At 43.9% G+C, this 57,671-nt stretch carries 43 protein-coding genes (1 of these 43 running past the window's edge); 18 read left to right on the forward strand and 25 right to left on the reverse strand.

The genetic code is table 11. The features are described 5' to 3' along the window. Positions 1-1,428 carry a chromosomal replication initiator protein DnaA gene (dnaA, locus tag INP83_RS00005; protein ID WP_146272513.1) on the forward strand — a complete coding sequence of 476 codons (1,428 nt, stop codon included), beginning with the start codon at positions 1-3 and terminating at the stop codon, positions 1,426-1,428. 142 nt (positions 1,429-1,570) lie between these two features. Here dnaA and ettA read toward each other — a convergent pair whose 3' ends face one another. Further along, positions 1,571-3,253 (reverse strand): energy-dependent translational throttle protein EttA, encoded by a 1,683-nt coding sequence (gene ettA / locus INP83_RS00010; protein WP_146272511.1) that lies wholly within the window; start codon positions 3,251-3,253, stop codon positions 1,571-1,573. A 134-nt stretch (positions 3,254-3,387) separates the two neighbouring features. On the opposite strand from ettA, the gene INP83_RS00015 reads away from it, so the two are divergent. Both INP83_RS00015 and INP83_RS00020 read left to right on the forward strand, forming a co-directional pair. Next, entirely contained in the window at positions 3,388-4,260 is an 873-nt protein-coding gene (locus INP83_RS00015) for an FkbM family methyltransferase (RefSeq protein WP_219125808.1), read from the forward strand. A 448-nt stretch (positions 4,261-4,708) separates the two neighbouring features. Beyond that, positions 4,709-7,243, forward strand: coding sequence for an ATP-dependent Clp protease ATP-binding subunit (locus INP83_RS00020; RefSeq protein WP_146272507.1), 2,535 nt, complete (start codon positions 4,709-4,711; stop codon positions 7,241-7,243). Positions 7,244-7,328: 85 nt separating this feature from the next. Here the strand turns inward: INP83_RS00020 and INP83_RS00025 are convergent, their stop codons facing one another. Together INP83_RS00025 and INP83_RS00030 are read right to left on the reverse strand one after the other, a co-directional pair. Beyond that, on the reverse strand, positions 7,329-8,501 hold the full coding sequence (locus tag INP83_RS00025; protein WP_219125809.1) for a carboxypeptidase-like regulatory domain-containing protein: 1,173 nt from the start codon (positions 8,499-8,501) through the stop codon (positions 7,329-7,331). A 4-nt stretch (positions 8,502-8,505) separates the two neighbouring features. Beyond that, the gene (locus tag INP83_RS00030) at positions 8,506-9,600 is read right to left on the reverse strand and encodes a carboxypeptidase-like regulatory domain-containing protein (RefSeq protein WP_219125810.1); all 1,095 of its coding nucleotides are present in this window, start codon (positions 9,598-9,600) and stop codon (positions 8,506-8,508) included. A gap of 168 nt (positions 9,601-9,768) precedes the next feature. Between INP83_RS00030 and INP83_RS00035 the strand changes: the two genes are divergently transcribed. Then, positions 9,769-10,173 carry a hypothetical protein gene (locus INP83_RS00035; RefSeq protein WP_219125811.1) on the forward strand — a complete coding sequence of 135 codons (405 nt, stop codon included), beginning with the start codon at positions 9,769-9,771 and terminating at the stop codon, positions 10,171-10,173. A 66-nt stretch (positions 10,174-10,239) separates the two neighbouring features. On the opposite strand, the gene INP83_RS00040 is transcribed toward INP83_RS00035, so the two are convergent. From INP83_RS00040 to INP83_RS00055, 4 genes are all read right to left on the reverse strand, one after another. Continuing rightward, positions 10,240-11,052 carry an enoyl-ACP reductase gene (locus INP83_RS00040; RefSeq protein WP_146272500.1) on the reverse strand — a complete coding sequence of 271 codons (813 nt, stop codon included), beginning with the start codon at positions 11,050-11,052 and terminating at the stop codon, positions 10,240-10,242. Between the two features lie 146 nt (positions 11,053-11,198). Continuing rightward, on the reverse strand, positions 11,199-12,851 hold the full coding sequence (gene recN, locus INP83_RS00045; RefSeq protein ID WP_219125812.1) for a DNA repair protein RecN: 1,653 nt from the start codon (positions 12,849-12,851) through the stop codon (positions 11,199-11,201). A 143-nt stretch (positions 12,852-12,994) separates the two neighbouring features. After that, complete coding sequence (locus tag INP83_RS00050) at positions 12,995-15,025, reverse strand: M56 family metallopeptidase (RefSeq protein WP_219125813.1); 2,031 nt, start codon at positions 15,023-15,025, stop codon at positions 12,995-12,997. A gap of 71 nt (positions 15,026-15,096) precedes the next feature. Then, complete coding sequence (locus tag INP83_RS00055; protein ID WP_219125814.1) at positions 15,097-15,471, reverse strand: BlaI/MecI/CopY family transcriptional regulator; 375 nt, start codon at positions 15,469-15,471, stop codon at positions 15,097-15,099. Positions 15,472-15,700: 229 nt separating this feature from the next. Between INP83_RS00055 and INP83_RS00060 the strand changes: the two genes are divergently transcribed. Continuing rightward, a complete protein-coding gene (locus INP83_RS00060; protein WP_219125815.1) occupies positions 15,701-16,471 on the forward strand; it encodes an MBL fold metallo-hydrolase in 771 nt (256 codons plus the stop codon). Here the strand turns inward: INP83_RS00060 and INP83_RS00065 are convergent. Beyond that, positions 16,465-16,884, reverse strand: coding sequence for a response regulator (locus tag INP83_RS00065; protein ID WP_146272490.1), 420 nt, complete (start codon positions 16,882-16,884; stop codon positions 16,465-16,467). The genes INP83_RS00060 and INP83_RS00065 overlap by 7 nt on opposite strands. A gap of 243 nt (positions 16,885-17,127) precedes the next feature. Beyond that, positions 17,128-20,037, reverse strand: a complete 2,910-nt coding sequence (gene gcvP / locus INP83_RS00070; protein ID WP_219125816.1) for an aminomethyl-transferring glycine dehydrogenase — start codon at positions 20,035-20,037, stop codon at positions 17,128-17,130. A gap of 110 nt (positions 20,038-20,147) precedes the next feature. Here gcvP and INP83_RS00075 point away from each other — a divergent pair, with 110 nt between their 5' ends. Then, the gene (locus INP83_RS00075) at positions 20,148-23,612 is read left to right on the forward strand and encodes a gliding motility-associated C-terminal domain-containing protein (protein WP_219125817.1); all 3,465 of its coding nucleotides are present in this window, start codon (positions 20,148-20,150) and stop codon (positions 23,610-23,612) included. On the opposite strand, the gene INP83_RS00080 is transcribed toward INP83_RS00075, so the two are convergent. After that, the gene (locus tag INP83_RS00080) at positions 23,609-24,325 is read right to left on the reverse strand and encodes a pyridoxine 5'-phosphate synthase (RefSeq protein ID WP_146272484.1); all 717 of its coding nucleotides are present in this window, start codon (positions 24,323-24,325) and stop codon (positions 23,609-23,611) included. The two genes, INP83_RS00075 and INP83_RS00080, sit on opposite strands and share 4 nt — an antisense overlap. A 195-nt stretch (positions 24,326-24,520) precedes the next feature. Between INP83_RS00080 and INP83_RS00085 the strand changes: the two genes are divergently transcribed. Beyond that, positions 24,521-25,504, forward strand: coding sequence for a polysaccharide deacetylase (locus INP83_RS00085; protein WP_146272482.1), 984 nt, complete (start codon positions 24,521-24,523; stop codon positions 25,502-25,504). 120 nt (positions 25,505-25,624) lie between these two features. Here the strand turns inward: INP83_RS00085 and INP83_RS00090 are convergent, their stop codons facing one another. Both INP83_RS00090 and INP83_RS00095 read right to left on the reverse strand, forming a co-directional pair. Further along, positions 25,625-26,920 (reverse strand): alpha-L-fucosidase, encoded by a 1,296-nt coding sequence (locus INP83_RS00090; protein ID WP_219125818.1) that lies wholly within the window; start codon positions 26,918-26,920, stop codon positions 25,625-25,627. A 3-nt stretch (positions 26,921-26,923) separates the two neighbouring features. After that, positions 26,924-27,253, reverse strand: a complete 330-nt coding sequence (locus tag INP83_RS00095) for an L-rhamnose mutarotase (RefSeq protein WP_219125819.1) — start codon at positions 27,251-27,253, stop codon at positions 26,924-26,926. A gap of 70 nt (positions 27,254-27,323) precedes the next feature. Here INP83_RS00095 and INP83_RS00100 point away from each other — a divergent pair, with 70 nt between their 5' ends. After that, positions 27,324-27,860, forward strand: a complete 537-nt coding sequence (locus INP83_RS00100; protein ID WP_219125820.1) for a GNAT family N-acetyltransferase — start codon at positions 27,324-27,326, stop codon at positions 27,858-27,860. Between the two features lie 60 nt (positions 27,861-27,920). Continuing rightward, positions 27,921-30,464, forward strand: a complete 2,544-nt coding sequence (locus INP83_RS00105) for a phosphocholine-specific phospholipase C (protein ID WP_219125821.1) — start codon at positions 27,921-27,923, stop codon at positions 30,462-30,464. 1 nt (position 30,465) lies between these two features. Here the strand turns inward: INP83_RS00105 and INP83_RS00110 are convergent, their stop codons facing one another. Next, the gene (locus INP83_RS00110) at positions 30,466-32,133 is read right to left on the reverse strand and encodes a glycosyltransferase family 39 protein (protein ID WP_219125822.1); all 1,668 of its coding nucleotides are present in this window, start codon (positions 32,131-32,133) and stop codon (positions 30,466-30,468) included. A gap of 299 nt (positions 32,134-32,432) precedes the next feature. Between INP83_RS00110 and INP83_RS00115 the strand changes: the two genes are divergently transcribed. Together INP83_RS00115 and INP83_RS00120 are read left to right on the forward strand one after the other, a co-directional pair. Then, the gene (locus INP83_RS00115) at positions 32,433-33,329 is read left to right on the forward strand and encodes an MBL fold metallo-hydrolase (protein WP_219125823.1); all 897 of its coding nucleotides are present in this window, start codon (positions 32,433-32,435) and stop codon (positions 33,327-33,329) included. A gap of 29 nt (positions 33,330-33,358) precedes the next feature. Next, positions 33,359-34,093, forward strand: coding sequence for an outer membrane lipoprotein-sorting protein (locus tag INP83_RS00120; RefSeq protein ID WP_219125824.1), 735 nt, complete (start codon positions 33,359-33,361; stop codon positions 34,091-34,093). A gap of 48 nt (positions 34,094-34,141) precedes the next feature. Here INP83_RS00120 and INP83_RS00125 read toward each other — a convergent pair whose 3' ends face one another. The 4 genes from INP83_RS00125 to serS all read right to left on the reverse strand — a co-directional run bounded on the left by INP83_RS00125 (position 34,142) and on the right by serS (position 39,534). Next, complete coding sequence (locus INP83_RS00125; protein WP_219125825.1) at positions 34,142-34,627, reverse strand: hypothetical protein; 486 nt, start codon at positions 34,625-34,627, stop codon at positions 34,142-34,144. A 24-nt stretch (positions 34,628-34,651) separates the two neighbouring features. Then, complete coding sequence (locus INP83_RS00130) at positions 34,652-36,547, reverse strand: DUF3857 domain-containing protein (protein WP_219125826.1); 1,896 nt, start codon at positions 36,545-36,547, stop codon at positions 34,652-34,654. A gap of 542 nt (positions 36,548-37,089) precedes the next feature. Beyond that, the gene (locus tag INP83_RS00135) at positions 37,090-38,172 is read right to left on the reverse strand and encodes a DUF3810 domain-containing protein (RefSeq protein ID WP_219125827.1); all 1,083 of its coding nucleotides are present in this window, start codon (positions 38,170-38,172) and stop codon (positions 37,090-37,092) included. 90 nt (positions 38,173-38,262) lie between these two features. Beyond that, on the reverse strand, positions 38,263-39,534 hold the full coding sequence (gene serS / locus INP83_RS00140; RefSeq protein WP_219125828.1) for a serine--tRNA ligase: 1,272 nt from the start codon (positions 39,532-39,534) through the stop codon (positions 38,263-38,265). Between the two features lie 112 nt (positions 39,535-39,646). Here serS and rsmI point away from each other — a divergent pair, with 112 nt between their 5' ends. Then, positions 39,647-40,378 (forward strand): 16S rRNA (cytidine(1402)-2'-O)-methyltransferase, encoded by a 732-nt coding sequence (gene rsmI / locus INP83_RS00145; protein ID WP_219125829.1) that lies wholly within the window; start codon positions 39,647-39,649, stop codon positions 40,376-40,378. A 100-nt stretch (positions 40,379-40,478) separates the two neighbouring features. Then, the gene (lnt, locus tag INP83_RS00150; RefSeq protein ID WP_219125830.1) at positions 40,479-42,107 is read left to right on the forward strand and encodes an apolipoprotein N-acyltransferase; all 1,629 of its coding nucleotides are present in this window, start codon (positions 40,479-40,481) and stop codon (positions 42,105-42,107) included. Positions 42,108-42,235: 128 nt separating this feature from the next. Here the strand turns inward: lnt and INP83_RS00155 are convergent, their stop codons facing one another. The 5 genes from INP83_RS00155 to INP83_RS00175 are packed head-to-tail and all read right to left on the reverse strand — an operon-like array spanning position 42,236 to position 49,045. Continuing rightward, the gene (locus INP83_RS00155) at positions 42,236-43,102 is read right to left on the reverse strand and encodes an N-acetylglucosamine kinase (RefSeq protein ID WP_219125831.1); all 867 of its coding nucleotides are present in this window, start codon (positions 43,100-43,102) and stop codon (positions 42,236-42,238) included. After that, positions 43,099-43,479, reverse strand: coding sequence for a response regulator (locus tag INP83_RS00160; protein WP_219125832.1), 381 nt, complete (start codon positions 43,477-43,479; stop codon positions 43,099-43,101). The genes INP83_RS00155 and INP83_RS00160 overlap by 4 nt, the downstream gene beginning before the upstream one ends. A 27-nt stretch (positions 43,480-43,506) precedes the next feature. Beyond that, positions 43,507-44,838, reverse strand: a complete 1,332-nt coding sequence (locus INP83_RS00165; RefSeq protein ID WP_255563209.1) for a TolC family protein — start codon at positions 44,836-44,838, stop codon at positions 43,507-43,509. Positions 44,839-44,843: 5 nt separating this feature from the next. Next, entirely contained in the window at positions 44,844-47,963 is a 3,120-nt protein-coding gene (locus INP83_RS00170; RefSeq protein WP_219125833.1) for an efflux RND transporter permease subunit, read from the reverse strand. Between the two features lie 8 nt (positions 47,964-47,971). Beyond that, positions 47,972-49,045: an efflux RND transporter periplasmic adaptor subunit gene (locus tag INP83_RS00175; protein WP_146272451.1), complete on the reverse strand. Its 1,074-nt coding sequence runs from the start codon at positions 49,043-49,045 to the stop codon at positions 47,972-47,974. 238 nt (positions 49,046-49,283) lie between these two features. On the opposite strand from INP83_RS00175, the gene INP83_RS00180 reads away from it, so the two are divergent. The 3 genes from INP83_RS00180 to INP83_RS00190 all read left to right on the forward strand — a co-directional run bounded on the left by INP83_RS00180 (position 49,284) and on the right by INP83_RS00190 (position 52,035). Further along, positions 49,284-51,026, forward strand: a complete 1,743-nt coding sequence (locus tag INP83_RS00180; protein ID WP_255563210.1) for a M61 family metallopeptidase — start codon at positions 49,284-49,286, stop codon at positions 51,024-51,026. A 133-nt stretch (positions 51,027-51,159) separates the two neighbouring features. Next, a complete protein-coding gene (locus INP83_RS00185; protein WP_146272447.1) occupies positions 51,160-51,315 on the forward strand; it encodes a lmo0937 family membrane protein in 156 nt (51 codons plus the stop codon). Between the two features lie 27 nt (positions 51,316-51,342). Beyond that, complete coding sequence (locus INP83_RS00190) at positions 51,343-52,035, forward strand: PAS domain S-box protein (RefSeq protein ID WP_146272446.1); 693 nt, start codon at positions 51,343-51,345, stop codon at positions 52,033-52,035. A gap of 55 nt (positions 52,036-52,090) precedes the next feature. Here the strand turns inward: INP83_RS00190 and INP83_RS00195 are convergent, their stop codons facing one another. Further along, a complete protein-coding gene (locus tag INP83_RS00195; protein WP_219125835.1) occupies positions 52,091-54,031 on the reverse strand; it encodes a M56 family metallopeptidase in 1,941 nt (646 codons plus the stop codon). 2 nt (positions 54,032-54,033) lie between these two features. Continuing rightward, complete coding sequence (locus INP83_RS00200) at positions 54,034-54,405, reverse strand: BlaI/MecI/CopY family transcriptional regulator (RefSeq protein ID WP_146272442.1); 372 nt, start codon at positions 54,403-54,405, stop codon at positions 54,034-54,036. Positions 54,406-54,535: 130 nt separating this feature from the next. On the opposite strand from INP83_RS00200, the gene INP83_RS00205 reads away from it, so the two are divergent. Further along, a complete protein-coding gene (locus INP83_RS00205) occupies positions 54,536-55,939 on the forward strand; it encodes an MBL fold metallo-hydrolase RNA specificity domain-containing protein (RefSeq protein ID WP_219125836.1) in 1,404 nt (467 codons plus the stop codon). A 209-nt stretch (positions 55,940-56,148) separates the two neighbouring features. Here the strand turns inward: INP83_RS00205 and INP83_RS00210 are convergent, their stop codons facing one another. Beyond that, the gene (locus tag INP83_RS00210; protein WP_219125837.1) at positions 56,149-57,111 is read right to left on the reverse strand and encodes an isopenicillin N synthase family oxygenase; all 963 of its coding nucleotides are present in this window, start codon (positions 57,109-57,111) and stop codon (positions 56,149-56,151) included. A gap of 178 nt (positions 57,112-57,289) precedes the next feature. Here INP83_RS00210 and INP83_RS00215 point away from each other — a divergent pair, with 178 nt between their 5' ends. After that, positions 57,290-57,671: the beginning of a DUF6600 domain-containing protein gene (locus tag INP83_RS00215; protein ID WP_219125838.1), read on the forward strand. Its footprint extends 1,403 nt past the window's final position; the window shows 382 of its 1,785 coding nt (coding positions 1-382); it begins with the start codon at positions 57,290-57,292; its stop codon lies off the right edge, out of view.

Below are 57,671 nucleotides of genomic sequence, written 5' to 3' on the forward strand. Positions count from 1 at the left end.
ATGGAAAAAACTTGTACTAACGTTTGGAATAGTTGCCTTCAGATCATAAAAGATAACATACCGGCACAAAGCTTTAAAACCTGGTTTGAGCCAATCAAAGCTTTAAGGATGGAAGGAAGCGTTCTAACTATACAGGTACCAAGTTTATTCTTTTATGAATGGCTTGAGGAGCACTATGTAGGCTTGTTGCGCAAAACCATTAAAAAGCAACTGGGCGATGAAGGAAGATTAGAATACAACATTGTTGTAGAGCAGTCTTCATCTCCAAAGCCGTACACTACTAACATGCCCTCAAATGGAAATGGTGCCGAAGCTAAGAATCAGTCTATGCCGATACCTATTTCGATAAATAAAGATATTAAGAACCCGTTTGTAATACCGGGCCTTAAAAAACTTAATGTTGATCCGCAGCTTAACCGCAATTACACCTTCGAAAGCTTTGTAGAAGGCGATTGTAATCGTTTGGCGCGTTCGGCAGGTTATGCCGTAGCAGCAAAACCAGGCGGTACATCATTTAACCCGCTAATGATCTATGGCGGTGTTGGTTTGGGTAAAACCCACTTAGCGCAAGCTATTGGTAACGAAATTAAACGCACCCTGCCGGATAAATTGGTACTGTACGTAAGCTGTGAGAAATTTACCCAGCAGTTTGTTGATGCCCTTAAACATAACAACATCAACGATTTTGTGAATTTTTACCAGGCAATTGATGTGTTGATCATGGATGACGTACACAATTTTGCAGGTAAAGAGAAAACGCAGGATTTCTTCTTCCATATCTTTAACCACCTGCACCAAAGCGGCAAACAACTGATCATTACTTCAGACAAAGCCCCTAAAGACCTTGCTGGTTTAGAGGAGCGTTTGTTATCACGTTTCAAATGGGGCCTATCTGCCGATCTGCAGGTTCCTGACCTGGAAACCCGCATGGCTATCCTTAAGAATAAGATCTACCAGGATGGCATAGAGCTTTCTAACGAGGTGGTTGAATACGTTGCACATAACATTGATAATAACGTGCGCGAACTGGAGGGAGCAATGGTATCACTACTGGCGCAATCAACACTTAACCGCAAAGAGATAGACTTAAACCTGGCTAAGCAAATGCTTAAGAATTTTGTAAAAAATTCTGCCAAGGAAATTTCAATGGAATATATCCAGAGCCTGGTTTGCGAATACTTTGAAGTGCCTATTGAGATGGTTAAGTCACAAACCCGTAAACGCGAGATCGTACAGGCACGTCAGATATCGATGTACCTGGCTAAAGCACATACCAAAAGCTCATTAAAGTCTATCGGCCATTTCTTCGGCGGTCGTGACCACTCTACCGTGATTTATGCCTGCCAAACAGTTGAAGATTTGATTGATACTGATAAAAAATTCAAAGGCTACGTGGCCGATATCCAAAAGAAACTAAAAATGTCCTAACCGACTATAAACCAAACAAAGCCTCGCAATCGCGGGGCTTTGTTGTTAATAAGCTACTAAAGAAAGAAGCCCGTCTGCTTTCTCAGCAACCAGGCTTATCTTTTGTCTTGATTCTTGGCTCTTGATTCTTGAATCTCAATAACTAAGCTGTCAACTTTTTATACTTTATTCTTTTAGGGGTTACGTCACCAACGCGTTTACGGTGGTTTTCTTCGTAGTCGCTGTAGTTACCTTCAAAAAAGTAAACCTGTGAGTTACCTTCAAAGGCAAGTATGTGTGTACACACGCGGTCAAGGAACCAGCGGTCGTGGCTAATGATTACGGCGCAACCGCCAAAGTTTTCAAGTGCTTCTTCTAACGAGCGCAAAGTATTTACGTCAATATCGTTTGTAGGCTCATCCAGCAGCAACACGTTTGATCCCTTGGTTAATGTAATTGCCAGGTGAACGCGGTTACGCTCACCACCCGATAATACGCCAACTTTTTTTTGTTGATCGGCCCCGTTAAAATTAAATTTCGATACATAAGCACGAGAATTCAGCGGACGGTTACCCACCATGATATTATCGGTGCCGCCGGTAACGTTCTCCCAAACAGATTTATTAGGGTCAAGGTCATCGTGCATCTGGTCAACATAACCTAACGCAACGGTATCCCCAACACGGAAAGTACCGGCGTCCGGCTGGTCTTGCCCAGTTATCAGGCGGAACAAAGTAGTTTTACCGGCACCGTTAGGGCCAATGATGCCTACTATACCCGCAGGTGGTAGCGAGAAGCTCAGGTTCTCAAACAATACTTTATCACCGTAGGCTTTAGTAACGTTGTTTGCCTCTATCACAATGTTACCTAAACGCGGGCCTGGAGGGATGAACAACTCCAGTTTTTCTTCGCGTTCTTTAGTTTCTTCGGATGCCAACTTTTCATAATTTGATAAACGTGCCTTTGATTTTGCATGGCGGCCTTTAGCACCCATGCGCACCCATTCCAGCTCACGTTCCAAAGTTTTTTGGCGCTTGCTTTCGCTCTTCTCTTCAGCGGCAAGGCGTTTAGCTTTTTGGTCTAACCATGAGGAATAGTTTCCTTTCCATGGGATACCCTCGCCACGATCGAGTTCAAGGATCCAGCCGGCAACGTTATCAAGAAAATAACGGTCGTGCGTTACGGCTATAACAGTGCCTTTATATTGCTGCAGGTGTTGCTCCAACCAATCTATTGATTCGGCATCTAAGTGGTTGGTAGGCTCATCTAACAATAAAACATCCGGCTCTTGCAGCAACAAACGGCATAAAGCTACGCGGCGGCGCTCACCACCGGATAGTACCGAGATCTTTGTATCAGGCTCAGGGCAGCGTAACGCATCCATTGCACGCTCAAGCTTGGTATCTAATTCCCAGGCATTGGTGGCATCAATTTTATCCTGCAGTTCGCCCTGGCGGTTCATCAGCTTATCCATTTTGTCGGCATCACTGTAATACTCTTCCAGGCCAAATTTTTCGTTTATTTCCTCGTACTCTTTCAGTAAAGCAGTTGTTTCTGCAACGCCCTCTTCAACAATTTCACGTACAGTTTTCTCAGGATCAAGCTCGGGCTCCTGACTTAGGTAACCTACGCTGTAGCCTGGCGAGAATACTACTTCGCCTATGTTAGTTTTATCAATACCGGCGATGATCTTTAACAACGACGATTTACCAGAGCCGTTTAAACCGATAACACCAATTTTGGCGCCGTAAAAAAACGACAGATATATATTTTTAAGAACTGTTTTTTGCGGCGGGTAAACCTTACTCACGCCTGCCATTGAAAAAATTATTTTTTCGTCAGCCATAAAATTTTAGATTTCTACTTAGGGAGAGCAAATATATGATTTGAAATGTGGAATGGTGGAGAAATTCATTTTAACATTATGGTTATTTGTATCTTTCAGCACAAAAAGCAAAGGCGTGTTTAGCCGATATTATAATGCTGCGCACCATCAAATTCATACTAAACCATCCATTTGCAAAAAACCACAGGTTTAAAGCATTTGCCGGCTTTATAAAGTGGCAGCTATCATCAAGAATATCCAGTAAACCTGTTGTTTACAAATTCACAAAAAACAGCAAGTTATGGGTTTGGAAAGGCCTAACAGGGGCTACGGGGAATATTTACTGCGGGCTTCATGAATTTGAAGATATGGCCTTCCTCCTTCATATGCTTAGGCCCCATGACATGTTTATGGATGTGGGTGCCAATATCGGCAGTTATACGATATTGGCTTCTGCCGAAATAGGCGCAAAATCCATAGCGGTAGAACCCGTACCGCAAACTTTTCACCATCTAAAAGAAAACATCCAGCTAAACCAAATCAGTAAACTGGTAACAGCTTTAAATATCGGGCTTGGCAGCAAAAAGGACATCTTAAAATTTACGCGGAGCTACGATACAGGCAATCATGTAGCCACTGATAATGATACTGATGTAATTGATGTAAATGTTGAAACACTTGATGGAGTTTTAACTTCCATTGTTCCCCTATTAATAAAAATCGACGTTGAGGGCTTTGAGACCGAAGTTTTAAAGGGTGGAATGAATACGCTAAGTTCCCCTGGCTTAAAAGCAATCATTATAGAGCTTAATGGTGCCGGTGTAAGTTATGGTTTTAACGATGACAATATACATGATCAATTGATCGCGTTGGGCTTTAAGGTAATGGATTACGACCCGCTCACACGAGTACTGAAATCAAGCGAGCGAAAAAAGGAACATAACACTTTATACATAAGGGATGTTGAGTTTCTAAAAGAAAGGCTAAAGAGTGCTAACCCGGTCTACGTTAAAGGCAGGCCGCTTTAAAAAAGTACTTTATTAACACCGTGTTTACATTTTTCACCCCAAATTCATCTTATAATTTGTATCTTTCAATGTAAATCGTTTGGTTTGCTAATAAGGCATAGCTGTAAGCAAATTTGATACTATGCCGTATTGTCATATGGTGATATGACTAATTGCCCGCTCAGATGCAATTCAGATAAATTTGGTATTTATCTTAAACCATTCAAGCGATGCAACATCAAATAGTAAGTAGTTCATTCGTTTGTTACTAAGGTTTAACCGGTTTTTTGCGGTTTTGCAAAACAATAAGGCATATAATCAAGTCTTCTTTTAAAGGTATTTATCATTCAATTGTCTGTTTGAATGCCATATCAAAAGTTGGCAATATTGTTGATGAGACTTAACAAAATCGGCTTATCTGAATAACAATCAATTTGGATAAAAGACGATCATAATCAGAAAGGTATATATGGAAGCTAAATTTTCGCCACGGGTTAAAGATGTGATACAATACAGCCGCGAGGAGGCTCTACGCCTTGGGCACGATTATATTGGAACAGAACATCTTTTGCTTGGCCTTATCCGTGATGGAGACGGTGTGGCTATTAAACTATTGAAAGGGCTAACCGTTGATACCGCTAAACTACGCCGTGCTGTTGAGGATGCTGTAAAAGGAACAATTGGCACAAATGTACATATAGGCAGTATCCCGTTAACCAAACAGGCAGAAAAGGTTTTAAAGATAACTTACCTTGAAGCTAAAATATTTAAAAGTGATGTGATAGGTACGGAGCACTTGCTGCTATCTATCCTTCGCGACGAAGACAACATCGCCTCTCAGATATTAATGCAGTTTAACGTAAACTACGAAGTGTTTAAGAGCGAAGTAGAATCGAGCAAAAACGATATAACTGACGAGATGCCGGGATCATCAACCGGTGGTGACGACGACTTTAAAGAAGACGACTCATTCACTCAACCTAAAAAGGTATCAGATATCAAATCAAAAACACCTGTATTGGACAACTTTGGCCGCGACCTGACCAAGGCTGCCGAAGAAGGCCGTTTGGATCCTATTGTCGGTCGTGAGAAAGAGATAGAGCGTGTGTCGCAGATCTTATCGCGCCGTAAAAAGAACAATCCTATTTTGATAGGTGAACCGGGTGTTGGTAAATCTGCCATTGCAGAAGGTTTGGCACTCCGTATTGTGCAACGTAAGGTATCACGTGTATTGTTTAACAAACGCGTAGTTACGCTTGACCTTGCATCCCTGGTTGCCGGCACTAAATATCGCGGGCAATTTGAGGAGCGCATGAAAGCGGTGATGAATGAATTAGAAAAATCTCCGGATGTTATTCTGTTCATTGATGAGATCCATACCATTGTTGGTGCTGGTGGAGCTTCGGGCTCGTTAGATGCATCTAACATGTTTAAACCTGCTTTGGCGCGTGGCGAAATACAATGCATTGGTGCAACTACCTTAGACGAGTATCGCCAGTACATTGAGAAAGATGGTGCATTAGACCGCCGTTTCCAAAAGGTGATGGTAGAACCTGCTACACCGGATGAAACTGTTGAGATACTTAACCGCATCAAAGAAAAATACGAAGAGCACCATGGTGTAACATATACTGACGAAGCTATAAACGCTTGTGTTAGCTTAACTACACGCTATATCACCGACCGCTTTTTACCGGACAAAGCTATTGATGCTTTAGACGAGGCAGGATCACGCGTTCACTTAACTAACATCCATGTTCCACAGAACATTTTGGATATTGAAGCCAAGATAGAGCAGATCAAGATTGAGAAGAACAAAGTGGTACGCAGCCAGAAATACGAAGAAGCTGCGAAACTTCGCGATACTGAAAAACATTTGCTTGAAGAGCTTGACCAGGCAAAAGCTGCATGGGAAGCTGAGACCAAAGCTAAACGTTACACTGTAACCGAAGATAATGTTGCCGAAGTCGTAAGCATGATGACAGGTATACCTGTACAACGTGTTGGCCAGGCTGATAGCGCTAAGCTGCTTGCCATGAACACTACTATTAGCGGTAAGATCATTGGTCAGGATGATGCTATTAAAAAACTTACTCGTGCTATACAACGTACACGCGCAGGTCTTAAAGACCCCAAGAAACCAATAGGTTCATTCATTTTCTTAGGCCCTACCGGCGTTGGTAAAACTGAACTTGCTAAGGAATTAGCCCGCTTTATGTTTGATACTGAGGATGCGTTGATTCAGATAGACATGAGCGAGTACATGGAGAAATTCGCTGTATCACGGTTAGTGGGAGCGCCTCCGGGTTACGTAGGTTATGAAGAAGGCGGACAACTTACTGAAAAAGTACGCCGCAAACCGTACGCAGTTGTATTGCTTGATGAGATCGAAAAAGCTCACCCGGATGTATTCAACATCTTGCTTCAAGTATTGGATGAAGGACAGTTGACCGACTCTTTGGGCCGCAAGGTTGATTTCAGGAATACGATCATCATCATGACATCTAATATCGGTGCACGCCAGTTAAAAGACTTTGGTCAGGGTGTTGGTTTCACAACAGCTGCCAAAACTACACAGGCAGATGCACACTCTCGTGGGGTTATCGAAAACGCTTTAAAACGCGCATTTGCTCCTGAGTTCTTGAACCGTATTGACGACGTTATCGTATTCAACTCTTTAGGCAAAGACGAGATCTTTAAGATAATTGACATCGAGTTGGCTGCCCTGTTTGGCCGTGTTAACAGCTTGGGTTATAAAATTGAACTTACTGTAGAGGCCAAAGAGTTTATAGCCGAGAAAGGTTATGATTCGCAATTTGGTGCGAGGCCGCTTAAACGCGCCATCCAGAAATACCTGGAAGACCCAATTGCCGAAGAGATACTTAAAGGCGAAATGCACGAAGGTGACACGTTATTAGTTGACTATGATAAAGAAGCCAACGAAATAAAAGTGATAGACCAAAAAGGCGAAAACAAAGAGCCAAAAGAAGAAGAGCAGAAGTAACTGCACATTTAATCAATAACTTTGCATAAAAAGTCCGTCTGAATTTAATTTGGACGGACTTTTTTATTATTAAAACAACAACAACTTATCTTTTAGCCGTTTGCTCACGTAAAGGCGGATTATAACCTAATGGCAGTAATTCAGCAACTCTATCACGTCCCCATCTATATCGTAATGATACACCGTCAGGATTTAAAATCCTACCGTTGTAGTCAAAGAAAATGTTACTATTAATAAAATCAAAACTTCCAATCTGCCCACGATTACCATGCTCATGGTAAGCATCCAAACTGTGTGGAACACCAGGTGGGAAATAAAAAACATCTAAATCGTAAGGATAACTAATAGCATAAACGCCTCTATTACTGGTTGGATGGACGTATTTGGATGTTGTTAGTGTATCATATCTTAACATATAGTATTTAGCTGAATTACCCAATCTAATGTCGAGCATACTTTTGTAAACAGGATTATCCAATGTATCTATCTTTTTTATACAAAATGGCCTTACAACAAAATCAGAATCAGCTTTACCGGCGGTCACAACACGTAAAAAATGAGTAGGCGAACCGTAATAAATAGCACGCCTGTGCTTTTCCCATAATTCCTTTTGTTTAGGATCACCCTTAAGTTCTTCAAAGAAAGCGTAACCTTCGTAGCTTATGTTTAAAGCTATCTTGTCTAACTTAAAATTATTAAGCAGATACTTTATTTTATAACCGGTAGCTTTATTTTCTATCTCAAGAAAATCATTTGAATAACCTGTAAGTACCTGTTGATGATTTTGGAATTTTAATACTAAAATTTCGGGGTTCGATATTTCGCAATCGTTAGAAAACCCAGATGCACCCAAAAACTGTTCTTTGAACATCCGCAGTTTTCGTGATCGGTATTTATCGCTGCCGCTAACTGTCACTTCGTTCATCAAAGTAACTGTAGGGGTCATTTTAACACCGTTGATTTCGGTATTTCTGTCTATAGTGACAACTTGGTTATAACTTTTAAAACCAATAAGGCTCACTATTAATTCATACTGCCCTGATGGAATGCACGATATCCTAAATTTCCCTTCTGCATTAGTTTTAGACCCGAGTGTGGTATTATTGAGAAATACGCTGGCATCAGGCAGAGGCTTACCATCTACTTCGTTTATCACAGATCCTTGAAGTACTGACTGAGCAAAGCTAACTAAGGGCAGTAAAAACAAAATAAAAAGTCCTAACTTTTTTTTGATCAGCTTCTGTAAATTAGATTTCATATTTTCAAGGCTTGTAATCCACCGGTAGCATTTCTGCAACGCGGGCCGTTCCCCAATATCCTTCAAAAGTCACCGTGGCAGGGTTCTCAATTATGCCGTTGCAATCAAACAAAGGGTAATCATCACCAAATGATGCTATACTTGTTTGATAATTGGGCATATCAAGCGTCTTATAAACGTCACTTGAAATATCCTTACGCTTAGTATACATTACATAAAGGCAATTATCAAATTTAATGGCAAAGGTCCCTTTTCTATCTGTTAAGCTGGTATAGTCATTCGCTTTTAGGGGGGAGTTAACTAAAGTTTGTAAGTATCTATCAACAAGCGACCCTGGCCTATACGCAGGATTTGGCTTTCTGATCAAACGCATCGCGATAAAACCGTTCTCGGCTACGGTATTGCTAATTACCGAACGAAGAAAATGCATGGTAGATCCTTCGTAAGCATCCTTGCGGGCCCTCATCCACTTACGCTGCTGACTTTCGCTGCCATTTGAAGGTTCATACAATGCAGATCCCTCAAAATACAACCATCCTTTGCTATTGTCTTTTACAAACTTGGTCAGCAGATATTTCATTTTGTAACCGAGCGCTTTATTTTCTATTTCAATAAAATCAGACGAGGATGCAGAAAGTGTTCTCGTATTCTTGTCATAAGCAAGATCTATCACATCCGGATTCTTGATCTTGCATTGCTTTGCTATGGCCGATTCGCCTAAAAATTCCTTTTTAAAAATAGCGTAATACATTTCCCAATCTTTATTAGGCATTACAGTAACCTCTTTGAGTAAGAGGGTTTTCGAGATCAGCTTTATCTCGGGCAGGTCAATATCCTTATTTTCTACAATTATGTTTTGATGGTATTGCTCGTAACCTACTATCGTGACTACCAACTCGTACTTACCGGGTGGTACGCGTTTTAACTTAAACCGGCCGTCAGCATCAGATCTATCACCTATTGTAGCATTACTCAAAAAAACGCTGGCTGAGGGCAAAGGCTTGTTTGAAAGGGCATCGCTTATCGTCCCGCTGATATTGATCTGGCCGAAACAGCATGCCGGAACTAACGCCATTAAAAACAAAAACCATTTGAACATAAAACTAATTTAAACTAAATATTTAGTTAATTAAACCTTTTTAGAAAAAATTATTCATACGGTGATAAAACAAAATCGCAGATCAAACCATTATAGAATTTATAGTGGCAATTAAAACAATTAACACTTACAAAAACCGTTTTCTTAACGGATTAACAACAAACATTTATGAAAAAACTACTATCTATTATTTGCGTAGCTATTTTGGCAGTTACGGCATCATCATGTAAAAAAGAAACCGTGGTATCTAATAACACGCTTACCCGTGTTTTTGACCTAAAATCAACCGATTGGAAACAAACTTCAGACGGGGTTAGCTGGTATGCTAATTTAAATATTCCTGAGCTTGACAATCAAATTCATCTTAAAGGCGGTGTTTTGGTAAGCATATCTGTAGATGGAGAGAGCACTTACGAGCAAATTCCTGAAACTTTTGGTGGGGTAGCATATAGCTACAGTCATCAGCCGGGTCAGTTACAACTGTTAGCACAAGCTTACGACGGTGCAAACCCTCCTATCAGCAATCCTGGCGCTATGACCGTTAAAGTCGTGTTGATCGACTCAAACGATTAAGTAAATATTTTATAAAGGAAAGCCCTTGCCAAATGGCAAGGGCTTTTTTTTATGCGGAAGTTCTAATTATTTTTCCATTTGTTCTATCACAGCCTGAGTAACCCCGGTGAAGGAGAAACCACCATCATGGAACAAATTCTGCATGGTAACCATGCGGGTTAAGTCGCTGAATAAGGTTACACAGTAATCAGCACATTGGTTTGCATCAGCGTTACCAAGCGGGCTCATTTTCTCAGCATAATTAATAAAGCCGTCAAAACCCTTTACGCCGCTACCTGCGGTAGTACGGGTTGGTGATTGCGACACGGTATTGATACGCACGTGCTTTTTAACACCATACTGGTAACCAAAATTGCGGGCGATGCTTTCCAGGTAAGCTTTATTATCGGCCATATCGTTATAATCAGGGAATACGCGCTGGGCTGCTATGTAAGTGAGCGCCAGTACAGATCCCCACTCGTTGATGGCATCCATTTTCATGGCTGTTTGCAGCACACGGTGAAAGCTTAATGCCGATATATCAAGACCTTTGTGGGTAAACTCATAGTTGTTTTCAGCGTAAGGCAAACCCTTGCGTACGTTTACGCTCATGCCTATAGAGTGCAGGATAAAATCTACACCGCCACCAAAATGTTCTAAAGATTTAGTGAACAGGTTGTTTATATCTTCGGTGCTGGTAACATCGGCGGGGATAACCGGCGCATTGCATTCTTCCGCAAGTTTATTTAATTCGCCCATGCGTAAAGCCAGCGGAGAGTTTGTTAACACTATTTCCGCGCCTTCTTCGTGGCAGCGTTGTGCTACTTTCCAGGCGATCGACTGCTCGTTAAGCGCGCCAAATATGATACCTTTTTTGCCCTTTAATAAATTGTAAGCCATCTATTTTAAGTTTGGTTTGAAGCTGTAAAGTTATAAAATTAGTTTGCAGTTTAATACTTGTCATACTGAACGCAGTGAAGCATTCTTTCGCAGATATACATGCATACAATAGATTCTTCGCGATCGATCAGAATGACAAGAAAGCATTAAAGCGCAAGCAACTCCCTCGCATTCTGCAACGCGCTTTCGCCCGGGTTGTCCCCGCTTAGCATTTTGGCTATTTCAGTTATGCGCTCTTCATTGCTGAGTTTCTTAAGTCGGGTTTGGGTCACATCAGAACTATTATCTTTATATACAAAGTAGTGGCTGCTACCCTTGCCTGCTATTTGCGGCAGGTGGGTGATAGTGATCACCTGCAGGTTTTGCGACAGGCGTTCCATTACTAAACCAACTTTGTTGGCTACTTCGCCGCTAACGCCTGTATCTATCTCATCAAAAATAATAGTAGGTAATGCGGTGTATTCTGCAATGATGGATTTGATGCTCAGCATTAAGCGGCTTAATTCACCGCCTGATGCTACCTTACTCATATCTGCCAGCGCATGGCCCTTGTTGGCAGAGAACATAAAGCGAATAGAATCAATACCATTTGGACTGAGTTCCACTGCAGATTGTTCTATATGTAATGCCGAGTTCCCCATACCCATTTCGGCAAGGGTAGCCAATACTTTATCCTGTATAACCGGGATCGCAATTCTGCGGTTGGCAGATAGCGTTTCCGCTAATTGTTGCAGCTCCTGCTTAGCAGCATCTATTTGTTGTTGGAGTTTTTCTACGGCCTCGTCGCCAAACACGGCTTGCTGGATCTTTTCAGACAGATCGTTTTGGATCTCCAAAAGCTCCTGGTTGGTGCTTACGCGATGTTTCTTTTGCAGATTGTAAATCAAACTCAAACGCGTGTTTACCTCTTCGGCCCGGGCCTCATCAGTAAAGGTGCGTTGCTCAATGGTTTCTATTTCTGCAGCAATGTCTTTGAGTTCTATCAGCGCACTTTTCAGTCGTTCATTCAAAGCCTCTACCTCAGTGTTGTATCTTTCGATGCCCCCAAGCTGTTGGCTCGACTCGCGTAATTGAATAATGGCAGATGTTTCCCCCTCATGCATCAGGTAGTGCGCGCCAAGCAGATTACGTTTAATCTCCTCCGCATTGTTAAGGGTAGCCAGTTCTTTCTCCAGGCCTTCCTGCTCGTCTGCTGCTAAGCCGGCTTTCTCCAGTTCATCAAACTGAAACTGGTAGTAATCAAGGTCGGCTTTGGCTTTATCGTTATCCTCTATAAGTTGCTGTAATTGGCTTAACGATTTTTTATAGGCACGGTATTTTCTTCGATAGTCGCCCAACACACTCTCATGACCGGCAACACCATCAACAACCAATAATTGAAAATCAGGATCGTTGATCTCACGCGTTGCATGCTGCGAGTGGATATCTATCAGCTTTTCGCCAAGCTGTTTTAGGGTATTAAGGTTAACAGGAGTATCGTTCACAAAAGCACGGGATTTGCCATCGGCAGAGATCTCTCGACGCAATACCGTTTCGCTCTCGTGATCGAGGTCATTATCCTCAAAAAAATCTGACAAATGAAAACCTTCTATTTTGAACGCACCCTCTATCACACATTTTTTTTGCTGATTGAAGAAATAACGGCTCTCCGCTCGCTGACCCAATATCAGCGACAATGCACCCAGTATAATGGATTTGCCCGCACCGGTCTCACCCGTTAAAATGTTCAAACCCTTATCAAAATTGATCTCCAGGTTATCTATCAGCGCGTAGTTTTGAATGGTTAGCCTTTGAAGCATAAAAAAAGTATCCCCTTTTATGAGGATACTAAATTACTAATTTTATTGGGATTAGTTGGTGAATGGTGATCAGTAACCGGTAAAGCTTTAATCTCGGATTGACCAATCTCTAATCACTAATTCTGCTCTACAGGTTCAGGTTGCTACTGGGCCTCTGGTTGCTCTTTGGATTCAGGAGCTTCCTTAACTTCTTCCTTCAGGTCGCGGTCTGTCCAGCCATAATCAGGGTGCGCTGCACGGTACTCTGCAAGTTTCTTTTTAAACGCCGGTGTGGCCATGTAATCGCGCATTTTCTTGGATGCCGCTTGCAGGGCTTGCTGCTCTTCACGCATTTGCGGGTTGGTTTGGTAAGCGCGCATTTGCTCGCTCAATCTTTGCATTTTAGCTTGTACGGCCTTCATATCCTTGCTGGCAAAAGCCTTACGCATGTTTTCGCCGGCATCGCGCAAAGCATTTTGCTGTCTAATCAGGTCGGGATTGCCCGAGATATCACGCATCTGCGTACCCAGATCCTTCATCTGTTTACTCAGGCCCTTAACATCGGCAGGGATGTTCTGATCTAATTCCTGCTGATATTTACGGTAATTAGGGTCTTCGCGGTCGCTAAAATTATGTGATGCTTCCGGGTCAATGTTGTATTTTTTGGCTATGCGGGCGTTAAGTTCTTTAAACTCTTTTGAGTTGTAATATTTACCCATTTTGTCGCCCATCTCGCCCATTTGCTTGCCCAGCTTTTCCATATCCTTACCTTTTACCGCCCATGATTTCTCATAATCTGCAGCGGCAAGTTCCTGGGCTTTGGTAGCTTGTTTAATGGCATCGCTCTCATAATAAGCACTCATCTCCTTGCCCATCTTTTCCATTTCGGCGGTTGTGCTTTTAAAATCTGCGTTCTCATAAAATTTACCAATAGCATTGCCATGTTTCTCTACTTCTTTGCTAAGCCTGTCGAGCTCTGCATCTTTAAAGCCATTATAGCGCACCCCGTCAATGTAAGTATCGTTCCTATATTTTAAAGTGCCGGGGGCTTTTGCTTTAGCAGATTTGTCGGCGCGTCCGGCTTTAGCAGGCTTAGTAGCCGCCCCTACTTTTGTTGGTACTGTATCAGCTGTGATGATGCTTTTTATTGCAGGCATAATAGCCTTAACAGACATTTTTCCCTGTGCGATCTCTGGTTTTAAAAGTGCGAAACTGCAAATACTTAAGGTTAATATAAGCATGGCAACCAACGTTGGCCTAATGCTTGGAATTTGTTTTTTAGTTTTCATGATACGTTCAATTCGGTTTAACAAATGGTACTTTTTACCTGTTACCGCCAGCGCTAACTGTAACTGGTTTTGGCGGCTTTGTTCAAGCTTAAACAAAGCTTTTGCGTATATAACCGGCGTAGCGGTTGCGTTTACTACCATGTCGTCACATGCGTTCTCGCGTTCTTCGCCAATTATTTTGTTGATCAACAATACACAGGGATTAAAGAACAACAACGTGGTGATAACTTGCTGCAGCAGGTTTACCAGGTAGTCGTTACGTTTAATGTGTGCAAGCTCGTGTAAAAGGATAGCCTCAATCTCATCGGCTTCCAGGTATGTAGAAAGTGTTACGGGCAGCATTATCACCGGTTTTAAATAGCCTGCAACGCAGGGCACATCAACCAGTGCGCTAAAGCCAACCTTTACTTTTTTGGTAATTTCAAATTTTGCCGCAAACTTGCTTATCTGCGATTGCAGCTGTACGCCCAGGCTCATGCTGCGTTTGATAGCTTTGATACGACGGTGCGAAAACACCACTTTAACTATATTTAGCAACAGGCCCACAACATAAACAGCTGTGATGTAGGGCATATAATCCTGGATGTTGTAATAGTAACGGAGGGTATCCTCATTTACATTTCTGAAAGATTTTGGCAGTTCCTTCAGCAAAGGCATATTAGCCAGCGTTGTAGGCTTATTGAGCCAATTATACGCCTGCACCTCGTTGATGAGGGTAACAGCAAACCAGATACTTATAGCAAACAAAGCAGCTACTGACACTAAATATTTTTCGGCCGGGTTAAGCTTTGTGTTAAACACCGTTAAAGTAAGCTTTAACAGGAAATACACTAATAAGCCCTGCCATAGCGAGTGCACTATGCTGATGCCTAAAACCTGACTGATGTTATAAAGTATGTTTTGCATTATCTTAAATCCTAAAGTCTAAACTTCAAATTCCTTCTTACACTAATCTCCAATCTCCGTTTAACTAATCTCTACTTCTCCCCCTCAAATCCATCGAGGAAGTTCTTGATAGCATCTATCTCGTCTTTTGAGGCCCGGTGCTGGCCAAGCGCTTGTATCACCAGGTCGGCAGTGGAGCCTTTGAAGACGGTTGACAGGATCTTGTCCAGTGCGCCTTGTTGTGCCTGTTCGCGTGAGATCAATGCTTTATACAAATGCGTTTTAGATGTGGTGTCGCGCTCAACCAAACCTTTATCGTGCATAATTTGCATCAGCTTAAGTGTGGTGGTGTAGCCAACCTCCTTGTTTGCTGCCAGTTCATCATGTACATCGCGCACACTGCACTGCCCTCTTCTCCAAATGATCTGCAATATCTCAAGCTCGCTTTCTGTCGGTTTCAAATCCATCTCAATCCTATTTACGAAATTCTTCGTACAAATATGTACGATAGTTTTCGTACATCCAAATTATTTGTGAAAAAGATTTAATCCAAATCAATTTCCTTTGTGGTATAAGCCACCGATTTTCTATAAAAAGACGCCCGAAAATTGTAAACGTTACAGCAAAGTGTCATTTAACCATAGGTATTTCTGCTCCTTAGCCGTTGAAACGTATATTTGCACAAAGAAATATCATATGGAACTTTTAGCACTGAGTGAAGGCTCTTATTCGGTTGATAGTACGAAAAAATTTATCCCCTTTAACCCGGAGATAGATAACCGCAAGGACAGGCCGGGCTCTTTGTTTATCCATGTGAACCCATTTCTGATAAAAACACAAAACGACCTGATCATCTTAGACGCCGGTTTAGGCTACAAAGATACCCGCGACGAACTGATATTGCACCAAAACATACGCAACGCCGGTTATGAGCCTGAGGATGTAACGCTTGTACTAATGTCGCACCTGCATTATGATCACTCCGGCGGTTTGGTGGTTGAGCGCAATGGTAAACTTGAAGTTAGTTTCCCGCAAGCACGCCACGTGATACAAAAACAAGAATTTGAGTTTGGACTAAGCGGTAAATCAAGCTCATACCACAAGGAAATATTTGAGGCACTGCAACAACAAGCCACTATTGATTTTGTAGACGGCAATGGCGAATACAAACCCGGCATACGCTATGAGCTATCCGCCGGGCACAGCAAATTTCACCAGGTTTTCTGGATGGAATTTGATGGCAAAAAAGTATTCTTTGGCGGAGACGAACTACCGGAGCCCGAGCAGTTGCTTAGAAAGTTTGTGGCTAAATATGATTATGATGGCCAGCGGTCTGCCGACCTGCGTATAGAATATGGAAAGAAGGCGGCAGCAGATGGGGATATCTGCTTATTTTATCATGCCCGCACTTTCCCAATTGGTACTGTTAATTACAACGGTGAGCAATTTACAATAATGCCTTATTGAACGGCTACACCAAAAAGCTCCTTTATTTTCTCAACGTTCAATGGTTTAGAAACAAAATCCTTCACAAGCGGGTATGAGCGTGCCTTGTTAATATCGTTACTGAATACGGAAGAAGAAATGATGTAGATCTTGCTTTTGCCCAGCGGATCTATATTTAAACGCTTATACTCATCCAGAAATTCCCAGCCGTTCATTATCGGCATATTTATATCCAGCAGGATATAATCGGGCATATCCGCAGGATTCTTATGTTGTATCTCCAGCAACTGATCTATCGCAAATTTACCGTTAAGGCAGGCCATAATACTGGTATTGGTCAAAGCTTTCTTTATCAATTTAATAGAGATAAAGTTGTTTATTTCATCATCATCAACCAATAAAACACTCACGGTCCGGTCGTTATTAGGGCTCATATCTTTGTTATACGTAACTATCTTAAAAAGGTTCTACTCCAAATGGTTGTAAAGTTAAAAAATTTTCATTCTTAAACATACGGCAAAATTTAGTTCATTGGAACAGGTGTTCTACCCTTTATCTTAAGAAATACGGCTTTTAACGTTATTTACCTCACTAAAACCGAAAAAGCCTCCGCAAATGGGAGGCTTTTTTGTATAGATCATCTACAAATCTGCATAAAGCAAACTTGCAGAAGTTCATCACGTTCCGTATTCCGGCGTAGTTACTTCGCTTTCTTCAAATTCGTAGTCAGTAAGCGGCGGGCATGAGCAGATCAGCGTACGATCGCCGTAAGTATCGTTCACCCTGCCAACTGAAGGCCAGAATTTAAACTGTGCCACGTAAGGAAGCGGGTAAGCCGCTTTTTGGCGCGTGTATGGATGTTCCCACTCGTTGCCGGTAATTACTGCGGCAGTGTGCGGTGCATTTTTAAGCGGATTATCTGTTTTGTCTGATAAACCTTTTTCTACATCGTCAATTTCGTGACGGATTGAGATCATGGCATCGCAGAAACGGTCAAGCTCATGCTTAGGCTCAGATTCAGTTGGCTCAACCATTACCGTACCCGCAACCGGGAACGACACCGTTGGCGCGTGGAAGCCATAGTCCATCAAGCGTTTTGCAATGTCTGTAACCTCGATACCGAACGATTTAAATGAGCGGCAATCAAGGATCATCTCGTGCGCACAACGGCCGTTAGCGCCTGTGTAAAGCACAGGGTAGTGGTGTTGCAAGCGTGTTTTAATATAATTAGCATTTAGGATAGCGTAGCGGGTAGCATTGGTTAATCCGTCGCCACCCATCATGGCTATGTAGGCATGAGAGATCAACAATATAGATGCTGAACCCCATGGCGCAGCAGATACCGCGTGGATAGCTTTACCGTTATCGATATCAACAACCGCGTGGCCCGGCAGGTACGGAACCAGGTGTTTTGCCACACCGATAGGGCCCATGCCAGGGCCACCACCACCGTGTGGTATACAGAAGGTTTTGTGCAGGTTAAGGTGGCAAACATCAGCCCCAATAGTAGCCGGGCTGGTTAAGCCTACCTGTGCATTCATGTTGGCGCCATCCATATAAACCTGACCGCCATGCTGGTGAATAACCTCGCATATCTCAATGATCGACTCCTCAAATACACCATGTGTAGATGGGTAAGTAACCATTAAGCACGATAGATCATTGGTGTGCTGTTCAGCTTTAGCCTTTAGGTCGGCAACATCAATGTTACCGTTATCATCACATTTAACAACCACTATCTTCATGCCTGCCATTGCCGCAGAAGCCGGGTTAGTACCGTGTGCCGATGCAGGGATCAAAGCCACATTACGGTGCCCTTCGCCCCTGTCCATGTGGTAAGCTCGGATAACCATTAAACCTGCATACTCACCTTGCGCACCTGCGTTTGGCTGCAAGCTCATTGATGCAAACCCGGTGATCTCGCTAAGCCATTTGTTAAGCTCATCAAACACCTGCATGTAACCACCTACCTGGTCGGTTGGTGCAAACGGGTGCATTTTGCTGAACTCTGCCCAGGTAACAGGTATCATCTCTGTAGTTGCGTTAAGCTTCATGGTACATGAACCTAAAGCGATCATAGAGTGGCAAAGCGAAAGGTCTTTTGCTTCTAATGATTTGATATAACGCAGCATCTCATGCTCTGAGTGATGCGTGTTAAACAATGCATGTGTTAAGTAATCAGAAGTACGTTGCAGTTCTGACGGGATAACACCTTCTATATTTTGTTTATGTAAATCAAAATTAGCATCGTGCAGGGTTTTGCCTTTTACTTTAGCAAAGAAACGTACGATGGTCTCGATATCACTAACTGAAGTGGTCTCATCCAAAGAAATGGTTACAACCGAACCATTATAATGAAGGTTTGCCTCGTTATTTAAAGCCTCTGAATGTACCGGGCCAACTAACTCACCCAGATCAAATTTAAGGGTATCAAAGTAAGCTTTGTTTTGCTGTTCGTAACCCAGCTCGGCCAGTGATTTAGCCAACAGTACAGATAAACCGTGGATACGCTCTGCAATAAGTTTCAAACCTTGCGGACCATGGTATACGGCATACATACCGGCCATGATAGCCAATAGCGCCTGTGCCGTACAAATGTTTGAAGTAGCTTTATCACGGCGGATGTGCTGCTCACGGGTTTGCAAAGCCATGCGCAACGCGTAGTTACCTGCGCTATCTATGGTTACTCCAATGATACGGCCCGGAATAGAGCGTTTGTATTCTTCTTTAGTAGCAAAGAAGGCAGCGTGCGGGCCACCAAAGCCCATCGGCACGCCAAAGCGTTGTGATGTACCTACCACGATATCTGCACCCCACTCGCCCGGAGGCGTTAACAGCACCAGGCTCATCAAGTCGGCAACTACGGTAAGTTTGATGTTCTTCTCGTGCAATGCCGAAGCAAAATCTTTATAGTTATAAACCTCACCGTTACCAGCCGGGTATTGAACTATAGCACCAAACATTTCTTCGGTTAGTTCAACATTGCGGTGATCGCCTACCTGTAATTTGATACCGTAAGGCTCGCTGCGGGTTTTAAGGATATCAATAGTTTGCGGGAAAAGTTCTTCGCTTACAAAAAACACGTTGGCTTTTTGGTTTTTGCGAAGGCTGTACTGCATAAACATGGCCTCGGCAGCGGCAGTACCTTCATCAAGTAACGAAGCATTGGCAATTTCCATCCCGGTAAGGTCAATAACCATGGTTTGGAAATTTAACAAAGCCTGTAAACGGCCCTGCGCTATTTCTGCCTGGTAAGGCGTGTATTGGGTATACCATCCGGGGTTTTCAAGAATGTTGCGCTGGATAACACCAGGCACAATTACATCATAATAACCCTGGCCGATGTACGATTTAAATACCTTGTTTTTTGAAGCTGTTTGTTTCAGCGTATTCAGGTAATCAAACTCACTTTTTGCAGCAGGTAAATTCAGCGGATTTTTAAGCCTTATCTGCGCCGGAACGGTCTGATCGATCAGCTCGTCGAGCGAGTTAACACCAATAGTTTTTAACATTTTTTCGGTGTCGCCCTGGTTAGGTGCGATGTGCCTTTCCTGGAATTTTTCCTGGTAATTTATGTTCAACTTCATTGAAAAAGGTATGCCTTTAAAATTTACCGCAAAGGTAGGATTTTACCGCCTCAATAACAATGAAGTATTATCATAGTGACAATGTAGTTACATGAATAATCCTTAACTTTATGCACCTGAATTTTATGTACGCGCGGATATTTATTTTATTTCTCTGTATAATCACCTTTTCAACTGTAGCTCGCGCAGATACTTTCACTGTTACCAGCAATGCCGATAGCGGCCCAGGCACCCTGCGTGAAGCTTTAACCCTTGCCGCTGCTAACGGCAGCACGGTTAAGGATTATATTTATTTTAACCTGCCGGATTTAACCGAAGGCGGCAGGACGATCACTGTAAATACGCAACTACCGCAGATTTCTTCAAACGTTGAAATAGATGGCACTACGCAACCGGGCCCAAAGATTGGCCTTAGTGATTCAAAAATTACGCTAAGAAGTTTACGAAGCCAAACCGCTCTTACCGTTTTGACGGCTGACGGCGCTAATAACATTTCAATTTACGGTGTATTTTTTTCGGATAGCACCAACCCATGTCTTTCAGACCCGGATGGTGCGGTAAAAACAGGTATCAGTATAAAAAATTGTTCATACTTCACCTTTGGCGAAGCCGGTCGAGGGAATATAGTGAACGGTTATAAATATACCGCGATAGGTATAGAATCATCCAACCATATTGTTCTTGCGGGCAACATTTTCGGGGTATTGCCTTATAGCTACGAGTCGGTTTGTTCCGGCGGTTTATCGATCAAAAAATCAAACTTTGTAGATGTTGGTAAAACCGGACAGGGAAATATATTCTTTTCGGGGATAGGGATAGAGTTTGATAATACCAACAGCAGCCAATACGTCGTAAATGTAATAGATAATAATTTTGCGGTGATGGCGGATGGCAAAACGACTCTTCATTCGGGAGATGGTACCTATCTGCAATTGATTGGCAGTCCGGCCAACCCTTCATCACCTTTCCCCAATGCCCTTATCAACATACAAGGTAACTTGATCTCGCACTTTGGCCAGTTTGGGGGTATTGTATTTACCCATATCGGCGGGAAAATCCTGATAAAACATAACTGGTTTGGTACCGATCGTACCGCTACGCAACCCTTAAACATGCGAAGAGCGCACCCCGGAGATGGGTATGCTTTGTATTTTAATGACGTTGCAGCAGATATTACAGTTGGAGATATTGACCCTGCAATGGCAAATAAGATCAGCTATGCTTATGATGGCATACTCGCCAGCAATGTTCAAAATCTTTTATTGTTACGCAATTCTTTTAAATGTATAGGTTATAAGGATTATCTTAGTTATGACCCAACTTTACCTAAAATAGTAGTCACGAAGGCCACATCTCAATTTATTAGCGGCAAAACGGAGCCTATGGCTTTGGTTGACGTTTTTACCAGCGACGATTGTGTTAACTGTTCTCCGCAAACCTACATAGGTTCAACAAACGCTGATGCCGCCGGAAACTGGACATACACCTTTAGCCAGCCATATGCTCAAAGTATTATTGCCAATGCCCATATAGGTAAAAGATCTACAAATTTCACCAAGCCGGAAATTGATGTATCTCATATCAATATAACTTACTTTGATTGCGGGGTAAGCGGCAAGATATCAGGTATAGTTGTAAACAATACACAGGACCTGAAATGGGTTGACCAGCAGGGAAATGTTGTATCTACAAATTTAATTCTCGAGGGCGTGCCGCCGGGTAGATACAAATTAATAGTTGGTAAATACTGCACGGTTGAATCTGAATTTTTAACAATTGGCGATTCAAGGCCACAGATCATTGACTGGTCTAAAAATTTGATTAATCCATCTTGCGGCAGCGGTGGGGCAATAAAAGGCATATTTGCTTATACTATAGACTCAAAGCCAATTACATACCGATGGGTAGATCAGAATTTAGTTATAGTTGGCAACACTGCGGACCTAAGCGGTGTTGGCCCAGGCAAATACACCATGATAGCAACGACGCCGTCGGGATGCGAAAGCCAATATGGCCCTGTAATTATTGTTAATGCTGACGCTCCGGTAATTAACACAACCAACAAGCAAATTCAAAAAGCCACCTGCGATAATTATAATGGCGCCATTACCGGCATAACCGCCACCGGGAACGGTACTTTAACCTATAAATGGACCAATGAACAGGACCAACTTGTTGGCGGCGATTTAGATTTGATGGGAGTTGGCCCCGGTAAATATAAACTCACGGTTACCAGTGGTGCCTGCTCGCCGGTAGCAACAGACTTTATAGAAATAAGCAGCATAAATGGTGTAAGCTTAAACACCACTAATGTAATCGTGCGCTCGCAAACGGCCTGCGCGATGGGGCAGATAACCGGCCTTTCATCGCCGGATGCTACCTCTTTTACCTGGCGCAGAAAAAACAGTACGGATATCCTGAGTTCATCTGCCAACCTCTTAAATGTGCCGGCCGGAGAATATGAGTTAACCATCGCTAACGCGGCGTGTACAAAAGCTATCCCGTTTAGTATCGCCTATTTACCGCCGGTAAATTTTTCGGCTTTTCCGTATACGTCTATTAAATCCTGCCAAGCATTCGGAACCGGTTCTATTGTTTTAAACACGTCTAACGCGGCCTCACAACCCATAGCTTACCGTTGGGTTAATCAACTTGGCCAAAACGTTGGGTTTGATAAAAAGGTAACAAACCTGCCGGCCGGAAGGTATAAACTTTTTGCTACTGATTACACCGGTTGCGAAACCAGCAGCCCAATTCAAGAAGTTATTATTGACCCTATCCCTGCAATGGATGTTATATTTGGGGCCAAACATGATATTTATTGCGGAGTGGGTAAAGGAAGTATAGACGCGCCAGTTGTTAGCGGAGGGCGGGGCAGCTATATTTATATATGGAAGGATGCAAGTGGAAATGCAATTGCCCCCCAAACAAAAAGTTCGCTTACAGATTTGGCTCCCGGTTATTACAGCCTCGAAGTGCTTGATAAAGATCCGCTCAATGCTGCCGAGATTGCGTGCAACTCTTCAGGTGTTTTCACCTATCGTATTGAAGAATCTAATGCACAGGTACCGGCACCGGTGATAAATGACAAAGAAATTAATTACAAAGGCAATACTATTTTAGCGGTGGAAAACCCATACACTACTGCTATATACAGGTTATACGATTCTGACACTGCCGCCACACCAATAGATGAGCAACAAGGGGGTAAGTTTTCGGTGAATGTATCAGAAACGCGTAGCTATTGGGTAGGTTTAACTTATGGCAGCTGCGAAAGTGCACGTACGAAAGTCACAATAAAGCTACTAAAATCCACAGGTTTATTACCAAATGCATTTACCCCAAATGGGGATGGAATAAATGATACATGGATGCTGGCAAATATGGATATCAACATTATTAATACCGTAAAAGTGTTTAATAGAAATGGCCAAGCGGTATTTGAGTCACGCGGTTACACGATACCATTTGACGGAAACTACAACGGCAAGCAGTTAGCTGCAGGCGTTTACTATTACATTATCGACCTTAAAAAGGGCAAGCCATTGTCAGGGCATGTAACTATTATACGTTAAACCAGCTGGCGCAGGTACATTTGTATAGTGTTCTCTAAGCCATAATACAACGCATCGCTGATGAGCGCGTGGCCTATACTCACCTCGTCCAGCGCCGGTATATTATCTGAGAAATATTTCAGGTTCTCCAGATCAAGGTCGTGGCCGGCATTGATGCCTAAGCCTGCTTTTTGGGCAGCTTCTGCAGCTTTAACGTACGGGGCAATCGCCTGTTCTTTGTTCTGTGCATAACCATGCGCATATGCCTCGGTATATAACTCTATGCGGTCGGTACCTGTAGTAGCGGCTGCTTCAACCATCTCTACTATGGGATCAACAAAGATTGACACACGTATGCTTTCTTTTTTAAATACCGAAATGATCTCTTTCAGGTAATCCTGGTTTTTAATGGTGTCCCAGCCGTGGTTTGATGTGATCTGGCCCAGGGCATCAGGTACCAGGGTAACCTGCTCAGGCTTAACGGCAAGCACCAGGTCAACAAACTTTTGTTCCTGGCAGTTGCCTTCTATGTTAAATTCGGTAGTGACGATCTTCTTCAGTTCGTAAACGTCATTGTAGCGTATATGGCGTTCGTCGGGGCGGGGGTGTACGGTGATGCCTTGGGCGCCAAAGCCTTCACAATCTTTTGCAACCTGTATCAGATCGGGGTTGTTACCGCCGCGGGAGTTACGTAATGTTGCTATTTTATTGATGTTTACTGAGAGGCGTGTCATGTGTTAGTTTTATGTTAGTAGATGCCGGACAAATATCATTATTACTTTATTAACAATAAAACTATTGAATAGATTGTGTTACCGACGGGTGTTCACATTCACGCCATGAACGCCGTGAACACTTGTGAACGCTGACAAAAAAATGTCAGCATGCTAATTCAAACAAAATTGCGTTTTTTGCTTTTTTCACACCGTATGCGACCGATCAAACACTTTATCATTATTGCAATTATATGCTTTGCTTTTAATGCTTACGGGCAGGCCAATTATACCAAGATCACTAATTACAAGCCTTACTATGCCTGGGCACACCTTTACCCGCAGGATTGGATAGTGTTGCGCAGCTTTGAAAACGCCGGCAGGTCTTACTATTTAATGGTGAATCCGCAAACGCTTGTTACCAAAATTGCTGATGCAGGCTTTTACCAGATAAAACCGGCTTCGTTAGCTCAGCTGAGAGAGAAGTTTAGTGATATGCCCTATGTAAAAGCCCTGGCCAAAGCCGAAAGCCAATCCGTAATGATACAAGATGCCGGCATTGAGCGTGGAATGCCGCAGGAAACGGGCATCAGCCTTACCGCCGACCTTTGCCCATCGCACAGGCCTTTGGATAGACGGATTTTTACAGATATCATCAACGGGTTCAGGCAGGTGGAGCGGCCGGTCCCTATCGCATTATCCGTAAGCGGGCTGTGGATGAAACACCATCTGGCAGACCTCAACTGGTTAAAAGAGCTGCAGGCTAAGCGGCAAATAAACATTACCTGGGTTAATCATTCTTTTACTCATCGTGTAAGCCCGTCGTCACCGCTAAAAACCAATTTTTTACTGGAGCCCGGAACAGATATTAATTATGAAGTATTAGAGACCGAAAAGCTGATGCTCACAAACGGACTGATGCCATCGGTATTCTTCCGTTTCCCGGGATTGGTTTCCGATCAACAATTGGTTTACAAGATCACAGGCTTCGGACTGATACCCGTTGGCACTGATGCATGGCTGGCTAAAGGGCAGCAACCGCAGGCCGGCAGCATTGTATTGATCCATGGCAATGGTAACGAACCGGTTGGCGTAAATGATTTTATCAACCTGTTAAGGCAAAAGGCGCCATCCATCGCCAAAAAACAATGGCTGCTTTATGATCTGAGGGAAACGGTTGAGGAAGCGGAAGTGAGGTAGCTGACGGCACCACCCCTCACCCGCGCGTAATTGCGAGGCACGAAGCAATCTCTACAGAGGACAAGCCGTCCTTGATATTCGGAGATCGTTTTGTAACTAACAATGAAGCACTACTTAACGTTACTGCACGGTCAATTTCATCACCGTATCAGCATCATCCCAGGCAACGCCATCGGTGTAAATAAAAATTCCCTCCTGTTGCTGCTTAAATTTTAACGACGATCCGTTACCAAGCAAGGCAACTTTGCTTACCTTTTCTTTTACACCGGGAATAAATACATAAGCCTCGGCAGGCTTATCCATCACATGGGCGTAAATGGTTTTGCCCTTTGCCGTAACCACACCCCAGGGTTGGGGATCGATGTATGTGCCACGGGTGCCGTAAATGCTTTCGCCGTTTTTGTTTACCCACCGGCCTACGGCGGCAAGCGTATCGGTAAACTCGGGTTGTATCTTGCCGTTAGGCATAGGGCCTATATTCAGCAAAAAGTTAGCGTTGCGCCCTGCAGCCCCAACCAGGTACCTGATAAGCTGTTTAGTGGTTTTGTAATTATTGTCTTTAATATCAAAGCCCCAACTGCCATTAATGGTTTCGCAGGTTTCCAAGGGCAAATTACCAATGGTGGCATCGGCGCTAAATCCTGTGTGGTTTTGGCCTGGCAGGTCTTTTTCAAACATCTGAAAATCCTCACCGGGCTTAGGCGCCAGGTGGTGGTTATTGCCTATCATAATAGCCGGGTTAAGTTTATGTATCAAGGCGTAGATCTCGTCGTAATGCCAGTTCACTTTGCGGCGCTCCCAATCACCATCAAACCAAATGCCTTTAACGCCCGGATATTTAGTGATCAGTTCGGTTAGCTGGTCTTTCATGAATTTTATATAGCTATCCCAATCGCCTTTTACAGGTTTGCCGTCAACTATTTCGCTTCCAAAAGCATAATCGGGTCTGCCCCAGTCAAGCAGCGAATAATAAAAGTGCAGCTCAATACCTTCTTTCTGGCATTCCTTTGCAAGCTCCATCAACGGGTCCTTGTGGTAAGGCGTGGCATCAACAATGTTGTATTTAGAGAATTTTGTGCCGAACATGCTAAAGCCATCGTGGTGGCGCGAGGTGATGGTGATATATTTCATACCTGCCTTTTTAGCAACCTGCACCCATTCTTTGGCATTAAACTCCTGCGGGTTAAAAAAATCGGCCAGGCGTTTATAGTTATTATACGGGATCTTGCGGTTGTGCATAACCCACTCACCATCGCCCAGGATGCTGTATATTCCCCAATGGATAAACATCCCAAACTTCATATCCTGAAATTTTTGACGCTGCGCCAGGTTTTCTTTAGCAGGCACGTATCCGGCCTGGGCGAAGGTTGCCAGCATGCACACAACGCCAATTGCGGTTAGTAAAAGCTTTCTCATAATTTATAGTTGAAAAATTTTATCCATCAGCATCCATTTAGCCCCATCGGGTGCGCCGGGCAAGGCCTGCTGGTACTTCCACATCAAAGTTTCCCACTCCTGCACTTTGGCATTGGCAGCATCGGCGGCAGCTTTGGCATCAAAACTAAAATCATCAGTTACTTCCATTATCATGGTTAACCTGTTGCCATACCGGTAAATTTCCATATTAGTGATCCCGGCAGTTATGATGCTTTCGCGGATCTCCGGCCATATCGCTTTGTGATATTCTTCATACTCGGCTATCAGTTCCGGATCATGTTTAAGATCAAGTGCAAGGCAGTAACGTTTCATAGGCGGTTTTTGAGATTGGTTTTACAAGTAAGTAAATGTTTGCTGTAAAAGCAATTTGAGTTTCAAAATAATGAAGTCTTGCGAATTTATTGTTTTCCCTATATTGGTTTCGATGATAATTACTGCAAATCTTACTTTACGCCGATTCGGGCCGGGAGACGCACCCTTTGTTTTTGAACTACTGAATACGCCCACCTGGATACAATTCATTGGCGACCGCAATATTCACACCTTACAGGACGCAGAGAATTACATTACCATGTTGCACAATAATTTCTATAAGAAATATAATTATGGTCCAATGCTGGTAGCTTTAAAGGAGGATGAAACGCCGGTTGGTTTATGCGGCTTATTCAAACGCGCGTATCTTGATCACCCGGATATTGGTTTCGCATTTATGCCGCAATATGCAGGCAAAGGTTTAGGCTACGAAAGCTGTATGGCTGTTATTGTTAATTATCCATTTGACGTATTGTATGCCACTACAACTGACGAAAATATTCGCTCGCAAAAACTGATAGAGCGCTGCGGATTACACTACGAAAAAGATATTAAAACGCCGGAAGGCAAAAAGCTGAGGTTGTATAAAAAGGAATTTATAAAATGATAACACAACCATAAATAGTATAACACATTCGTTTAATAAGGGATTTCTATCTTAGCAGCCATGTCAGATACCCGCAGAGATTTTCTTAAAAAGGCAGCACTGCTTGCAGGTGCAGCCGGCCTCAGCAACGTTTTACCGGCCTCTATTCAAAAAGCATTAGCCATTAACCCTGCGCCGGGCAGCACCTGGATGGATGCAGAACATGTAGTGATATTGATGCAGGAGAACCGGTCGTTCGATCATTGCTTTGGTTCCCTGCGCGGCGTACGTGGTTTTAACGACCCGAGGGTTATCGACCTGCCAAATAAAAACCCGGTTTGGTTGCAAAGCAACGCGAAAGGCGAAACCTTTGCCCCTTTCAGGTTAGATATCAAAGATACTAAAGCTACCTGGATGAACTCGTTACCGCACAGCTGGAGCAACCAGGTAAATGCGCGTAATGATGGCAAGTTTGACAAGTGGCTCATCGAAAAACAATCTGGCAATCCGGAGTACAAGGATATGCCGCTTACACTTGGTTTTCATACCCGTGAGGACCTGCCATTTAACTATGCCCTTGCAGATGCCTTTACCATATGCGACCAGCATTTTTGTTCATCGCTAACGGGCACCACACCAAACCGCAGCTTCCTGTGGACGGGCACTATCCGTGCCGATCAGAACGAAGGTTCACGCGCCAATGTATGGAATGAAGATTCGGACTTTGAAGCAGCTAACTGGACCACTTTCCCGGAAAGGCTGGAAGATGCAGGGGTATCGTGGAAATGCTATCAGAATGAATTATCCATAGGCGTTGGTTTTGAAGGAGAGGAAGATTCATGGCTGGGAAATTTCACAGACAATAACCTGGAGTTTTTTAAACAATACAATGTAAGGCTGCATAAAGAGCACATTGCCTACGTTAAGAAAAGGCAAACGGCACTGCCTCAAGAAATAAAGACCTTAGAAGAAAAGATAGCCACCCTGCCTGAAGGCGACACTTCAAAAAAAGCACTCACCAAACAATTGGCTGCACTTAAACGCGAGTGGAAAGATATTGAAGATCACAAGCAGATATTAGAACCCGGCGCTTTTGAGAAACTTAGCAAACGCGACCAAAACCTGCATATGCGTGCGTTTAGCACCAACCGGGTTGATCCTGACTATCACAAACTGACAACGCTTACTTACGATGATAATGGCACACAGCGCAAAATGCAGGTGCCAAAGGGAGACGTGCTGCATCAGTTCCGCCATGACGTTAACACCGGGCAATTACCCATGGTGTCATGGATAACCGCCCCCGAAAATTTCTCAGACCATCCCGGTGCGCCCTGGTACGGGGCATGGTACCTGTCAGAAGTATTGGATATTCTCACCAAAAACCCCGAGGTATGGAAGAAGACCATATTCATACTCACCTATGATGAAAACGATGGATACTTTGATCATGTCCCTCCCTTTACTGCACCACACTCCCACAAAGAAGGAACCGGCAAGGTATCAGATGGGATAGATACCCGGGTGGAATTTGTAACCCTTGAGCAGGAATTGGACAGAAACGGTTTTCCAAATAAATATAAACGCGAAAGCCCTATTGGTTTAGGCTACAGGGTGCCAATGATCATAGCCTCGCCGTGGAGCCGGGGCGGTTACGTAAACTCTGAGGTGTTTGACCACACATCAAACCTGCAGTTTTTAGAGAAATTTATTGCTCAAAAAACGGGTAAAAAAATAAAAGAGACCAACGTAAGCGAATGGCGGCGTACCGTTTGTGGCGACCTTACTTCGGCGTTCCGCCCTTACAATGGCGAAAAGATCGTTCAGCCCAGGTCTTTAAAAAAGGATGAATTTGTTGAAGGCATCCACAAAGCGCAGTTTAAGGCGCTGCCAACTTTCAGCTTGTTGAGCGATGCCGATATAAAAGCTGTAAAAGCAGATCCGCGTACTGCCCCGCACATGGCCAGACAGGAAAAAGGTACCAGGCCGTCATGTGCATTAACGTATGAGTTATACGCTGATGGCAGGTTAAACGAGGGTAAAACTGCATTTGAGATCAGCTTTAAAGCTGGTAAGAAAGCCTTTGGCGATGCTGCACTTGGCGCACCATTTAATGTTTACGCGCCGGGACTATATACAAGTTCAAACGACCCCGGTAAAAAAGAATCCGTACGTACCTGGAGCTACGCTGCAAAAGCAGGCGACACGCTGTCCGATCAATGGCCACTTACCGACTTTGAAAACAACCAGTACCACTTGCGCACATACGGCCCTAACGGCTTTTACCGTGAGTTTAAAGGCAGCGCTAAAGATCCCGGGCTTGTAACACATGTTGGCTACCAAAAAGATGGCAACGTGTTACTCACCTTCTCCCTGGCAGGCACCAAAACACCATTGACTGTAGAGGCGAGCGACAATGCATACAAAACTGGGAGCAAACAGTTAACTATTCAGCAGGAAAGCTTTGCACCGCAAACCATCAAGTTAGACCTAAGCAAGCAGCAGGGCTGGTATGATTTTACTATCCGTGTAAAAGGCTTTAATGATTTTGAAAAACGTTATGCAGGCCGGGTAGAAACCGGCAGGCCGGGCATCAGCGACCCTTACATGGGCGGCGAAGTGTAGTCTACTTAACAATAACCACTTCCATTGGGATAAGCAGTTCAGCACGGGTAGCATGATTGATAAACTTAGGCTTTAATCGGGATACCCAATAACGCTCAAAATTCGCCTGCTTCTCAATATGGTAGCCTTTTGACTGCAGCGATGCTACAACTGTAGCCGGGCCGTAGAACATGAATGGCGTTGCAGGCAGCTTACCGCTGCCGTCTTCATTTACGATGGTAAGCGGCTGTTCTATGTAGAATTCCATTGGATAATTGGCGTCTTCCCAGCTTTGTACTAACGGCAGTTTCTGCGTGTTATGTTCATTTATCCAAACGGCAGCCTCGCTCCCGGCCTGGTATTTAAGTAACGATGGATAAAAAGCCAGGTTAAGATACAGGTTCACTACAAAAGCTGCGATAAGCGTACGGAAAGCCGTTTGGCGGTAATCTGTTGCTGCGAACTTTGTCGGCAGGATGGCAAGCAGCGCCAGCCATACCACAAGTGTCACCGCATCGTCCCACTCAAATTCATCAGGCTTAAAATAATATTGCAAAGCGGCAATAGCCAGCAGCAATACCAGCACCAGGCCTGTTTGAACCGCGCGTATCGTTTTAATTGTCCGCTCGTTTTGCAGGCCAATAAAGTATTGTGCCGTAATAATGGCAAAGAATGGGAACACAATATTAAGGTAGTGCGGCAACTGAAATTTTGAGGCAGAGAACAATAAAAACGTAAGTAAGCTGCCACTAATACAAAGCCACTCGCGCTGCTGCACGTTTTTGATACCGGTTTTGACAAAATGCCAAATCGCCGCAAACAGAATTAGCGACCACGGCAAAAAAGCCCACAGCGTTGTATGGATAAAAAACGATGGATCACCCTTGCCTTTGATAGGCCCGGTGTTAAAGAAACGCCCAAACTGGCTGTCCCAGAAAAAGAATTGGATGCCGGAGACATGCGTACGGCCAAAAACAACCTTCTCGGGGTGGGCGTCAAATTGCTCATACAGGCAATAGATCTCCGGCAGGATAAATATGCCTATCAACACGGCAGCTAATAACCAACGCCAGTGAACTAATTGTTTCCATTGCCTGGTAATGGCCAGGTGCCCTACTATTGCGCCGCCTATGGGAACCAGTGCAAACATGCCCTTGGTCATGATGGCGCAGGCGGTAAAGATGGCGCCCCACATGAGCTGCCAGTAGTTACCGCGCAGGTAAGCCAGGTAAAAATGATAAACCGCCGCTATGATCAAACCGGTAAGGTATGGCTCGGCGCGTACATCGTTGTTTGATAGGATGATATGTTGCGAGGTGAGCAGTATGAGCACGCTCCAAAGCGCAACTTCCTTGTTGTATAGCAGTTTCGCCAGCAGGTAAGTATAATAACCCCCCATCAGCATAAACAGTATACCGGGCAATTTGTAGGCCCATGTACTGATGCCGAATATTTTGAACGATAATGCCGCTACCCAAAAAGGGAAATGCGGTTTATCCAGCCAATCGGCATTGTGGACAATGATGTTCACAAAATCATTACGCTGCGCCATGGTTTTGGCAATAACGGCGTAAAGGGTACCGTCGGGCGCCAAAATGGGAATGAACAAACCTGTGAAATTTAACAGAACAGCCAGCCCTATAAATAAATACAGCCATTGGGTTTTGTTATCGGTTTGCGGGGTGTTCATGCAGGGGGTAAAAGTAGTGAAGTAAAAAATAAAAACCACATAGCGGTCCCTTCATTCTACCAATCAAATTTTAACAGAAGACCGCATTAGCGATTGCAACGGATACCGGCATGCGCCTAATGCCTGTGGCCGTATGAGCGAAAAGCGCGGGCCGCGGGCAATGCCGCAATACTTGTGATAAACTATTATTCACCTGCTCATAACTAACCACTCACTATCCGCTATTCTAATCCAATCTTAATCCTTACATTTAATCAACTCAAAAAATATCGTTTACCTTTAACTAATTTATTATCAATATGCAACGCCGTAAATTCTTAATAAATACAGCTTTAACCGCAGGATCACTATCTCTATTGGGTAACAGAAGCCTGGCGGCTATGCTGGCTGCACCGGAGTATAAACTTACACCGCTGCGTAATAATGTGGGCATTTTTACGGAACAGGGTGGCACCATCATCTGGATGGTGAACAAAGAAGGCATCGTGTGTGTGGATGCCGAGTTTCCGGAACAGGCAGGTCATTTGATCGGCGAGCTCAAGAAAAAATCTTCGCAACCGTTTCAATGGCTCATTAACACCCACCATCACGGCGACCACACCAGCGGCAATATTGCCTTTAAAGGTTTGGTTAAAAATGTGGCAGCACATGCTAACTCGTTAACCAACCAAAAAGCAGCATCGCTAAAGCAGGGATCAGATGGTAAACAGCTTTATCCTGATACCACCTACACCAACAACTGGAAAATTAAAGTAGGCGACGAGCGCATTACTGCCCATTACTTTGGATCCGGCCACACCAACGGCGATAGTTTTATCCATTTTGAGAACGCCAACATTGTGCATTGCGGCGACCAGGTATTCAACCGCAAATATCCTTATGTGGATCGCTCGGCAGGTGCATCATGCAAAAACTGGCCGCTGGCTTTAGAGGCCGCACAAAAGCAGTTCAGTAAGGACACCATTTTTGTTTTCGGCCATGCTTTTGACCCGGATAAGGTGGTAGGTACGATGGCCGATCTTAAAGCCATGCAAAACTACATGGAGCGTTTGGTTGATTTTGTTGGCAGCGAAATAAAGGCAGGCAAAACTAAAGAACAGGTATTGGCTGCAAAAGCTATCCCCGGCGTAACCGATTGGCAGGGCGATGGCATAGAGCGTAGCTTAACCGCAGCATACGAAGAATTAACCGCTTAAATTGATCGATATACCCCTCAATATAAATAATGAAGCATTTAGTATCTATTATCACTTCCATCATTACGCTGCTATCGGTGTGGGGGTTTACCTCACCCAGGCAGCTTACTTCGGCGCAGGTGATCAAGAAGATGTATACACGTTATTACAACAAATGGCATACGTCATTAACGTTTACCCAAACCACCGGCCGCTACCGTAACGATACGCTGATCAAAACTGATACCTGGTATGAGCGTATTGTTTACCCGGATATGCTGCGGATAGATTTTGGCGGCGATAATAGTGGTAATGGCGTTATTTACCGGGGAGATTCATCATATGTATTCCGTAACAACAAGGTGGTACGGTCTGCAAAGGACGAGAACGAGCTGATATTCTTTTTAGGCGGTATGTATTTTAAGCCGATAGATAATGTTTTTGACCATTTTAAGGAGTTGCAGTTCGATCTGAACAAGTTTCATGAAACAAAATGGAACGGAAAAGAGGTTTACGTGATAGGTGCCGGCAAAGACGGCGAAAAGGTAAACCAGCTCTGGATAGATAAAGAGAAACTGGTTGCCGTGCGTTATTTCAAATATGAAGGCAACACAAAAACCGAAGCCACATTTGAGGAACACAAGATGGTTAATGGTAACTGGAGTGAAACGCTTTGCAAGTTTTATATCAATGATAAACTTTTACAAACCGAAGTTTATCATGATATAAAGGCCAACCAGGAAATTGACAGGAAAATATTTGACCCGGCTTTAATAGGTAAATAACAGTGTGTTAATTTAGTTTGAAGCCTTGCCATTTTTGGCAGGGCTTTTTTAGTAGCCTATAAATTCCTTCTGTTTTACCTCTACCGAGCCTTTGTTGTTATTGGTGCTAATGAGCATGGTAATGTTGTAGAACTCATTATCAAACTTATAAATGTTATTGTCGCGGTCCATCCCCTGGAACTTCATGATCAGCTTGGCACGTTTGGCCTGCGCAATAAGGTTGACAATATTCTCCGGGTCTTGTGTGGTATACAGAACCGTGCGCAGGATAGTACCGTTTGCCTGTATTTCGTTCACCCCTATGGTAATGCTCTGCGGAGCCACTTTTGCAGATTTAGAACGGAAATACTCAATTTTTTTTCCGTTTTCCTCTTTCATGTAATCCAGTTTAAATACCCCACCCAACGATAGGTATGTGTGGGCTTGCCCATCTGAAAGGTTGGTTAGATTGGTAAGATCAGAAAAGGAGATACTTTGCGCATTAAGGCGCATACCGGTAAAAATAATTACGATAGCTAAAACCAGCTTTTTCATTTCCTTTCTGTTAAAGCCCCTAATTTACGTCTTAGTAACTTTTTTAAGAACTATTTGTTCATTTAACAATTCAAACATTTTCTTGTAGAAGCTGTACAATGCCTCGTACTCATCATGCGAAAACTTTGTTTTGTTGAAATTGATAAGATAATGTACCGCTATATCCCCATTCATTTCTCCTATAAGCCGTTTAAAAATAATGCTGTTATCGGCCATTGCAAGTGTAAATTGTTTGGGTAACGCATCAATTTTAAACCCACCCGGTAACTTATAGTGGCCACTGATGTTATAGCGATTAAGGTATATAAAGTCAATATCAGATACTCTTACCTCGTTTAAAAACGGGTTAAGCGCTAACCCTGTAAATGAATTAGGGTTGAAATATATATAGTCGCCATCCGTTACTGCCGCTTCCACATCAAATTTAAATTCTTCTCTCAAGGGTAGTGTATCTACATCCATTCCGTACCTTTTATAATCTGTAATAGATAACTTTGTGTTACCCGCTTTTAGATCGTCCAGATATTCTTTTTCTCCACCCCGGTCATACTGCTCCATCTTATTAACCTTGCGATAAAATGAACTGCTCAATTGTGTTGTACCGATTAGTTTACCGTCATCCTTTATAGCAGCGTCAACAAAAGTCACTTCCAGCCATTGGTACTGATTTCTCAGTTTCACAATATCGTTAAAACCGTTTTTGGGGTTGATGGTAAGCATGTTCTGCTCCAGAAATTCTATCGGCGTAAAATTATACCTGTTGTATTTTTGCGACGCGTCCAGCGTTAAAAATTGGGTGCTGTCTAACGGCACTTGCACAAGGGTTTTTTCCAGCCTGTCGTAACCCGGGTCATCCAATCTTATCTCAGCAATTTCCCTGTCTCCCGCAATGGCGAGCGTTGGCGATAGGCCCCCTCCTTTTAACAAATGGTAAAGTATGAGATTGACCTCTGCCGAGTTGCCGGTTTTCTTTAACCAGGCCTTCTTAATACCCTCGTCTGTATACCAGCTTGTAGATTTATTCCATTTAATGGTGTTCTTAACCGTATTAAAAATGTATTCTATTTTAGCGATATCTGTTTTAAATTCATTGGCCCGTTTATATATTTCGGCTTCGCCCTCAAGCGGTACATCTAACTGCTTGCCAAAATCTTCATCGTTCATCATTGCTCTTACCACAGCGTTCCAGGTGTAAAATGCATTTGGCCTGCGAAACGCAATGTATTGCAGATTATCTTCTACCGAATGCATGTAGGGCTCCAAGGTGTAACTCGGTACATCTTTCATTGCCCAAACATGGCGCGGATACTTTTCTAAGTAAACAGTATCCAGGCTAAGCGGCCGGTTTATGTTTTTAAGCAAGCCTAATGCCCTTAAACTTTTAAACGCAGCATCGTACTCAGAATACTTTGTTGGAAGTTTGTTTTGGAACTTCCATACCGGATAATTGTGTTGGATGCTGCTTAGCCATTTGAATTTATACTCAATAACAGAGCCGGCTTTAACACCCGGAAAAACTAATACATATTGCCGAACTCCCTTTGATACTTTTTGCTGATAGATCTGCTTCCTATCAAGAACCGTTTTTTCAATTTTGCCATCTACCAGGTTATAGGTAGCGGCCTCAATATCTTTAACAATGCCTAAGGCTACATCAGTAAAGTAATTAAGTTTAATAGTAGCAGCAGATAGGCCGCGTTCGTTAAAGATCTTAATCCGCTGATGCCGCACCATCGTCACGCCCGTCCAATCGTTAGAAGTAACCTTGGCAACATCAAATAAAATTTCAGCATCGGCATTTTTTTCAAAACTGCAGCCGCTTAGTTGAAGGTCGGCAACATCAACTTCACCAAAAGGAGTGGTTTGTGCTTTACAGATGGTAACAAAGCAGAGCAATAATATAAAATACAGGGGTTTCAAAAGATAAAATTTAGTTCAACTAATCTAATTAATTTTCTTTAAGAAGATCAAATTGAAAATTTTGCTATATGCCTGTACTGGAAAAACGTCATTCTACTTAAAATCCTCACTCATAAGTGAGCATCTTTTTACTATGCCCTAAATTTATCGGAAGAAAAAATCCTGATCTAAATCTTTGATCTATTAAAACTTAAATGCTTTCAGTTCCTGCCTTAATTGATGTTTCTGTAACATTCTTGCAATAATATCCGTCATTCTCATAATATGCTTTTCGGCCTGCCGTTCATTGTGTAACTTTGACACTTATGATTTTGATAATATTAAGGTACAATATTTGTTAAAGCCATATCGCAATAACCTGATTATCAGCAGCCATTAAATGGCTCCGCTATAAAGAACTTGGGTAAACACATGTTATCTGAGGTTTAGTTGATCAACATTATTTGAGAGATGATGTTGCAGTGCGTTCCGGGGTGAGATACGGAACGCATTTTTTTTGCGCCTTTCTCACCTGATCAAACTAATCGCTAATCACAAATCAACTAATCTCTCTTATACTGCGCCATCAGCAATAACACCATGCGGTTATAGCGTGCCAAACCCTCGGGCTGGTTGTTCGCCTTCAAAAAATTGTCGTAAAAAACGCCACTTACGGCATTTATTTTAGTTTGGTAGGATAGCCAATATTCACGTTCGGCTTTAAAGTCGGCTTTAACCTGGGGCGATATTTTATCTTTTAGCTGCTTATAAATTGTGGTATCGGTATAGCGCATAGTACGCATAAATTCGCCAACGGCAAGGTTATATGCCGAATACCTGAGCAGCCTGTCTTTAGCGCCGACGGCAGCAAGATAGCCTACGAAATTAGCCTCATCCTCCGGCCCGTAACCCATCTGGTGCGACATCTCGTGGCAGGCAACAAACGGGCGGTTAAACACCGGCATTTCGTAGTTCATCTGCGCCTCACTGGTAAAGGGATTATAATAACCGGATGTGCCCAAATAATTCATAAAGCCGGTAAGCAGCGATGGCTTAACCCTCGGACTATAAGTTTCAAACTCATCCGAGGTTTTTGAAAGCGTAATGATCGCCTGCCTGGCCCTGTTGTAAATAGTATCATTTGGTAAATGCAGGTCGGCAGTGCTAACGCGGCTGCGTGCAATGTTAGCGCTATCAATAAGAATTGTTGTAACTCTTTGGAGTTCTGCGGTGGTGTAGGTGCTATCGCGCAGGTTTAATCGCTCAGCGGCGGATGGACGGAAATAATTCAATCCCCAAAACAGATAAAATATAAGAATGCCTGCCTGCACACCGACCACAACTTTAAGCGCAAGCAGCCCCGCCATTGCCCAGCGCCTTTTAAAGCAATGCTTAAAAAACCTGATAACGGCCCAGATCAGCACTACTACCACAGCGCCATAAACAATATCTCCAACACTAAACGGGAACAGGTTAAAAACAGGGTGCAGCACATGACAAATAAAACGGTAAGTGCTTTCTGAATAATACTTCTCTACAGCGGCAGGATGATCTGCAAAAAGGAAAAGCAGGTTGGTAAGCAGGAATAAAGCAATTACAGCTATCCCCCGTTTTATAAAAGCTTTTTTAATGTTAAGCACCCGCATTCAGGAAGTAAATATAAAATGTTTTTGGCCGCTGTGCGTAAACAAAAAAGTCCCGGCTTTTTGGCCGGGACTTAACATATCATTTACGAATCAATCAATCCATTCAAATTTGGTATAAGGCACAAGGGCTTCAGGTATTTTGATGCCTTTCTCTGTTTGATTATTCTCTAACAGAGTTGCCACAATGCGAGGCAATGCCAAAGCACTGCCATTAAGCGTATGTGCTAACTGCGTTTTACCTTCCGCGTTACGGAATCGCAGTTTTAAGCGGTTAGACTGGTAGGTCTCAAAATTTGATACCGATGATACCTCTAACCAGCGTTGCTGCGCAGCGCTCCAGGTCTCCATATCGTAAGTCAAGGCGCTTGTGAAACCCATATCGCCGCCGCAAAGGCGTAACACACGGTATGGCAAGCCAAGCTTTTGCAGCAAGCCTTGTACATGCAGGCTCATATCTTCCAACACCTCGTACGACTTATCCGGATGTACTATTTGTACAACTTCCACCTTATCAAATTGGTGCAGGCGGTTTAACCCGCGCACGTGTGCACCATAAGAACCTGCCTCACGACGGAAACATGGCGTGTGTCCACAGTTTTTAACCGGCAGTTCTTCGCCCTTTAAGATCACATCACGGTAAAGGTTGGTAATAGGTACTTCGGCCGTAGGAATCAAATAAAGCTCGTCCTCGTTCACGAAGTACATCTGTCCTTCTTTATCAGGTAGCTGACCTGTGCCAAAACCCGAAGCTTCGTTGACTACCAATGGCACACCAACTTCGCTATAACCTGCTTTCTCGGCTTCATCAATAAAGAAGTTGATCAGCGCACGTTGTAGTTTTGCACCTTTATTCTTATACACCGGGAAACCTGCTCCGGTTATTTTTACACCGAGTTCAAAGTCGATAAGGTTATATTTCGCAGCCAGTTCCCAGTGCGGTAAGGCATTGGCAGGCAGCTCGGGCTTGTTGCCGTTCTCTAAAACTACTTCATTATCATCAGCAGATACACCTTTAGGTACGGATGCATGCGGAAGGTTTGGCAAAAGAATCAATTTATCCTGTAATTCGGTCTCAAAGGCAGCTAACTGGTCGCCCAGTTGTTTGATCTCCTCTTTCCATTTACCGGTATTGGCTTTAACGGTTTCGGCTTCATCTTTTTTGCCGTTGCGCATCAGTTCGCCAATTTGTTTGGCTGCTGCGTTAGCCTGCGATGATACGTTGTCCGATTGATTTTGTGTTTGGCGGCGTTTTTCGTCCAAAGCAATTATCTCATCAACCAGCTCCGGCTGTTTAAAATTTTTAACAGCCAAACGTTCTAAAACTTTATCCCTGTTTTCGCGGATATAACTAACTTGCAGCATCTTTTTTAGATTAAAAGGCAAATATAAGAGTTTGCCGTTTGCAGCGGGCAGTTTGCTATTATTTTGTAACTGCTGCTGCAAACTGCAAACCGGAAATTGCAAACTGTAAAAAATGGACCAACCCAAAACAGGAAAACTTTACTTAGTGCCTACGCCAATAGGTAACCTGGAAGATATGACCTTCAGGGCTATACGGGTATTGAAAGAAGCCGATCTGATATTGGCCGAGGATACGCGTACTTCAGCACCGATGTTAAAGCATTTTGATATCCAGAACAAAGTATTTGCGCATCACCAGCATAACGAGCATCAAAGCAGTAATGAGATCATCAAGTTTTTGCTGATGGGGCAAAATATTGCGCTGATATCTGATGCGGGTACGCCGGCGATATCCGATCCCGGTTTTTTCCTGGTGCGCGAGGCTTTGAAGTTTGACATTGCTGTAGAATGCCTGCCGGGCGCAACAGCTTTTGTGCCCGCGTTGGTTAACTCAGGCTTCCCTACAGATAAGTTTTGTTTCGAGGGATTTTTGCCGCTGAAAAAAGGCCGCCAAACCCGCTACAAATTCCTGGCGCAGGAAGAGCGCACTATTATCCTATACGAGTCGCCGCACCGTTTATTGAAAACGCTTGAAGAAATGGCCACCTATTTTGGCCCGGACAGGCAGCTATCCGTTTCACGCGAGCTGACCAAGATGTTTGAAGAAACTGTGCGCGGCACGGTTGCAGAGGTAAAGCAGCATTTTGAAACACACCCCATTAAGGGCGAGTTTGTGATCTGCGTTGCCGGCGCTGAGGAAGTTGAGGGGAAGAAGAAAAAGAAGTACGGGAATGAGGAGGAATAAGCCTTACCCAACCCTCTCCAAAGGAGAGGGCTTAAAAAACAAATTGACAGAACATTAATTCTCAAGTCCTCTCCTTTGGAGAGGATTTAGGTGAGGCCCTATGAAAAAAAACATACTCTTATCCATATTCTCTGGATTGCTGCTTTGGGTGGCATGGCCGCCTACGCATTACACCACTATTTTGCTTTTCATAGGCTTTGTGCCTATGCTGGTGGCACTGGAGAACATCATCAAATCTGATGTTAAAAGCAAAGGGAAAAAGATCTTCCACATCGCTTTCCTGGGCTTCTTTGTGTGGAATGTGCTGTGTATTTACTGGGTTTATAATGCCTTAAAAATAATCGGGCCTTTTACAGCAATACCTATTACGTTAATACCTTACAGCCTTGGCCCGGTGTTAATGGCAACGGCTTGCTGGCTGTATTACCGGCTACGCCTTAAAGCTAACCGTACTATCAGCCTAATTGGTTTGGTTTGCTTCTGGATAGGTTACGAATACCTGCACCAAAGCTGGGACCTAAACTTCCCGTGGATGACGCTTGGCAACGGACTTGCTACCACCCATAAGTGGGCACAGTGGTATGAATATACCGGAGTGTACGGCGGTACCATCTGGATCTGGGCGATCAACATCCTGGTGTTCCTGATCTATATTGGCTTGCGGGAGTCGCAGGCTAAAACAATAAGGTTAAAACTGATCGTGTCTTTGGTATTGGTGTTTATTCTTCCGTTGAGTTTTTCGTTGTATACTTACTACCAATACCAAGAAGTACCAAATCCATCAAACATTGTTGTCGCTCAGCCCAATATTGATCCGTATGAAAAATATGGCACTACCACCAGCGCAGAGCAGATCAAGATTTTAACGCATGTATCAGATTCGGTAGCGCAAAAAAATACCGAATACTTCATTTGGCCCGAAACTGCCATAACGCAAGATATGGATGAGGACCGCATCCGTACAGAAAACTCTTATCTACAGGTTAAGCGTTTTTTAGAAAAATACAAAAACGGCAATGTGCTTACCGGAGGCGAAACCCATAAATTTTACCCTAAACGAGCTACTTTCACAGCAAGCCAAGTTGAACAAGACTTGTTTGTTGACAGTTTTAGCGCAGCCATCAATATTGAAAACTCTGATAAAGTTCAGTTTTACCACAAATCCCGATTGGTGCCTGGTGCGGAGTCTTTGCCTTTTGGTAATGCCTTGTCATTCATCAAACCAGTGTTTGAGCATTTGGGCGGCGCCACTGGCGCTTACGGTATGCAAAGCGAGCCAAGTGTGCTTTATTCGCAAAGCGGCATAGGTGCAACGCCTGTTATTTGTTATGAATCGTTATGGGGCGAGTGGGTGGCAAAGTCGGTTAAGCAGGGTTCACAATTTATTGCAATTATCACCAATGATGGCTGGTGGGGCAATACCTCGGGGAAAGACCAGCATCTGGATTATGCCAAACTGCGGGCTATTGAAAACCGCCGCTGGGTTTGCCAATCTGCAAACACCGGTATCTCGGCTTTTATCAATGGCCGTGGGGACATTGTACAGCAAAGCAAATGGTGGGTACGTACCGCGCTTAAGCAAGATATCAACCTTAATAATAGCTTAACATTTTATACAGAGCACGGCGATTACCTGCCTAAAACCGGAAGCGCGTTAGCTGTATTGGGGATGTTATTTTTGCTTTTTAAGAATTTAAACGGGCGCCGCATGAGAAACATCAAAGCATAGGGATCGTGCGATTCCCTCCCTTTGGAGGGTGCATGGAAGGGTTTTAGTCGCTTTGTTAAACCCCTCCCTGCCAATACACCCATTACCATCACACCCCTTCCCGAGGAGGGAATGAGTTATTGAACAATTTAAAGTTGATTCGCAGCATCCCTTTTAAGGATAAACTCCTGCAGGTCGTTTATTGGCTGGCGGATGATCTTGCCTACATGCACACCATTTTCCCGGCAGATATTTTTGAGCTCATCGGCAAAAACATAGGCTATTGAGCCTACAAAATGGCATTTGAATCTATCGTATTGCGGGTACGATTGTTTGATATTGGTATCCACAAACTCCTGCAAGCCGGCGCGCAAGATATTTTGGCCGTAATCCGTTGAACGTATCTCGCTTAAAAATTTTGAGAAAGCAGCCAGGTAGGCATTGCCCCTTGGCTTACGGTAAACATTCTCAATAACGGCTTCCTTGGTTGGGTTAAAGGCTTTGCCAAAATTTACGGCAATATCAGCCGGCATAAGCTCATACAGGTAATCGGTAAGCAGGGCTTTACCAAACCAGGTGCCGCTGCCTTCGTCGCCCAACACATAACCCAGGCCATGTTGCCCGTCATGTATGTCCTCTCCATCAAAAAAAGAAATATTTGAGCCGGTGCCCAGCACACAGCAAAAACCTTTTTCGTGGCCGCAGGTGGCGTAAGCAGAGGCAAGCAGGTCGCTGTCTACACTCACATACGCTTCGGGGAAAAGTGTACTGATGGCGTTTGTGACTATCTCATGCCTGTCCGGACTTGAGCAGCCTGCCCCAAAGAAATAGATCTCTGTTACATCACCGGCGTAAGCAACCATATCAGGCAGCTGTTCCTGGATGATCCTGGTGATCTCTTTTTCTGTTAAAAAGTATGGGTTTAAACCGGCACATTTAAATGCCTTGTTGCCATCGGCCGGTGTGGCCAGCAGCCAGTCTGTTTTTGAAGATCCGCTATCTGCTACTAAAATCATGTACTAAGTTCTTCCAGCGCCTCGTGTGTTAAAGGTTTATGAACATACTGGGTAACATATCTATTGCTCAGTGAGTTGTTCATATCGGTTGGATCAAGCGATGATGAGAGCATAAATATTTTAGTATGTTCTTTATCAATAGCCAGTTGTTCGTAAGCTTTTAGAAACTCAAAACCGCTCATCTGCGGCATACGGATATCTAAAAATATCACATCAGGCTTTACAGTACCATCGGCAAGCACGCTTAATGCCTCGGGGGCAGATTGTATTACAATTATATTCTCGGCAAAATGGCCACTCTCCAAAATTTTTCGCGTAACAAAGTTATCGATGTAGTTATCATCAATAAGCAAACAGGTATGGTATTGAGATGGCATTTTTCAAAAATATACATTTTCGATAAATTACCTAATATTAATACTGTTAGTTATCTGCTGTAGAGTAACCTCGGCCATTTTAGATTGGTACAGGGCATTTGAGTAAACAGACTGTGCATTTAGATAGTTACGTTGCGCTTCTCTTATCTCCAACGGAGTAATGTTACCCAGGCGATATTTCTCCAGGGATATCTCCAGGTTTTTTTTAGTAAGATCAACGTTTGATTGGCTTAGTTTAATAAGGTCCAATCCCGATACGTAGGCAATAAAAAAATTGCTGATCTGTGCCTCTATATCCTGCTGCGTTTTTTTCTGACTGATCTCTGCATTATCTATCTGTAGCTTGGCATTACGCTCGCGTCGCCACTGGTTAAAGCCGTCAAATATATTGATGGATGCAGTAAGTCCATAAGCTAAACCGTGCGCATTCTGGCTTAAGGTAAAGCCGGCTGGGGTACGACTATTTGTAAACGTATAGCCTGAGGTAACACCTACCACAGGATACCTGGTTGAGCGAACCTGTCTCAGGTTGATCTCGGCAAGGCGCTTGTTTATCTTTGATGCCAGTATGGCCGGGTTCTGGTTCTGCGCCTTCGCGATCACATCACCCAGCACCAACTGATTGCTTACCGTTAAAGTGCTATCAACTGTAAAATCGGTTTGCAGGTTGCGCACCAGCAATTGGTTCAATTGCACCTGCGTGGTTTTATAGGTTTGTATCTGCGAAAGCAGCGTAGCGGTATCGGTGTTAAGCGCTATTTGGGCAGTATAAACATCAAGCCGCGATATACGGCCAACTGCAAACTTATCATTGGCATACCTCAACTGCGTACGCGAGATAGCAATTGCCCCTTTTAAAGCCTGTATCTGCACGTTCTGCGCTACCAGGTTATAGTATGTGGTTATAACGTTTGCAACCGTTGTTTGTATGGTATCCTGCAAACGTATGGCACCAAGCTTATCCATCTGCTTAAGCATGTCGTAATTAGCAAACATGTTAAAACCATCAAAAATGGTCCAGTTAAGGTTTACGCCGTAGCTGTTATTGCTGTTGTTAGCCCTTAGGTTATTAACCGTTCTATCGTTACGGGTTTGCTGTATTTGCTGCCTGCTTGCATTTAAGGCTGCATCGCCGGTTACAACCGGTAAAAAACCGGCATTACCTAAGGTAACATTGTTGCCGGCGATAGTTGAATTATTCTGCGACAATTTAATGTTATAGTTATTCTTGAGGGCAACCTCAATGGCATCCCTCAAAGATAAATGCGGGGCAGCAGGATTGGTAGCCGTTTGAGCACGCAGGCCGGTTGCCAAAGCAATAAGGCAAACCAAAAAGCAAAGTGTTTTTTTGATCATCATATTGCTTAAAGTTTATCTATCAATAAAGGTGCTTTTGGTTCAGTTTCATCCACTGGTTCGGCATCAGGGTCGCGGCGGGTTTTTGATGCAAATACCATGTACATGGTTGGGATAACGTAAAGCGTTAACACCAGGGAGAACAACATACCGCCAATAATTACAATACCTAATGATGTACGGCTTTTTGCACCGGCACCCAAAGCCAGCGCAATTGGTACCGAACCTAAAACCACCGCCAAACTGGTCATCAAAATTGGGCGAAGGCGCGATGTTGCGGCTTCAACCACAGCCTCATATTTACTTAAGCCGTGCTCCATGCGCTGGTTGGCAAATTCAACAATCAAAATACCGTTTTTGGTAACCAAGCCAACCAGGGTAATGATACCTATCTGGCTAAAGATATTAAACGTTTGATCAAAAAGCCAAAGCGATATAAAGGCACCTGCAATGGCCAGCGGCACTGTAAGCATCACGATGAATGGATCCATAAAGCTTTCAAACTGTGCGGCTAATACCAGGTAAATAAGTAACAACGCAAACCCGAATGCAAAGAGGATATTTGATGAACCTTCTGCATAGTCACGTGATGGGCCGGCAAGGTCGGTACTGAACGTCTCGTCCAGCAAACCTTTGGCAATGCGGTTCATTTCCTCAATACCATCACCAACGGTATGCCCCGGCGACAAACCCGCCTGCACTGTTGCTGATTTAAAGCGGTTAAAGTGGTAGATGGATGGCGGCGTGGCGCTTTCAGTCACCTTCACCACGTTATCCAACTGTACCAGGTCGCCCTTAGTGCTGCGTACGTAAACAGATTTCAGATCAAGCGGCTGGTCGCGGTTGGCGCGATCAACCTGTGCTATTACCTGGTACTGTTTACCGTTGATGAGGAAGTAATCTAAGCGGCCCGCACTATAATACAATTGCAGCGTTTGTGCAATGTCGGCAACCGATACGCCTAAGTCCCTTGCCCTGTCACGGTCGGTAGTTACACGCAGTTCCGGTTTGGTAAATTTCAAGTTTACATCCGTACCCTGGAATACCGGGCTTTTAGATACTTCGGCAAAAAACTCGGGCAGTACCTTCCGCAGTTTTTCAAAATCCTGGTTCTGGATAACAAATTGTACCGGCAGCGAGGTACGTGCACCGCTACCACCACCGCTTATAGTTTGCTCTTGCACCACTATCGCGCGTGCATCGGGCATGCGGGCAAGTTTCTTGTTCAGCCAGTCGGCCAGTTGTTGCTGGGTGCGCTCGCGCTGATCAGGCGGCACCAAACCTACCCTGCCAAAACCGGTGTTGGCCGAACCGCCACCAAATGATGGTGATACGATCTCGATATTCACATTCGCCTCGGGCATAGAATCGGTAACCAGGTTGGCAACCTTATCCATGTACTTGGTCATGTACTCGTAAGTTGCACCTTCTGATCCGGTAACGGAGTAACGAAGTAAGCTTCTATCATCAAGCGGGGCCAATTCAGACGGCGTTACCTTTACCAGAATACCGGTAACCAGTAAAGATGCACCCAATATCACGAATGATACCCACCTGCGTTTCATAAACTTCACCAATGATTCGGTGTAGCCGCTGGTCATCTTCTCGAAGAAAGGCTCGGTAGCGATATAGAATTTAGATTTCTTTTGATTTTTACGGATCAGCTTTACGTTAAGCATCGGCGTTAACGATAGTGACACAAAAGCTGAGATCAATACCGAACCGGCTACAACCACCGCAAACTCGCGGAACAGCCTGCCGGTAAAGCCCTGCAAAAACATAATGGGCAGGAACACCGCGGCCAGGGTTACCGATGTAGAAATAACCGCGAACAAGATCTCTGCCGAGCCTTCAAAAGCAGCCTTGCGGATATTCATCCCTTCTTCTACTTTTTTATAGATGTTTTCGGTTACCACAATACCATCATCCACCACTAAACCCGTTGCCAGTACAATTCCCAATAGCGTTAATATATTAATGGAGAACCCGCATACGTACATGATAAAGAATGCACCGATCAATGAAACCGGTATATCTATCAGCGGGCGAAATGCGATCAACCAATCGCGGAAGAACAGGTAAATGATGATCACTACCAGCACAAAGGATATGATAAGCGTTTCTTTTACCTCCTCGATAGAGTTATTGATAAACTTGGTATTATCCAATGCCACCTTAACGGTAATATCCGGCGGAAGGTCTTTTTCTATCTGTTTAAGGCGCACGTAAAAATCCTTGGCAATTTGCACGTAGTTGGCACCCGGCTGCGGCACCACGGCCAACCCCACCTGCGGTATGCCTGATTCCTTAAAGGCTGTTTCCTCGTTAGCTGAACCTAAAACAGCATAGCCGATATCTTTAAAGCGCACAACCCGGTTGCTATCTGCACGGATGATGAGGTTGTTAAAATCCTTTTCGTCCGTTAGTTTACCTAATGCGCGGATGGTTAGCTCGGTATTATTACCTTCAATTTTACCGGCCGGTAATTCTACGTTCTCTTTGCTTAGTGCTGCACCTATATCAGTTGCGGTTAAGCCCAATGCCGAAAGTTTATCAGGATCAACCCACAGGCGCATGGCGTATTGGCGCTGCCCCTGTATATTGATAGAGCTTACGCCCGGGATGGTTTGTAAACCTTCCTGCAATACGTTTTCCGCGTAATCATCTACCTGCATAATGTTGCGGGTATTACTGCTTACGGTAAGCGTTATGATTTGGTCGGCGTTGGCATCGGCTTTGGTGACTACCGGCGGAGCGTTAATGTCTTGAGGCAGCTGGCGCTGTGCCTGACCTACCTTGTCGCGAACGTCGTTGGCGGCGGTTTCCAGGTCGGCATCCAGGTTAAACTCAACAGTGATATTGCTTTGCCCTACCGAACTCGTCGAGGAGATGTTACGAATACCCGGCACACCATTGATCGCTTTCTCCAGTGGCTCGGTTATCTGCGATTCGATAACGTCCGCATTGGCACCGGAGTAGCTTGTAGATACAGAAATAATCGGCGGGTCCACAGAAGGGAAATCGCGCACGCCCAAAAACTTGTAGCCTATTACACCAAATACAACAATCACAACAGACATTACTGTTGCAAGTACGGGCCGTTTTATACTTATGGAAGATAAACTCATACCTGTGCCTATTTGATAACTTTAAGAACTTTTAATGGCGCCTTAGGGCGTATTTGTATCAGGCCCGATACCACCACGCTATCGCCTGATTTTAAGCCGTCAACGATCTGAATCTTGGTATCGGTACGCAGGTCGGTCTTTACATCTTTGGCAAGGGCTTTCCCATCGTGGTACACGTAAACCTTGCTGCTTTTCAAGTCGGGGATAACGGCCTCGGTAGGTACCATAATGGTTTTAGGTATCTGGTCGAGCGTTAAGTTTATCTTAGCAAATGCACCCGCGGTAAGCAGATTTTTGGCATTCGGCGCTTTGGCACGTACGGTAATGGTACGCGATACCGCATCCAGAGCAGGCTCAATAGCATAAACCGTTGCACCAAACACATCCTGCGAACTTTCGATAGTAAAGTTAACCTTGCTGCCAACTTTAATCAACGGAAGGTAACGCTCCGGAACAGAGAAGGTGACCTTCGCCGGGTCAATATTTACCAATGTAGCGATCGGTGTATTTGGAGAGAGGTAACCGCCCGGGCTAATACTCCTTAAACCGATAACACCGGAGAAAGGTGCACGTACCTCGGTACGACTAATTTGTGCGCGTATGTTGGCTACCTGCGCCTGGTAAGCTGCATACGATGACTTAGAGGTTTCGTATTCCTCTTTGCTTATCGCTTCTTTCTGTACCAATATCTCATTGCGGCGATTGATATCTTTAGCAAGTGCTAATTGTGCTTGCACCTGGGCTAACGAAGCCTGCAGGTCCTGGTTGTAAACTTTAACCAGCAACTGGCCTTTGCTTACGCGCTGGCCCTCTTTAAAGTAAATGCCGGTGACTGCGCCTGCGGTTTGACTAACCAGGTTAACCTTTTCGTTGGCATCAACAGTACCGGTAATATCTATCTGGTTTACTACGGTGGTATCATGCACGATCATCACGTTAACGGCCACAGGGCCGTTCTTTTTCTTTCCCTTGCCGGCGGTAGCGGTTTTAGTCTCTTTGGCATGCTTGCTAAAGAATTTATTATAAACCAGGAACGCCACCAGCAGCGCCAATACAATATAGATGATATAACGTGTTTTCATTTGTGCAGTACCGCTGCAATATTTAGTTTAATTGTTTGATCAAAGCCCGATACTCACAACTCAATTACCGGGCAGTTGTTTTGCAATATTAACCGGTTCATTCTCAATTTGGTTGCTTGTATCAACCATTTTACAACGTAACAGGTTTTTGACGGTTTATTAAAGAATATTATTTTTTTTACCTTGCAGCATGAAAAACTTGTACTCATCAGCAATTGCTTGCTTAATTACATTATTTATGACCTCTGCTTTTGCCGCTGTGCCCGCTCCTGTGAAAATATCTTACAACGTAACTTTCCCTGAAGCACAAGCCCATTACGCAGATATTGAGATGACGCTTACCGGCCTGGCACAGCCATCGCTTGAAGTGAAAATGCCGGTTTGGGCTCCAGGCTCGTATTTGGTACGCGAGTTTGCAAAAAACATCGAATCGCTTAGTGCTAACACCAAAGGCAAAGCCCTTGCAACTACCAAGATCAACAAGAACACCTGGAAGATAAATACCGCCGGCATCAGTTCGGTAACGGTTAAGTACAAGGTTTACGCTTTCGAGCTTTCGGTACGTACCAGTTTCATAGATGCATCGCACGCATTCCTCTCAACAACGGGTATCTTCCTTTACCCTAAAGGCATGGTGAGCAGCCCGTCAACCGTGCACATTAAACCTTATAAAGACTGGAACAAGGTATCAACCAGCTTAGAGCCTGTTAACGGCGATATATTTACCCGCACTGCACCTAATTACGATATCCTTTACGATTCGCCTCTTGAAATCGGTACCCAGGATGTTTTTGATTTTGATGTTGATGGCACACACTACGAAGTAGCCATGTACGGCGGCGGCAACTACGATAAAGAGCGCCTTAAGGTTGATATGGCTAAAGTAATACGCGCAGAAGTTGCCGTATTTGGCGAAAACCCTAACAAGCACTACACTTTTATAGTACATAATAAGCAGCGTAACGGTGGCGGTTTAGAACACTTAAGCTCTACCGTATTAGGTGCTTCACGCGATCAGTATGCCTCGCCGGGCGGCTACCGCGGTTTCCTGAGCCTAGTTGCGCATGAGCATTTTCACCTGTGGAATGTAAAACGCCTGCGTCCTATTGCCTTAGGTCCGTTTGATTATGATAACGAGAACTACACCACCAACCTTTGGATAGCTGAAGGCTTCACCGCGTACTATCAAAACCTGATATTGCGCCATGCCGATATTTCTACTCCGCAGGATTACCTGAACGACATGACCGGCGACATCAATACTGTTGAGAACCAGCCGGGCACGCGCGTACAGCCACTTGCCGAATCGAGCTTTGATGCCTGGATAAAAGGCTACCGCCCTAACGAGAACTCTTACAACACGGGCATCTCTTACTACGACAAAGGTGCAGTTGTAGGCATGCTGTTAGACTTGGAGATCATTAACGACAGCAACGGAAAGTACTCGCTTGATGATGTAATGAAGTACATGTACGATACTTACTACAAAGGCAAAAAACGTGGTTATACCGATGCCGAATTTAAAGCAGGCTTCGAAAAATTTGCAGGTAAAAAACTGGATGATTTTTATGCTAAATACATCAACGGTTTAGATGCCATCGATTACAACAAATACCTTAATTATGCCGGTTATAAGCTGGTAGATAACCTTGCCGATACGCAAGAACCATCATTAGGTGTGTTCACTAATTCGCGCAAGATCATTACTACCGTTCTGCGCGGCGGTGCGGGCTGGGTTGATGGCCTGAATGTTAATGATGAGATCACCGCTGTTGATGACACTCCTGTAACAGACATGGGCGCCATCCTTAAAGGTAAAAAAGTAGGCGATAAAGTAAATGTTACTGTTACCCGCGATGGCCAGCGCATAGTTATCCCGGTTACCTTGCAGCGCAATAATGCCTACAAGTACAGCATAACCGAAATTGAAAATGCAAGCCCTAAGCAATTAGCGGTACGCAAAAAATGGTTAAAACTGTAAGGTAGCATCATATACGCAAACAAAATTTTTAAGCCCTCACCCCTTATACGGAGAGGGCTTTTTATTTGACTATTACCCGTGGTAAAACATTTTAAAACCTTAATGCTTTAATAGGTAACGTAATTAATCACTTATGAACTCATTACTTTACACCATCGCTGTTATCCTGGTTATATGCTGGGCTATAGGTTTTTTCTTTACCGCCATCGGCAGCATTATACACTTATTGCTGGTTATTGCAATTATCATGATCGTATTAAAGGTGCTTCGCAAGCCTACTGCGGTATAAGCACTTAATTATTGTTATAGCAAGCCCATGAAGATCCCTTTAACTCCGCAACTGGTTGGCGACCTTATTGAAAAAGGTTATGTGTATATGCTGGCCAGCAATGAAGACCTGGCCAAAGGTGAAGGTGAAGGAATTATTACGCTTAAACCGGTACGCGAAAAACCTGAGCTGAACGCCTTACCTGATGGCTTTGAAACCTATTACCGCATAACGCGTGAACCAATACAGTTTGCGTGCGGCGTAGAGGGCATTAGCTTCGAGGTCGACTTCCATTCTTACAGCCCTGATGTTACCGGTGAAGATGTTTTTGAGGACAGTTACTTTAGGATGAGTGAAGACTTCTTTCACAAAGTGCTGGATAGCCTTGAAGATTATGCGGTAATTACCACAGATAAGAACGGCGACGTTAACAGCTGGAATAAAGGTGCAGAGAAACTAATGGGCTTCACCGAAAAAGAAATAATTGGCCATAGTGCCGATATATTTTTCACGCCCGAAGACCGCGCTCACAATGCACCGCGTAAAGAGATGGAATTTGCCATAAAGGATGGCCGCGCTATTGACGAGCGCTACCATATGCGCAAAGACCGTTCAAGGTTTTGGGGTACCGGCCTGATGTTCCCGCTGTATGATGACTATAATAATCACCGGGGTTTTACCAAAATTATGCGCAACCTGCGTGAGCAGCAGGAAGCCAAATCGCAGGGAGCACCCCAGTAAAAGAAAAGCCGGGCTGTGCTAACAGCTCCGGCCATCTACCTGTGATATGGTTTAACTATTGAACTAACTTTACTCTATTACTGGCTTTTGCTTTGGTTGTAATTTCTATTGCGCCGGCATCAGCATCTTTACCATACTTTAGCAGCGCTGCTTTGCTGGTTATCACGTTCATTGATTGTATTTCGTTAGCGTTGAGCGTAGTATTTTTTACAACCTTTCCATCTACTACGTATAATGGCGCTGTGCCATTATAATTTCTCAAGCCATTCAAGAAAATTTTTGTTGAAGTATCACCCGGAAGCGCATTCTTCAACTGAATTTTTTCTGGCACCGCTCCAATTTTCTTTTCTTTACCATCGTCCGCGGCAGATAGAGCAAAGCTAATCGGTACGGCATATTGTACCCTAACGGTATGACCGTTTTGCATGCCTGGTTTCCATTTTGGCGAACTTTCCAATACACGCAAAGCTTCTTCATCTGTTCCGTAGCCAACGCCGCGTACAATTTTTATGTTTGATAGTGAACCGTCCTCTTCAACGATAAATGATGCAATAACACGGCCTTGTATATTCTTATCCCTTGCCTCTTTAGGATATTTAACCGTGTGGCTGATAAATTTCGAGAAAGCCTCTTCTCCCCCCGGGAAAGATGGAGATTGCTCTACTACCGTAAATACTGCTTTATCATTAAGCTGAGACTGTGTTTCTACAGATGCTTTTGCATCAGCAGCCAATGTAAAATTGACAGGCACGCTCATTTCGCTGCTTACCGGTTTGCCGTTACTGGTACCGGGTCGCCATTTAGGCGAAAGTTTAAGCACTCTTATAGCTTCTTCATCTATACCGCTGCCAACAGGTTTGGCTACTTTAAAATCAGACAGCGAGCCATCCTTATCTACCATAAAAGTAATTACAGTACGCCCTTGTACTTTATTGTTTCTTGCATTTACAGGATACTTGATGTTTTTAGCCAAAAAGTGCCCAAACGCTTTATCACCACCAGGAAAGGCAGGCATTACATTAACAATAAATTTGCTTTTATCGGGTACGGTATCAACCGCTGCAGCATTACCTTGATGTTCATCGGGCTGTACATCATCGGTAAGTAGCTTACCGGTTACCGAACTTTCTAATACCGCATCAGCTTTGGCGTTAATGATTTTAACAGTTTTGCTATCGCTGATAGTCGCCGACGATAATATCAGCATCAGCACAAATAATGGTGCAGATAAGCCATACTTAATGAGCTTAATACGCTGCGATCTGTTTTTCTGTAGCATAATAATTCGTTGTTTAAGTAAACCATGGTTAAAGAACGGATTAACCATACCGTGCGCAGGCGCTTCAAAAGTTTGGCTTAGCAACAGCATGGCGTAATCGGCCTTATTTGTTCCGGCGTCAAGTGTATGTTTATCGGCAATAAACTCGTGCACATGCTTAATGGCATTGCGGTACAGGTAAACGATGGGATTAAACCAGTTGATGATCATAACCGCCTCGATGATCAGCACATCTGCCGAGTGGAACTGGCGGGCATGAACCAATTCATGGTTATGTATCACTTCATGCCCGTCTATCTCCTGCCCTACCTTAATTTTGTTAAAGAAAGAGTACGATACTTTTGGCGAAGGATCATTGATCACCTTCCGCAGCATAACAAGCTGTATCAGTAACCTGGCAATAAGTAACAATACACCAATGCCATACAGCACCCCTAATACTTCGCCAACGGTAAGCGGGTTATCTTTAATGGGGGTGATATCGGCAATGGTAACGGCGGTGGCACCATAAATTGAATACTGCACCTGCCTGGTAATAAACAGGTTTTGCACCCAATCGCTGTGTATCAGCGGAATAAAGAACGACAATATTGCCGTGCCTACCAGGTACACCCTGTTCAACTGGAAAAAAGTTTCGCGGCGTAACAGCAAGCCGTAAAAACCGAAGAACAGGCACAGGTAAATATTTACCAGTAATAAATAATGCCACCAGCTCATAACTATTTCTCTTTAAGTTTTTCAATCAGTTTCATGATCTCATCAGCCTCTTTCAAGTTCATCTTCTCTTTCTTGGCAAAAAATGATAGTATCCTGTTTACCGAATTATCAAAGTAGCCGCTTAAAAGCTTTTCGGCTGCAAAATCTTTGTATTGGTCTTTACTTATCAACGGATAATACTCATGGCTTTTGCCAAAGGCATTATGGCCAACAAACCCCTTTGTTTCTAATATCCTGATGATGGTTGATACCGTGTTGTACGCGGGTTTAGGCTCAGGCAAAACGTCTAAAACGTCTTTCACAAAGCCTTTATCCAGCTGCCACAGCACCTGCATAATCTGTTCTTCGGCCCGGGTTAACTCTTTAATTTCCATGTATTGTGCAATGTTTTTAAGTACTTAAGACCAAGTTATAACTAATAAATTAATTATACAACTAAATGTTTAGTTATTTTAATAATAAACTTCTTTCGCCATTTTTGGTTACTGTTACAATCAATTATAAATGGAAATAACCTTTCACGGCGCTGCCCGCAACGTTACCGGCAGCAAGCATCTTCTGCGTTTAAATGATGGTACTACGGCTTTATTAGACTGCGGCATGTTCCAGGGCCTTGGCGAACATACTGAGGACATGAACGAACACTTTGGTTTTAACCCTAAAAAAGTAGATCACCTTATCCTCTCTCATGCACATATTGACCATTGCGGTTTAATACCCCGCCTGGTTAGTGAGGGTTTTGAGGGTAATATATTCTGCACATCGGCCACAATGGACCTTGCACGTATATTGCTGCTTGATTCGGCCAAGATACAGATGCAGGATATTGACTACAGCAACAAACAGCGTAAAAAGCGCGGACAACCTTTGCTTGAGGCTCTTTACACCGAAGAAGATGCCATGGCAGCCATGCGCCTGTTTAAAATAGTAGATTATCACCAGGAATACGCTATCAGCAAAAACCTGCGGTTTAAGTTTACGGATGCCGGCCACATTTTGGGCAGTGCTGCCGTACACGTAACCGTAACTGAAGATGGTAAGACAACGCAGGTAACCTTTAGTGGTGATGTTGGCCGGTACGGCGATATGATCTTGAAAAGCCCCCAGCCTTTTCAGCAAGCCGACTATATTTTACTGGAAAGCACCTATGGCGATAGCTTGCATAAAGATGTTGGCCCGGTTGAAGATGCATTGCTTGAGGTGATAAAACATACGTGTGTAGATAAAAAAGGCAAAGTGATCATCCCCGCATTTAGCGTTGGCCGCACACAGGAACTGCTTTATGCCCTTAACGCGTTGGAGTTACGCGGCGAACTGCCGGATGTGCCTTATTATGTGGATAGTCCGCTATCTGAAAAGGCTACGCAGATATTAAAGGACCATCCCGAAGAATACAACAGCGCCGTAAAAAAGGTGCTGCGGGCGGATGCTGATCCGTTTGGGTTTAAGGGCTTAAGATTTATTGAATCTACCGAAGAATCCATTGCCTTGAATGATGACCCGCGGCCTTGCGTTATCATTTCATCATCGGGCATGGCCGAGGCCGGGCGCGTGAAACATCACATTAAAAACAATATCAACAACCAAAAGAATACTATACTAATGGTTGGCTATGCCGAGCCGGGATCGCTTGGCGGCAGGCTGGCCCGTGGTGATAAAGAGGTATACATTTTTGGCGACCAATACCAGGTGAACGCCGAAGTACAATCCATAAGAAGCATGAGCGCGCACGGCGATTACGAAGACCTGCTGCACTTCATCAGCTGCCAGGATCCGGCAAAGGTTAAGAAGATATTTCTTGTTCACGGCGAGTACGATATTCAGCAACATTTTGCCGAAACCCTAAAGAAAAAGGGCTTTAATAACATCGAAATACCCTACCAACACGAAAAAGTAGTACTAAACTAAGGGCATACTAAGCCTCTTTGTGGCCAAACTAAGGCCTTTGGGCTAAAAAAGCCCTGGTTTCCTGCAATGACAATTTCTTGTCAGCGTTCACAAGCGTTCACAAGCGTTCACGGTGTTCATGGTGTTCATATCCGTGAACGTAAACACCTTCGACTGAATGCTAACGAAGAGTCAAAGCCCCGCACTGCAGGGCTTTGACTCTTGACTTCTTACTTCTTAAGCCCTATTTCCCTCAGGCGCTCATCCAGGTATTCGCCTGCAGTGATATCTGTGTATAATTTCGGATGCTCAGCATCAATGGTTGATGGCAGGCTGGCAAGGTCCATAGTTGATTTAGGGTGTAAAAAGAACGGCACTGAGAAACGGGAGTTCTTCATTTCCTCGCGCGGCGGGTTAACAACCCTGTGCGTGGTTGATTTTAGCTTATTGTTGGTAAGTCTCTGCAGCATATCCCCTACGTTAACCACCAGGTCTTCACCATATGCTTTAACCGGGAACCAGGTGTTATCGCGGGTTAGCAGTTCAAGTCCATCAGCGCTGGCACCAATCAGCAGGGTGATCAGGTTGATATCCTCGTGAGCGCCGGCACGCACCGCATCGTCAGGCAGTGCATCCGGGTTCTCTATAGGGAAATAATGCAGCGTACGCAGTATCGAATTACCATTGTGCACCTTATTGTCAAAGTAGTTCTCATCCAGCCCCAGATAAACTGCAATGGCGCGCAAAAGGTGAATACCGGCCCCTTCAAGCTTTTTGTAAACCTCCAGCGTTACGGTGTTAAACTCAGGCAGTTCGGCAACCTGCACGTTATCAGGGTAAAGTTCCTTTTCAGGCGCATCATCGGCAACGGTTTGGCCTATCTGCCAAAATTCTTTCAGATCGGGTACTTTAAAACCCTTAGCCGTTTCTTTGTTTTTGCCGGTATAACCACGCTGCCCCGCAAGGCCGGGTATTTCGTACTTCATCTTTACATCCTCTGGCAAGGCAAAAAGCGCTTTAACCTGTTTGTAAAGGTCATCTATCAGTTCCTTACTTAAACCGTGATTGGTGATAGTAACAAAGCCGGTTTCATTAAAAGCCTTACCAATAGCATCAGAAAAAGCTTTGCGCTGCTCTTCAGTGCCGTTTATATAGGTGTTAAGATCCAAACGAGGGATGTTTACTGCGCTCATAATTAAAATGTTTAAAGCCAAAATTATCTATTTTTTATTTGAGAACGTAGGTGCCAACATAAATAACACTGTAAGTTTTAAGCTTAAGGCACATCACAGAAAACATTTACACCGTTAAACGTTTGTGTTATTGGTTAGTCTGTATTATAAAATCACACTAAACCCAATAGAAGCGAGCATGAAAAAATTAAGTAAAATATGGGGAATAGCCCTGGTGGCATTCATGCTGATGTTATCAGCGCCCAACAAGATATTTGCACAGGGATATGTATCTGACCAGGAATTTTATGACGAACTTTCGCCATACGGCACCTGGGTATATGACCAGCAATACGGCAACGTTTGGGTTCCCGACGTTGACCAGAACTTTCGCCCATACGCCACCAATGGTTACTGGGCAATGACCGAGTATGGTAACACCTGGGTATCCGATTATCCCTGGGGTTGGGCAGCATTCCATTACGGCCGGTGGAGATTTGATAATTATTACGGTTGGGAATGGATCCCGGGTAACGAATGGGCACCTGCCTGGGTAAGCTGGAGAGATGGTGGTGGCTATT

It is taken from the genome of Mucilaginibacter sp. 21P, assembly GCF_019331605.1.
GTDB classification, from domain to species: Bacteria; Bacteroidota; Bacteroidia; order Sphingobacteriales; family Sphingobacteriaceae; genus Mucilaginibacter; species Mucilaginibacter achroorhodeus.

What these genes read in the sequence shown, in the direction of transcription:
- INP83_RS00040 (WP_146272500.1), bottom strand. Translation starts at nt 11,052, where the DNA reads ATGGCTTACAATTTATTAAAGGGCAAAAAAGGTATCATATTTGGCGCG.
- lnt (WP_219125830.1), top strand. Translation starts at nt 40,479, where the DNA reads ATGAAAAAAAACATACTCTTATCCATATTCTCTGGATTGCTGCTTTGG.
- gcvP (WP_219125816.1), bottom strand. Translation starts at nt 20,037, where the DNA reads ATGAAGTTGAACATAAATTACCAGGAAAAATTCCAGGAAAGGCACATC.
- INP83_RS00170 (WP_219125833.1), bottom strand. Translation starts at nt 47,963, where the DNA reads ATGAGTTTATCTTCCATAAGTATAAAACGGCCCGTACTTGCAACAGTA.
- INP83_RS00120 (WP_219125824.1), top strand. Translation starts at nt 33,359, where the DNA reads ATGAAGCATTTAGTATCTATTATCACTTCCATCATTACGCTGCTATCG.
- INP83_RS00205 (WP_219125836.1), top strand. Translation starts at nt 54,536, where the DNA reads ATGGAAATAACCTTTCACGGCGCTGCCCGCAACGTTACCGGCAGCAAG.
- INP83_RS00075 (WP_219125817.1), top strand. Translation starts at nt 20,148, where the DNA reads ATGCACCTGAATTTTATGTACGCGCGGATATTTATTTTATTTCTCTGT.
- INP83_RS00080 (WP_146272484.1), bottom strand. Translation starts at nt 24,325, where the DNA reads ATGACACGCCTCTCAGTAAACATCAATAAAATAGCAACATTACGTAAC.
- INP83_RS00085 (WP_146272482.1), top strand. Translation starts at nt 24,521, where the DNA reads ATGCGACCGATCAAACACTTTATCATTATTGCAATTATATGCTTTGCT.
- INP83_RS00030 (WP_219125810.1), bottom strand. Translation starts at nt 9,600, where the DNA reads ATGTTCAAATGGTTTTTGTTTTTAATGGCGTTAGTTCCGGCATGCTGT.
- INP83_RS00050 (WP_219125813.1), bottom strand. Translation starts at nt 15,025, where the DNA reads ATGCAAAACATACTTTATAACATCAGTCAGGTTTTAGGCATCAGCATA.
- serS (WP_219125828.1), bottom strand. Translation starts at nt 39,534, where the DNA reads ATGCTGCAAGTTAGTTATATCCGCGAAAACAGGGATAAAGTTTTAGAA.
- INP83_RS00155 (WP_219125831.1), bottom strand. Translation starts at nt 43,102, where the DNA reads ATGATTTTAGTAGCAGATAGCGGATCTTCAAAAACAGACTGGCTGCTG.
- INP83_RS00055 (WP_219125814.1), bottom strand. Translation starts at nt 15,471, where the DNA reads ATGGATTTGAAACCGACAGAAAGCGAGCTTGAGATATTGCAGATCATT.
- recN (WP_219125812.1), bottom strand. Translation starts at nt 12,851, where the DNA reads ATGCTTCAAAGGCTAACCATTCAAAACTACGCGCTGATAGATAACCTG.
- INP83_RS00115 (WP_219125823.1), top strand. Translation starts at nt 32,433, where the DNA reads ATGCAACGCCGTAAATTCTTAATAAATACAGCTTTAACCGCAGGATCA.
- INP83_RS00035 (WP_219125811.1), top strand. Translation starts at nt 9,769, where the DNA reads ATGAAAAAACTACTATCTATTATTTGCGTAGCTATTTTGGCAGTTACG.
- INP83_RS00195 (WP_219125835.1), bottom strand. Translation starts at nt 54,031, where the DNA reads ATGAGCTGGTGGCATTATTTATTACTGGTAAATATTTACCTGTGCCTG.
- INP83_RS00020 (WP_146272507.1), top strand. Translation starts at nt 4,709, where the DNA reads ATGGAAGCTAAATTTTCGCCACGGGTTAAAGATGTGATACAATACAGC.
- INP83_RS00025 (WP_219125809.1), bottom strand. Translation starts at nt 8,501, where the DNA reads ATGAAATCTAATTTACAGAAGCTGATCAAAAAAAAGTTAGGACTTTTT.
- INP83_RS00165 (WP_255563209.1), bottom strand. Translation starts at nt 44,838, where the DNA reads ATGATGATCAAAAAAACACTTTGCTTTTTGGTTTGCCTTATTGCTTTG.
- INP83_RS00190 (WP_146272446.1), top strand. Translation starts at nt 51,343, where the DNA reads ATGAAGATCCCTTTAACTCCGCAACTGGTTGGCGACCTTATTGAAAAA.
- INP83_RS00210 (WP_219125837.1), bottom strand. Translation starts at nt 57,111, where the DNA reads ATGAGCGCAGTAAACATCCCTCGTTTGGATCTTAACACCTATATAAAC.
- INP83_RS00185 (WP_146272447.1), top strand. Translation starts at nt 51,160, where the DNA reads ATGAACTCATTACTTTACACCATCGCTGTTATCCTGGTTATATGCTGG.
- INP83_RS00125 (WP_219125825.1), bottom strand. Translation starts at nt 34,627, where the DNA reads ATGAAAAAGCTGGTTTTAGCTATCGTAATTATTTTTACCGGTATGCGC.
- INP83_RS00065 (WP_146272490.1), bottom strand. Translation starts at nt 16,884, where the DNA reads ATGAGCCCTAATAACGACCGGACCGTGAGTGTTTTATTGGTTGATGAT.
- INP83_RS00090 (WP_219125818.1), bottom strand. Translation starts at nt 26,920, where the DNA reads ATGAGAAAGCTTTTACTAACCGCAATTGGCGTTGTGTGCATGCTGGCA.
- dnaA (WP_146272513.1), top strand. Translation starts at nt 1, where the DNA reads ATGGAAAAAACTTGTACTAACGTTTGGAATAGTTGCCTTCAGATCATA.
- INP83_RS00105 (WP_219125821.1), top strand. Translation starts at nt 27,921, where the DNA reads ATGTCAGATACCCGCAGAGATTTTCTTAAAAAGGCAGCACTGCTTGCA.
- INP83_RS00160 (WP_219125832.1), bottom strand. Translation starts at nt 43,479, where the DNA reads ATGCCATCTCAATACCATACCTGTTTGCTTATTGATGATAACTACATC.
- INP83_RS00180 (WP_255563210.1), top strand. Translation starts at nt 49,284, where the DNA reads ATGACCTCTGCTTTTGCCGCTGTGCCCGCTCCTGTGAAAATATCTTAC.
- rsmI (WP_219125829.1), top strand. Translation starts at nt 39,647, where the DNA reads ATGGACCAACCCAAAACAGGAAAACTTTACTTAGTGCCTACGCCAATA.
- INP83_RS00110 (WP_219125822.1), bottom strand. Translation starts at nt 32,133, where the DNA reads ATGAACACCCCGCAAACCGATAACAAAACCCAATGGCTGTATTTATTT.
- ettA (WP_146272511.1), bottom strand. Translation starts at nt 3,253, where the DNA reads ATGGCTGACGAAAAAATAATTTTTTCAATGGCAGGCGTGAGTAAGGTT.
- INP83_RS00175 (WP_146272451.1), bottom strand. Translation starts at nt 49,045, where the DNA reads ATGAAAACACGTTATATCATCTATATTGTATTGGCGCTGCTGGTGGCG.
- INP83_RS00200 (WP_146272442.1), bottom strand. Translation starts at nt 54,405, where the DNA reads ATGGAAATTAAAGAGTTAACCCGGGCCGAAGAACAGATTATGCAGGTG.
- INP83_RS00135 (WP_219125827.1), bottom strand. Translation starts at nt 38,172, where the DNA reads ATGCGGGTGCTTAACATTAAAAAAGCTTTTATAAAACGGGGGATAGCT.
- INP83_RS00095 (WP_219125819.1), bottom strand. Translation starts at nt 27,253, where the DNA reads ATGAAACGTTACTGCCTTGCACTTGATCTTAAACATGATCCGGAACTG.
- INP83_RS00100 (WP_219125820.1), top strand. Translation starts at nt 27,324, where the DNA reads ATGAAGTCTTGCGAATTTATTGTTTTCCCTATATTGGTTTCGATGATA.
- INP83_RS00015 (WP_219125808.1), top strand. Translation starts at nt 3,388, where the DNA reads ATGCTGCGCACCATCAAATTCATACTAAACCATCCATTTGCAAAAAAC.
- INP83_RS00060 (WP_219125815.1), top strand. Translation starts at nt 15,701, where the DNA reads ATGGAACTTTTAGCACTGAGTGAAGGCTCTTATTCGGTTGATAGTACG.